The 56,212-nt window shown below is 74.4% G+C and carries 54 protein-coding genes and 1 pseudogene (1 of these 55 cut by a window edge); 44 read left to right on the top strand and 11 right to left on the bottom strand.

All coding sequences use genetic code 11. The features are described from left to right. The 4 genes and pseudogenes from ACZ402_RS09910 to ACZ402_RS09925 all read left to right on the top strand — a co-directional run. Positions 1 to 631: pseudogene (locus ACZ402_RS09910) on the top strand (hypothetical protein); the annotation flags it as partial. A 666-nt stretch (positions 632 to 1,297) separates the two neighbouring features. Next, entirely contained in the window at positions 1,298 to 1,819 is a 522-nt protein-coding gene (locus tag ACZ402_RS09915; protein ID WP_375823521.1) for a TrmH family RNA methyltransferase, read from the top strand. Between the two features lie 51 nt (positions 1,820 to 1,870). Beyond that, positions 1,871 to 2,161: a helix-turn-helix domain-containing protein gene (locus ACZ402_RS09920; RefSeq protein WP_253049218.1), complete on the top strand. Its 291-nt coding sequence runs from the start codon at positions 1,871 to 1,873 to the stop codon at positions 2,159 to 2,161. A 168-nt stretch (positions 2,162 to 2,329) separates the two neighbouring features. Beyond that, the gene (locus ACZ402_RS09925; protein WP_375823522.1) at positions 2,330 to 2,515 is read left to right on the top strand and encodes a hypothetical protein; all 186 of its coding nucleotides are present in this window, start codon (positions 2,330 to 2,332) and stop codon (positions 2,513 to 2,515) included. Positions 2,516 to 2,562: 47 nt separating this feature from the next. Here the strand turns inward: ACZ402_RS09925 and ACZ402_RS09930 are convergent, their stop codons facing one another. Next, positions 2,563 to 3,108: an arsenate reductase/protein-tyrosine-phosphatase family protein gene (locus ACZ402_RS09930; protein ID WP_375823523.1), complete on the bottom strand. Its 546-nt coding sequence runs from the start codon at positions 3,106 to 3,108 to the stop codon at positions 2,563 to 2,565. Positions 3,109 to 3,352: 244 nt separating this feature from the next. Between ACZ402_RS09930 and ACZ402_RS09935 the strand changes: the two genes are divergently transcribed. The 9 genes from ACZ402_RS09935 to ACZ402_RS09975 all read left to right on the top strand — a co-directional run bounded on the left by ACZ402_RS09935 (position 3,353) and on the right by ACZ402_RS09975 (position 13,853). Continuing rightward, the gene (locus ACZ402_RS09935; RefSeq protein ID WP_375823524.1) at positions 3,353 to 5,113 is read left to right on the top strand and encodes a DUF4012 domain-containing protein; all 1,761 of its coding nucleotides are present in this window, start codon (positions 3,353 to 3,355) and stop codon (positions 5,111 to 5,113) included. Between the two features lie 95 nt (positions 5,114 to 5,208). Then, positions 5,209 to 5,775: a peptidase gene (locus ACZ402_RS09940; RefSeq protein WP_375823525.1), complete on the top strand. Its 567-nt coding sequence runs from the start codon at positions 5,209 to 5,211 to the stop codon at positions 5,773 to 5,775. 202 nt (positions 5,776 to 5,977) lie between these two features. Then, positions 5,978 to 7,501, top strand: coding sequence for a sugar transferase (locus ACZ402_RS09945; RefSeq protein ID WP_375823526.1), 1,524 nt, complete (start codon positions 5,978 to 5,980; stop codon positions 7,499 to 7,501). A gap of 7 nt (positions 7,502 to 7,508) precedes the next feature. Next, the gene (locus ACZ402_RS09950) at positions 7,509 to 8,615 is read left to right on the top strand and encodes a glycosyltransferase (protein ID WP_375823527.1); all 1,107 of its coding nucleotides are present in this window, start codon (positions 7,509 to 7,511) and stop codon (positions 8,613 to 8,615) included. Further along, positions 8,612 to 9,715, top strand: coding sequence for a glycosyltransferase family 4 protein (locus ACZ402_RS09955; RefSeq protein ID WP_375823528.1), 1,104 nt, complete (start codon positions 8,612 to 8,614; stop codon positions 9,713 to 9,715). The genes ACZ402_RS09950 and ACZ402_RS09955 overlap by 4 nt, the downstream gene beginning before the upstream one ends. Beyond that, positions 9,712 to 10,653: a polysaccharide pyruvyl transferase family protein gene (locus tag ACZ402_RS09960; protein ID WP_253049233.1), complete on the top strand. Its 942-nt coding sequence runs from the start codon at positions 9,712 to 9,714 to the stop codon at positions 10,651 to 10,653. The genes ACZ402_RS09955 and ACZ402_RS09960 overlap by 4 nt, the downstream gene beginning before the upstream one ends. Then, on the top strand, positions 10,650 to 10,994 hold the full coding sequence (locus ACZ402_RS09965) for a hypothetical protein (protein ID WP_375823529.1): 345 nt from the start codon (positions 10,650 to 10,652) through the stop codon (positions 10,992 to 10,994). Before ACZ402_RS09960 ends, ACZ402_RS09965 begins: the two co-directional genes overlap by 4 nt. Next, complete coding sequence (locus ACZ402_RS09970) at positions 10,991 to 12,214, top strand: hypothetical protein (protein ID WP_375823530.1); 1,224 nt, start codon at positions 10,991 to 10,993, stop codon at positions 12,212 to 12,214. The genes ACZ402_RS09965 and ACZ402_RS09970 overlap by 4 nt, the downstream gene beginning before the upstream one ends. 250 nt (positions 12,215 to 12,464) lie before the next feature. Next, positions 12,465 to 13,853, top strand: coding sequence for a hypothetical protein (locus tag ACZ402_RS09975; RefSeq protein ID WP_375823531.1), 1,389 nt, complete (start codon positions 12,465 to 12,467; stop codon positions 13,851 to 13,853). On the opposite strand, the gene ACZ402_RS09980 is transcribed toward ACZ402_RS09975, so the two are convergent. Both ACZ402_RS09980 and ACZ402_RS09985 read right to left on the bottom strand, forming a co-directional pair. Further along, on the bottom strand, positions 13,841 to 14,974 hold the full coding sequence (locus ACZ402_RS09980; RefSeq protein ID WP_375823532.1) for a glycosyltransferase: 1,134 nt from the start codon (positions 14,972 to 14,974) through the stop codon (positions 13,841 to 13,843). The two genes, ACZ402_RS09975 and ACZ402_RS09980, sit on opposite strands and share 13 nt — an antisense overlap. Before the next feature lies 1 nt (position 14,975). After that, complete coding sequence (locus tag ACZ402_RS09985) at positions 14,976 to 15,509, bottom strand: LbetaH domain-containing protein (RefSeq protein WP_375823533.1); 534 nt, start codon at positions 15,507 to 15,509, stop codon at positions 14,976 to 14,978. Between the two features lie 76 nt (positions 15,510 to 15,585). On the opposite strand from ACZ402_RS09985, the gene ACZ402_RS09990 reads away from it, so the two are divergent. The 9 genes from ACZ402_RS09990 (at position 15,586) to ACZ402_RS10030 (ending at position 26,451) form a co-directional block, all read left to right on the top strand. Then, positions 15,586 to 16,965 (top strand): glycosyltransferase, encoded by a 1,380-nt coding sequence (locus ACZ402_RS09990; protein WP_375823534.1) that lies wholly within the window; start codon positions 15,586 to 15,588, stop codon positions 16,963 to 16,965. A 39-nt stretch (positions 16,966 to 17,004) separates the two neighbouring features. Then, complete coding sequence (gmd, locus tag ACZ402_RS09995; protein ID WP_375823535.1) at positions 17,005 to 18,033, top strand: GDP-mannose 4,6-dehydratase; 1,029 nt, start codon at positions 17,005 to 17,007, stop codon at positions 18,031 to 18,033. Further along, entirely contained in the window at positions 18,030 to 19,019 is a 990-nt protein-coding gene (locus ACZ402_RS10000; RefSeq protein WP_375823536.1) for a GDP-L-fucose synthase family protein, read from the top strand. The genes gmd and ACZ402_RS10000 overlap by 4 nt, the downstream gene beginning before the upstream one ends. Before the next feature lie 109 nt (positions 19,020 to 19,128). Next, on the top strand, positions 19,129 to 20,802 hold the full coding sequence (locus ACZ402_RS10005; protein WP_375823537.1) for a tyrosine-protein kinase domain-containing protein: 1,674 nt from the start codon (positions 19,129 to 19,131) through the stop codon (positions 20,800 to 20,802). 89 nt (positions 20,803 to 20,891) lie between these two features. Continuing rightward, positions 20,892 to 22,208 (top strand): UDP-glucose dehydrogenase family protein, encoded by a 1,317-nt coding sequence (locus ACZ402_RS10010; protein ID WP_375823538.1) that lies wholly within the window; start codon positions 20,892 to 20,894, stop codon positions 22,206 to 22,208. Between the two features lie 65 nt (positions 22,209 to 22,273). After that, positions 22,274 to 22,759 (top strand): CAP domain-containing protein, encoded by a 486-nt coding sequence (locus tag ACZ402_RS10015; RefSeq protein WP_375823539.1) that lies wholly within the window; start codon positions 22,274 to 22,276, stop codon positions 22,757 to 22,759. Positions 22,760 to 22,889: 130 nt separating this feature from the next. After that, entirely contained in the window at positions 22,890 to 23,984 is a 1,095-nt protein-coding gene (locus ACZ402_RS10020; protein ID WP_375823805.1) for an ABC transporter permease, read from the top strand. Continuing rightward, positions 23,981 to 25,792 (top strand): ATP-binding cassette domain-containing protein, encoded by a 1,812-nt coding sequence (locus ACZ402_RS10025; RefSeq protein WP_375823540.1) that lies wholly within the window; start codon positions 23,981 to 23,983, stop codon positions 25,790 to 25,792. Before ACZ402_RS10020 ends, ACZ402_RS10025 begins: the two co-directional genes overlap by 4 nt. Further along, a complete protein-coding gene (locus ACZ402_RS10030) occupies positions 25,789 to 26,451 on the top strand; it encodes a TetR/AcrR family transcriptional regulator (protein WP_375823541.1) in 663 nt (220 codons plus the stop codon). Before ACZ402_RS10025 ends, ACZ402_RS10030 begins: the two co-directional genes overlap by 4 nt. 93 nt (positions 26,452 to 26,544) lie before the next feature. On the opposite strand, the gene ACZ402_RS10035 is transcribed toward ACZ402_RS10030, so the two are convergent. The 3 genes from ACZ402_RS10035 to ACZ402_RS10045 are packed head-to-tail and all read right to left on the bottom strand — an operon-like array spanning position 26,545 to position 28,470. Beyond that, the gene (locus ACZ402_RS10035) at positions 26,545 to 27,633 is read right to left on the bottom strand and encodes a hypothetical protein (protein WP_375823542.1); all 1,089 of its coding nucleotides are present in this window, start codon (positions 27,631 to 27,633) and stop codon (positions 26,545 to 26,547) included. Continuing rightward, positions 27,630 to 28,034 (bottom strand): hypothetical protein, encoded by a 405-nt coding sequence (locus ACZ402_RS10040; RefSeq protein ID WP_375823543.1) that lies wholly within the window; start codon positions 28,032 to 28,034, stop codon positions 27,630 to 27,632. The genes ACZ402_RS10035 and ACZ402_RS10040 overlap by 4 nt, the downstream gene beginning before the upstream one ends. Then, complete coding sequence (locus tag ACZ402_RS10045) at positions 28,027 to 28,470, bottom strand: hypothetical protein (RefSeq protein ID WP_375823544.1); 444 nt, start codon at positions 28,468 to 28,470, stop codon at positions 28,027 to 28,029. The genes ACZ402_RS10040 and ACZ402_RS10045 overlap by 8 nt, the downstream gene beginning before the upstream one ends. 170 nt (positions 28,471 to 28,640) lie before the next feature. Here ACZ402_RS10045 and ACZ402_RS10050 point away from each other — a divergent pair, with 170 nt between their 5' ends. The 9 genes from ACZ402_RS10050 (at position 28,641) to ACZ402_RS10090 (ending at position 36,900) form a co-directional block, all read left to right on the top strand. Next, on the top strand, positions 28,641 to 28,820 hold the full coding sequence (locus ACZ402_RS10050) for a hypothetical protein (RefSeq protein WP_141388065.1): 180 nt from the start codon (positions 28,641 to 28,643) through the stop codon (positions 28,818 to 28,820). A gap of 132 nt (positions 28,821 to 28,952) precedes the next feature. Continuing rightward, positions 28,953 to 30,980, top strand: a complete 2,028-nt coding sequence (thrS, locus tag ACZ402_RS10055; protein WP_375823545.1) for a threonine--tRNA ligase — start codon at positions 28,953 to 28,955, stop codon at positions 30,978 to 30,980. Positions 30,981 to 31,109: 129 nt separating this feature from the next. Next, entirely contained in the window at positions 31,110 to 31,652 is a 543-nt protein-coding gene (locus ACZ402_RS10060; RefSeq protein ID WP_465272278.1) for an HIT family protein, read from the top strand. Beyond that, on the top strand, positions 31,652 to 32,314 hold the full coding sequence (gene pgsA, locus ACZ402_RS10065; RefSeq protein ID WP_375823546.1) for a phosphatidylinositol phosphate synthase: 663 nt from the start codon (positions 31,652 to 31,654) through the stop codon (positions 32,312 to 32,314). Before ACZ402_RS10060 ends, pgsA begins: the two co-directional genes overlap by 1 nt. Continuing rightward, positions 32,314 to 33,288 carry a phosphatidylinositol mannoside acyltransferase gene (locus ACZ402_RS10070; RefSeq protein WP_375823547.1) on the top strand — a complete coding sequence of 325 codons (975 nt, stop codon included), beginning with the start codon at positions 32,314 to 32,316 and terminating at the stop codon, positions 33,286 to 33,288. The genes pgsA and ACZ402_RS10070 overlap by 1 nt, the downstream gene beginning before the upstream one ends. Positions 33,289 to 33,290: 2 nt before the next feature. Next, complete coding sequence (locus ACZ402_RS10075; RefSeq protein WP_375823807.1) at positions 33,291 to 34,496, top strand: glycosyltransferase family 4 protein; 1,206 nt, start codon at positions 33,291 to 33,293, stop codon at positions 34,494 to 34,496. Further along, complete coding sequence (locus ACZ402_RS10080; RefSeq protein ID WP_375823548.1) at positions 34,493 to 35,155, top strand: hypothetical protein; 663 nt, start codon at positions 34,493 to 34,495, stop codon at positions 35,153 to 35,155. The genes ACZ402_RS10075 and ACZ402_RS10080 overlap by 4 nt, the downstream gene beginning before the upstream one ends. Positions 35,156 to 35,332: 177 nt before the next feature. Next, the gene (gene pdxS / locus ACZ402_RS10085) at positions 35,333 to 36,274 is read left to right on the top strand and encodes a pyridoxal 5'-phosphate synthase lyase subunit PdxS (RefSeq protein WP_375823808.1); all 942 of its coding nucleotides are present in this window, start codon (positions 35,333 to 35,335) and stop codon (positions 36,272 to 36,274) included. A 62-nt stretch (positions 36,275 to 36,336) separates the two neighbouring features. Beyond that, the gene (locus tag ACZ402_RS10090; protein WP_375823549.1) at positions 36,337 to 36,900 is read left to right on the top strand and encodes an NUDIX hydrolase; all 564 of its coding nucleotides are present in this window, start codon (positions 36,337 to 36,339) and stop codon (positions 36,898 to 36,900) included. 54 nt (positions 36,901 to 36,954) lie between these two features. Here the strand turns inward: ACZ402_RS10090 and ACZ402_RS10095 are convergent, their stop codons facing one another. Next, positions 36,955 to 37,644, bottom strand: coding sequence for a hypothetical protein (locus ACZ402_RS10095; protein ID WP_375823550.1), 690 nt, complete (start codon positions 37,642 to 37,644; stop codon positions 36,955 to 36,957). A 63-nt stretch (positions 37,645 to 37,707) separates the two neighbouring features. Here ACZ402_RS10095 and pdxT point away from each other — a divergent pair, with 63 nt between their 5' ends. The 11 genes from pdxT to ACZ402_RS10150 all read left to right on the top strand — a co-directional run bounded on the left by pdxT (position 37,708) and on the right by ACZ402_RS10150 (position 49,855). Beyond that, a complete protein-coding gene (gene pdxT / locus ACZ402_RS10100; RefSeq protein ID WP_375823551.1) occupies positions 37,708 to 38,358 on the top strand; it encodes a pyridoxal 5'-phosphate synthase glutaminase subunit PdxT in 651 nt (216 codons plus the stop codon). A gap of 6 nt (positions 38,359 to 38,364) precedes the next feature. Beyond that, entirely contained in the window at positions 38,365 to 39,126 is a 762-nt protein-coding gene (locus tag ACZ402_RS10105) for a YebC/PmpR family DNA-binding transcriptional regulator (RefSeq protein ID WP_375823552.1), read from the top strand. A gap of 207 nt (positions 39,127 to 39,333) precedes the next feature. Continuing rightward, positions 39,334 to 39,903, top strand: coding sequence for a crossover junction endodeoxyribonuclease RuvC (ruvC, locus tag ACZ402_RS10110; RefSeq protein ID WP_375823553.1), 570 nt, complete (start codon positions 39,334 to 39,336; stop codon positions 39,901 to 39,903). Between the two features lie 164 nt (positions 39,904 to 40,067). Beyond that, a complete protein-coding gene (ruvA, locus tag ACZ402_RS10115) occupies positions 40,068 to 40,706 on the top strand; it encodes a Holliday junction branch migration protein RuvA (RefSeq protein ID WP_375823554.1) in 639 nt (212 codons plus the stop codon). 26 nt (positions 40,707 to 40,732) lie between these two features. Then, positions 40,733 to 41,785, top strand: a complete 1,053-nt coding sequence (gene ruvB / locus ACZ402_RS10120; protein WP_375823809.1) for a Holliday junction branch migration DNA helicase RuvB — start codon at positions 40,733 to 40,735, stop codon at positions 41,783 to 41,785. Positions 41,786 to 41,995: 210 nt separating this feature from the next. Next, positions 41,996 to 42,442, top strand: coding sequence for a preprotein translocase subunit YajC (gene yajC / locus ACZ402_RS10125; RefSeq protein ID WP_375823555.1), 447 nt, complete (start codon positions 41,996 to 41,998; stop codon positions 42,440 to 42,442). Positions 42,443 to 42,520: 78 nt separating this feature from the next. Continuing rightward, positions 42,521 to 44,518, top strand: coding sequence for a protein translocase subunit SecD (secD, locus tag ACZ402_RS10130; RefSeq protein ID WP_375823556.1), 1,998 nt, complete (start codon positions 42,521 to 42,523; stop codon positions 44,516 to 44,518). Next, on the top strand, positions 44,518 to 45,633 hold the full coding sequence (gene secF, locus ACZ402_RS10135; RefSeq protein WP_375823557.1) for a protein translocase subunit SecF: 1,116 nt from the start codon (positions 44,518 to 44,520) through the stop codon (positions 45,631 to 45,633). Before secD ends, secF begins: the two co-directional genes overlap by 1 nt. Continuing rightward, positions 45,630 to 46,235, top strand: a complete 606-nt coding sequence (locus tag ACZ402_RS10140) for an adenine phosphoribosyltransferase (RefSeq protein WP_375823558.1) — start codon at positions 45,630 to 45,632, stop codon at positions 46,233 to 46,235. The genes secF and ACZ402_RS10140 overlap by 4 nt, the downstream gene beginning before the upstream one ends. 74 nt (positions 46,236 to 46,309) lie before the next feature. Beyond that, on the top strand, positions 46,310 to 48,655 hold the full coding sequence (locus ACZ402_RS10145; protein ID WP_375823559.1) for a RelA/SpoT family protein: 2,346 nt from the start codon (positions 46,310 to 46,312) through the stop codon (positions 48,653 to 48,655). Between the two features lie 93 nt (positions 48,656 to 48,748). Further along, entirely contained in the window at positions 48,749 to 49,855 is a 1,107-nt protein-coding gene (locus ACZ402_RS10150; protein WP_375823560.1) for an ATP-dependent DNA ligase, read from the top strand. Between the two features lie 19 nt (positions 49,856 to 49,874). Here the strand turns inward: ACZ402_RS10150 and ligD are convergent, their stop codons facing one another. The 4 genes from ligD to ACZ402_RS10170 all read right to left on the bottom strand — a co-directional run bounded on the left by ligD (position 49,875) and on the right by ACZ402_RS10170 (position 54,139). Beyond that, positions 49,875 to 50,951 carry a non-homologous end-joining DNA ligase gene (gene ligD / locus ACZ402_RS10155; RefSeq protein ID WP_375823561.1) on the bottom strand — a complete coding sequence of 359 codons (1,077 nt, stop codon included), beginning with the start codon at positions 50,949 to 50,951 and terminating at the stop codon, positions 49,875 to 49,877. Between the two features lie 10 nt (positions 50,952 to 50,961). Continuing rightward, positions 50,962 to 51,582, bottom strand: a complete 621-nt coding sequence (locus ACZ402_RS10160) for a hypothetical protein (protein WP_375823562.1) — start codon at positions 51,580 to 51,582, stop codon at positions 50,962 to 50,964. Positions 51,583 to 51,683: 101 nt separating this feature from the next. Continuing rightward, the gene (locus ACZ402_RS10165) at positions 51,684 to 53,390 is read right to left on the bottom strand and encodes a DUF349 domain-containing protein (protein WP_375823563.1); all 1,707 of its coding nucleotides are present in this window, start codon (positions 53,388 to 53,390) and stop codon (positions 51,684 to 51,686) included. After that, positions 53,387 to 54,139, bottom strand: coding sequence for a peptidylprolyl isomerase (locus tag ACZ402_RS10170; protein ID WP_375823564.1), 753 nt, complete (start codon positions 54,137 to 54,139; stop codon positions 53,387 to 53,389). Before ACZ402_RS10170 ends, ACZ402_RS10165 begins: the two co-directional genes overlap by 4 nt. Before the next feature lie 304 nt (positions 54,140 to 54,443). On the opposite strand from ACZ402_RS10170, the gene ACZ402_RS10175 reads away from it, so the two are divergent. Then, a complete protein-coding gene (locus tag ACZ402_RS10175; RefSeq protein WP_375823565.1) occupies positions 54,444 to 55,196 on the top strand; it encodes an MBL fold metallo-hydrolase in 753 nt (250 codons plus the stop codon). A 73-nt stretch (positions 55,197 to 55,269) separates the two neighbouring features. Beyond that, a protein-coding gene (gene hisS / locus ACZ402_RS10180; protein ID WP_375823566.1) for a histidine--tRNA ligase crosses the window boundary here: on the top strand, positions 55,270 to 56,212 show its 5' portion. The gene runs 452 nt beyond the window's last position; only the first 943 of its 1,395 coding nucleotides appear in the window; the start codon lies at positions 55,270 to 55,272; its stop codon lies off the right edge, out of view.

Here is a 56,212-nt window from a genome sequence, read left to right on the forward strand (position 1 = left end):
CATCGTCGGCATCGTCGGCATCGTCGGCATCGTCGGCATCGTCGGCATCGTCGGCATCGTCGGCATCGTCGGCATCGTCGGCATCGTCGGCATCGACGACATCGACGACATCGACGTCTCGTACTACGCCGGCAAGCTCGCGCAGGAGCGAGTGGTCGCTTCCGGACCGGTCCCATGGACCATCGCCCGAGCGGGGCAGTTTCACGAGTTTGCCGGGCAGCTTCTCACGGGCATGAAGGGGCCGATCGCCATCATGCCCAGATGCCTGACGCGCCCTGTCGCCGTGCGCGACGTTGCTGAGGACGGCCATCAGCACGACGTGCTGCGCCGTCACCTGGCGGAGGGGCAGGGGGGCGATCTCTTCCACGGCGCGCTCGCCGGACTTCTCCTGGCGCCCCGTTCGGAGTCTTTGCACTTCTACGGCGCACCGGGCGCCGAGCTGATGAAGGCCGAGGTCGTCGCAACCGAGCTGACGGCGGCCAGCCACGGGTACGCGGCGGACGACCACCGCGTGGACGGCGTGGCGTCGATCCGCGCCACGAGCGCGAGATGCGGGCGGACCGCGGACCGGGAAGCCGCACTGGTTCGAGCGCTGGAGACGGGCACCGCCGAGGAGCCGTCCGGATCGTAACCGATTCGTCTCCAGCTATCTGTATACAAGTGTCCAGCGGGTGTGGCCCGATGGCAAGGTGACGACGACGCCGGACCTGCGCCCCGCCGTCGGGCAGGCCACGACGGCCCCGGCGACGCGGGCCTGGCCCGCCGTCAGTCGGTGCCCGTGCGGTGTACGACGTGCTGCGGGGCTGCATCGTCGATGCTTTTGCTTGCACCCGACGCCCGGCTCATCGAACAGGTGCACTCCGCGGAGCTCGGGGTCTCGCGCACCCCGTGCGCGAGGCGCTGCGGCTGCTGCAGGCGGAGGCGCTCGTCGCGGAGCGGCCGACCGGGAGTGCGGGTATCGTGTGTTGACAGTTCAGTGCGACCGTTCGAGGCACAGGACCTCAGGGCCCACTGAAGTCGCAACGGTGCTCGTCGTGTCGTGTCGGCACTGTTCATGGCAGGTTCGAGGGCTTCTTCGAACCCAGTACCGCCCACCGAGCTCGAGGCCCGGAGCCGCATGGTCCCGGGCTTTCGTCGTCCGCGGACCGCGCGTCGTGCTGGCTTGGTGGCCGTGCCGACGCGCTAGCCTGGGACCCGCACGACGACGCACCGTCGTCGTCCGACGAGGGCCCGGCGCCGCCGCTGAAAGGCGCCTCACGATGAACGACCACACCTGGGGAGCTCCCGTACCGCGCCGATGAGCGGCGCCAAGTCCACGCCGCGCGAGTTGCGCCGCGCCCGCCGGTCGTCCCGGCACGGTTGCTGGGGATACCTGGTCGTCGCGCCGTTGTGGGTCGCGTACGACGCCAACCTCGGAACCCTCCTGCGCACGTGCGACGCCGTGGGGGCGTGTCTCGCCGTGCCGCGCACGCCGCACTACCGGCGGGCGGCGCTCGCCGTGGGCGACACGCTCAAGGGACGACGTCTGTGCCTCCACTGGGTCGCGCCGTCGAAGGAGGGGTGGCTCGACGCCGAGCAGGCCGCCGGGAAGCGGCTCGTCGCCGTCGAGCTCGCCGAGGGCGCGACGCCGCTGCCGCGGCTCGGTCCGGCGCGGGAGCCGACGGTGCTGCTGCTCGGGCACGAGCGGCACGGCGTGCCGGACGACGTCCTCGCGCGCGTCGACGAGTGCGTCGAGATCCCGATGGCGGGCTGGGGCGCGAGCCTCAACGTCGCGGTCGCGGGCAGCCTGGTGCTGTACCGCCTGGCGGGCCTGGCGTGAGAGCCCGGGCGTGCGGTGCGAGCGGCGGGGAGGGCTCCTAGGGTTCCGAGCATGTCGAGCAGGGGGTCGTACGTCCTGGCGTCCGTGTCACGCGCGGTGCGCACCGTCGAGCTGGTCGCCGAGTCGGGGGCGATGCGCCTGGCCGAGCTGGCGTCGTGTCTCGGCGTGAGCCGCCCGGGGGCCTTCCGCATCGCGCAGACCCTCGTCGCGCACCGCTGGCTCGTCCAGGGCACGGACCGCCGTTACCGGATCGGACCCGCCGTGCGGGCCCTCCCCGTAGACCCGGGACCGGGTCCGGCGGAGGGTTCGGCGCGGCGTCCGGGACGCTCGACCGACGCCTGAGGAGCCGAGGTCGTCTCGCCATCTGAGCGGTAGCGTCGGCGGGAGCGGGTGAATGTTCGCGACAAATCGCTCGTGCATGCCGGAGATAGCGTCGATACCGGACGAAGCGGCCAGTTCTGGACAGATGTCCAGCCTGCGAGCCGCCGGGGTGCCGGGCAGGCTGCCCGCATGCTCTGGGTGACGGTCGGTTGGGTACTGGTCGTCCTCGGCGCAGCGACCGCGATCGTCCCCGCGGGACGTGCCCGTCGCCGTGGCGCGACGGGCGCCGAGGGCCTCGCCATCGGGTGCGGCGGAGGCCTCGCGCTGTGGGGAGCGGTCGTGGTGGTGGTCGTCACGGTGCTCCAACGACCCTGACGGCAGCCGGTCCCCCTCCTTGTGCAGGGGGCAGGGAGGTGGACCGGTCACCCGCGCAGGGCGGCGACGAGCCGCCGCGCGTCGGCCTCGATGCGGTCGAGCACGCGGCGGTAGACGTCCTCCGACCGTCCGTAGGGGTCCTCGACGTCCGGGGCGTCGCGCTCCAGGTCGAGGCTCGCGCGCGCCCGGGGCGCGGCGGCGGCGACGTCGGCGAGCCGGGCTGCGTCGTCCGCCCCGGGTGCGCCCGTTCCCAGCCGTTCCGCGATCGATACGAGCTCCGTGACGAGGAAGGTCCGCCGGAGCGCCGACGGCGCCAGCTCGAGCACCGCGGCCCGGTGCCGGCGCGTCATCGTGAGCACGAGGTCCCCGGAGCGGACCAGGTCCTCGGTGAGCGAGCGGGCGACGAAGCCCGACGGGTCGAGGCCGCGGTCCGACAGGAGACGGGCCATGACGGGCGCGACGGGTGCGCCGACCACGGCGCCCGTCCCGGCGCTGGCCACGACCACGGAGTCGTCCAGCGCGGCACCGAGCACGAGCTGTGCCGCAGGCGACCGGCAGATGTTGCCGGTGCAGACGACGAGGACGGAGAGCACGCTTCAGACCTCCTGGCGACCGTGGGTCTGGGTAATGTAGCGCGAGCGGCGGCCCGCACCGGAGCCGTCGCGTCGGGGGCGAGTCGCGGGGGGCGGCATGGTGCACGACGGGTGGGGCCCACGGTGGGCAGGCGCCGCGACGCTGGTCGCGCCCTCCGCACGACCGGAGCCAGGACGAGGTCGTCCTGCGGCACGGCGACCGTCCCGCCGAGCGCCTTCTCCGGGGCGGCGCAGGCGCGTCGCCGTGGCCGGCGGGATCGCCCTCGTGGTAGCGCTGGCGTGGTCCGTGTGGCTGGTCACGGACGTCCTGCGCGCGCGTGCCGCGCTCGAGGACGTGGCCGCCACCCTGCCCGCCCTGCAGGAGCAGGTGCGGACGGGGCGGGACGCCGGCGCGGCGATCGACGACGTCCGTCGGTCCGCACGCGTCGCGGCGTCCGCGACGCACGGCCCGCACTGGACGGTCGCCCGCGCGCTGCCGTTCGTCGGCGACGACGCGCGAGCCCTCGGGGAGGCCACCGGCGCCGTCGACCGGGTCGCTCAGGACGCCCTCCCGCGCCTCGCGGACGCCGTCGCCGTCGCGTCCCCGTCGGCCCTCGCGCCGACCGCCGGCGCCGTCGACCTGGGGCCTCTCCGCGCGGCGCGCGACGACGTCGTCGCCGCGGACCGCGCGGTCGTGGCGTCGTACGAGACCGTCGCGGGCATCGACACCTCCACCCTCGTGAGCCCGCTGGCCGCCGCGGTGGACGACCTGCGCGAGCAGCTCGGCGGCGTCGCCTCCCAGACGGCGACCGCCGCACGCGCGGTCCAGCTCGTCCCGCCGATGCTCGGCGCCGACGGCGTGCGGGACTACCTCGTGCTCGTCCAGAACAACGCCGAGCCGCGCGCGACGGGCGGGATCGCTGGCTCGGTGCTCCACCTCCGGGCGGAGTCGGGCGCCGTCGAGCTCGTGGAGGTCCGTCCGGGCAGCGCGCTCGGTGCGTTCCCGGAGAGCGTGGTCGACCTGAGCGGCTCCGAGGCCGCGCTGTTCGGCGACGACCTCGGCAGGTACATGCTCAACGTCACGTCCACCCCCGACTTCCCGCGCGCCGCACGCGTGGCGCGCGAAGCCTGGCTGCGGCAGACGGGTGCGGAGGTCGACGGCGTGGTCGCCGTCGACCCCGTGGCCCTCGCGGGGGTGCTCGGCGGCGTCGGGCCGGTCGAGGTCGCGACGCCGGGCGGCGGGACGCTCCGGCTCACGACGCAGGACGCGGCCGCCTACCTGCTCCACGGCGTCTACGTCGACCACGCGGACCCGGCGGAGCAGGACGCCGTGCTGGCCGTGGTCGCCCGCGAGGTGCTCGGCTCGCTGACCACGGGGGAGGGGGACGCCGCGGCGCTCGTCGACGCGCTCGCCGGGTCGGCCCGGGACGGTCGTCTGCTCGTGTGGTCCGCCCGGGCCGCGGAGCAGGACCTCCTGGCCGGCACGGTCCTCTCTGGCGAGCTCGAGGGCCGCCGCACCGATCCCGCGGGCGGCCCGACGTCTCCCGTCGTCGGGGTCTACCTCAACGCGACGACCGCGTCCAAGACCGGCTACTACCTCGACTCCACCGTGGCGGTCGACGACGTGACGTGCCGTCCCGACGGCTCGCAGGCCTTCACGGTGCACGTGACGCTCGCCTCCACGCTCACCCGCGCGGAGGCGGCAGAGCTGCCCGAGTACGTCCTCGGAGCCGGAGGGGACGGCACGATACGGACCAACCTGCTCGTCTACGCGCCGCAGGGCGGAGGGATCCGCGGGGCGTCGTCGGGCGAGGGCGAGCCCGGGCTCTTCGCCCAGGTGCACGACGGGCTCGTCGTCGGAGCGCGGTCGGTCGCGCTCGCGCCGGGGGAGTCCGCGACGTACGAGTACGAGGTCGTCAGCGGCAAGAACCAGCGAGGCAGTGTTTCGGTGAGGAAAACTCCAGGTGCCAGGAACGAGACGACGGCCCTCCCGGCTGTCGGGTGCGGCACGGGTGTGTTCTCCTGAGGGAGCACGGCGGGGGCACGTGCGACGACCGACGTCCGTGACGTCGGCGGACCGGAGGTCCCCGCGCCCGACGACGAAGGCAGGGGGCCTTTGACATGAAGCTTCGACGCGCAGCGACCACGCTGCTCCTCGCCGCGGCGCTCGCCGCGGCACCGGCCGTCGCGTCCGCCTACGAGGCGGACGAGTACGAGGTCGGCGTCTCCACCGCGACGCCCGAGGTCGGCGAGACGTTCACCGTCACGGTGGGCGGACCGGCCGGGAACCCGACGATCACGCTGACGATCTCGTCGCCCGACGTCCCGGACGGCGCCATCTCGATCGCCGGGACGAAGGCGCTGACCAAGGACACCGTCGACGGCTTCGCGTCGTTCGCGGTGACGCTCTCCGAGCCGGGGACCTTCTCCCTGGTGGCGACCGACGCGGACGGGACCGTGCTGTCGAGCCAGCAGATCGTCTCCGTCCCCGCCTCCGACGGGGCCGGTGGCACGGGCTCGGGCGGCGACTCGGCCGACGGCGCGGGCGACGGGACCTCGGGCGGCCTCGCCGAGACCGGGTCCGACGACGTGCTGCTGCTCGGCGGCGCCGTCCTGCTCGTCGCGGGTGGCGCGACGGCCGTCCTGGTCGCGCGCAGCCGACGCCGCTCGGCGGGGACCAAGGCCTGAGCCGGGCACCCGTCCTCGACGACGGGTGCAGCGCACGCACACCGGTCGCCCGGCGACCGGCCGCCGCCGTGACGACGACGTCCGGACCTGCGGCGGAGAGCTCGGCAGACCGTCGGTGACGGCGGCGTCCGGCACGCCCTGAGGGGCGGTCGCGCGCCGGCGGACCGTCGGGGCTGCGTCCACGGACGTCGCAGGGGGCACCATGACGTTGGAGAAGGATCACGAGGTCGACACCGTCGATCTCGAACGGACGGGACGGCCGGTCACGACGCCGTCCTTCGACACCGGACAGCTCGTCCGGATCGCCCTCGGCGCCTATCGGCGCCCGGGCTGGAAGCCGCGGCTCGCGCGGCGCGTCGCCGCCGTCGACGCGCTCGCGGTGGGCGCCGCCATCGCGACGGCGTACCTCGTCCGGTTCGACGGGATCGGCGGGACCGTCCTGGACGCCCGGTACGTCGCCATCTCGGCCGGCCTGCTCGCGGTCTGGTGGTGCGCGCTGCGGGCGGCGTTCTCGCGCGACAGCCGGAGCCTGGGCTCCGGTGCGCCCGAGTACGCGCGCGTCGTCAACACGACGATCGCGGTGTTCGGGGTGGTCGCGATCGCGGCGTACCTCGTCCGGTACGACCTGGCCCGGGGGTACGTCGCCGTCGCGCTGCCCGTCGGGCTCGTGCTCCTCCTGCTGGGGCGGTGGGCGGTGCGGCGCCGACTGGTCCGCCTGCGCCGGCGCGGCCGCTGCCGGTCGCGGACGCTCGTCGTCGGCGGTCGGGACGGAGCCGCCCACCTCGTGGAGAGGCTGCAAGAGGCGGCGGACAGCGGCTACCAGGTCGTCGGCGCGTGCGTCCCGGGAGGCGCGGTCGAGCCGCACGAGACGGTGGCGGGCGTGCCGGTGGTCGGCGGGGTCGGTGACACCGCGCGCCTCGTCGAGCCGCTGCGGGCCGACACCGTGATGGTCACGGGGTCCGACCTCGTGACGCCCCGGACCGTCAAGCGGCTCGCGTGGGACCTCGAGCCGTGGGGGGCGGACCTCGTCCTCGCGCCCGCGCTGACCGACGTGGCGGGACCACGCATCCGGACCCGGCCGGTGGCGGGGCTGCCGCTCCTGCACGTCGAGGCGCCCGGGTACTCCGGCCCCCAGCACGTGCTCAAGCGCGCGTTCGACGTGGTCGGCGCGCTCGGCCTCCTCGTGCTCTTCTGCGTCCCGCTCCTCGTGACGGCGCTCGCGGTGCGGCTCACGAGCCGCGGTCCGGTCCTGTTCGCGCAGGAGCGCGTCGGGCTGCGCGGCGAGCCGTTCACCGTCCTCAAGTTCCGCTCGATGGTCGTCGACGCGGAGTCCCGGCTCGAGGACGTCCTCGGCGCGGGCAACGTCGGCGTGTTCTACAAGCCCAAGCAGGATCCCCGGGTCACCCGGGTGGGTGCTTTCATCCGCCGCTACTCGATCGACGAGCTCCCGCAGCTCTTCAACGTGCTCGGGGGCTCGATGAGCCTCGTCGGACCTCGTCCGCAGGTCTCGCTCGAGGTCGACCAGTACGACGACGAGATCGGCCGGCGGCTGCTGGTCAAGCCCGGGCTCACCGGTCTGTGGCAGGTCTCGGGCCGCAACAACCTCACGCTCGAGGAGAGCGTGCGGCTGGACCTGTACTACGTCGAGAACTGGACCGTGACCGGGGACCTCCTCATCCTGCTGCGGACGCTGCGGGCGGTGGTGGGGCGTGACGGTGCGTACTAGGCCGAGGGTGGCGATCACCCAGCCCTACGTCCCGGCGTACCGGGAGCACCTGTTCGCTCTGGTCGTGGAGGGGCTCGACGAGCGCGGGGTCGACGCGCACGTCTTCTACGGGGGCGACCTCGAGCAGATGCGGCGCCGTCGCCGACGGGGCGACATGGTCGAGGCGGCCTGGGCCACCGAGGTGCCCGTGCGCGTGGTGCGCGTGGGCCCCGGAGGGCGGCACCTGGTCCGTCGCGTGGTCCCGACGGAGTGGCGTGACGCGGTGCTCGTCACGGAGATGCAGGCGGGCAACCTCGACGCACTGGCGGCCGCCCTGCGCGGGAGGCCGTACGTGACCTGGGGCCACGGCGCCTCCTACACCGCCGACGAGGTGAAGCTCGCAGGGCGCTGGGAGGCCTGGCTGAACCGTCGCGCGCGGCACGTCCTGACGTACACCGAGGCAGGACGTCGTCACGTCCTGGAGACGGCACGGGTCCCGGCGGACCGCGTCACGTCGTTCGGCAACAGCACCGACACGCGCACGCTGCGGCGCGAGCGGGCCGCCCTCGACGATCGGGACCTGGTCGCCTACCGCGACGCCGTCGGGCTGCCGGGGGATGCCCGCGCCGCGCTCCTGCTGGGGGCGCTCAACGCGCACAAGCTGCCGGACCTCGTCGTCGGGACCGTGCGCGAGGCCCTGCGTCGGGACCCCGACGTCTGGCTCCTCGTGGCGGGCGACGGACCCGCTCGGCGGGTCTTCGAGGACCTGGCCGCCGAGACGGGCCGCGTCGTGGTACTGGGGCAGGTCGACGCACGGGGGACCGCGCGTGCCGCCGCGGTGTCGCGGCTGCTGCTGAACCCTGGTCGGGTGGGGCTCGTCGCGGTCGACGCCCTCGCGCTCGGGCTGCCCGTCCTGACCAGCGACGTCGGTCGCCACGCCCCGGAGATCGAGTACCTCACCGAGGGGTCCGACCTCTTCACCGTGCCCGGGACGCCGTCGGACCTCGCCGCCGCGTGGCTGCGCCTCGCCGCGACGGACCGTCCGGCGGGGGCCACGGGCGAGGTGCCGTCGACGGAGGCAGCCGCCGAACGGATCGTGCGGTCGGTGCACGAGGTCGTGAAGGAGGCGGCATGAGGGTCGTCCACTACTACGCGCGGTTCCTGGCCCACCCGTCCGGCGTGACCGACTCCGTCGAGAACTGGGTGCGCCAGGCGCGCCGCGCGGGATACGAGGCGGTGGTGCTGTGCGCGAGCGTGCCGGCACCGCGAGAGGTGCCGGAGGACCTGCGGGGGAGCGTGCGCACCGTCACGCACCTCGGGCGGGGACGCACGAGCTGGGTACCGACGGGCCTGGCGAGCGAGGTGCGGCCCGGGGACGTCGTCTACCTGCACGAGGGCTGGGTCGTGAGCAACGTCGTCGCGGCGCGGAGCGCCCGGGCGCGCGGCGCGGTCGTGGTGCTCATGCCGCACGGCGTGTACGAGCCGGGCATCACGTCGCGCCTGCGTGACGTGGCCGGCGCCCGGCGGGCCGCCGAGGCGTCCGTCGTGCGCCGCGTCGACTGGCTGCACGTGTTCTACCCGTCCGAGCGCCGCCTCGCGGACGACGTCGCGCGCGGCCGGACCGCGCCGGCGCTCGTGCTGCCCAACGGCGCACCGGCGCCCGAGGAGGTCCCTCGCTGGGTCGGAGCGGGTGACTACTTCCTCTGGATGGGTCGCTACGACCCCGACCACAAGGGGATCGACAACCTGCTGCGCCGCTGGGCCGAGCTCCCGGCGCCGCGTCCGCGCCTCGTGCTCGCGGGACCCGACTTCCGGGGTGGTCGCGAGCGGACCGCCCGACTGGTCCACGAGCTCGGCCTCGACGGGACCGTCGATCTGCGCGGCAACGCGCGCGGGGAGGAGAAGTGGCTGCTCATCACGGGCTGCCGCGCCTACCTGCACCCCTCTCGCTGGGAGTCGTGCAGCATCACGCTGCTCGAGATGCTCGCCGCCGGGGTCCCGACCGTCGTCTCGTCGACGATCCACGCGGCGGGACCGCTGCGGTCTGCGGGCGCGGCCGTCGTCGCCGACTTCGCCCGCCCCACCGGTCTGCTGGGGCCGCTCGACGAGGTCGACGGGAACCGCGACCTCGGCCGCCGCGCCCGGGAGTGGACGGAGGGCTCCGCCACGTGGGAGCGGGTGGGCGCGGATTACCGCGGCTGGCTGAGCAGCCTCGAGGAAGGAGCGGTCCGATGATCGTGGTGGTGGACCCGGGAGCGGCGTCGACGAACGTCGGCGACCGGATCATCTCGGAGGCCGTCGACGCGGAGCTCGTCGCGCCGCTGCGCGAGCGGGGCACCGAGGTCGAGCTCGTGCCGATGCACGGGAGGCTCGACGCGACCCATCGCGCGGCCCTGCGCGGCGCCCGGTCGGTGGTCGTGTGCGGGACGAACCTGCTCTCCGACCACATGCGCTTCCGTCGCGCGTGGCACTGGCCCGCCGCCGACGTCGACCTGTGCCGGGGGCGGCTGACGTTCCTCGGCGTCGGCTGGTGGCAGTACCAGCGTGCGGGGATCGACCCGGCCTCGGGGGCGTGGCTGCGGTCCCTGGCCGGGGACGTGCCCTGGGCCGTGCGCGACGAGTACTCGCTCGCGAAGCTGCGGCGAGCGCGCGTGCCCGCGGTGCACACGAGCTGCCCGACGCTGTGGGGCGTGGAGAAGCAGACGCTCCCGTCCGACGAACGGCGCGTCGTGGTGACGTTCACCGACTACAGCCAGGACCCGCTGGCCGACCGGAGGCTCGTGCGGGCGCTCGCCGAACGCTTCGACGAGGTGCTCTTCTGGCCCCAGGGCCCCGGCGACCGCGAGTACGTCGACGGTCTCCGGGCCGGCACGGGCACGATGCTCGGCCCGCGCCTCGAGGACTTCGACGCGGTGCTCGACGCGCCGGGGACGGCGTACGTGGGGCTCCGGCTCCACGGCGGCATCCGAGCGATGCAGCGGGGCGTGCCCACCCTCGTGCTGTCGATCGACAACCGCGCGCGGGAGATCGCGCGGTCGGTCGGCCTGCGAGCGCCCTCGCGCCACGCGGCACGGCGCTACCAGGAGGACCTGCGCTCGGGCGAGGTGGTCCGCATCGACGTCCCGCGGGACGCCGTCGACTCCTGGCGCCGCCGCTGGGGGATCGAGCGATGACGCGCGGACGACCGGAGGCGACGGCCGTGCTCGACGGGCCGGGGCGGACCGTCGCGGACTGCGACCCTGTGGCCGACTTCGTGCTCGTCACCGACGAGCGGGCGTGGCACGAGGCAGCCCGTGCCGGCCTGGACCCCGTGGCCACGCACCTGCGGTTCAGCGTCACGGACCGCCGATCCGACGCAGCGGCTCGCCTCGGGCGGTTCGTCATGCCCTGGCGCTGGCGCCGGACCATCCTCAACGCCGGCATCGGGGTCGTGTACTGGAGGCGGGGTGCCCCGCTGGCGCCCCGGTTGGGCGCGCTGCTCGCAGGAAGCCGGGTCGTGAGGCTCGACGCATGACGCCTCCCGACGTGCTACGGCGGTCCCTCGCGGTCCCGGCGGCCCTGACCCGGCCGCTCGTCCTCTCGCAGGCCGCGGCCAGCGCGGCGGGTGCAGCGGTCGTCCTCCTGGGTGCCTGGCACATGGAGCCGGACGAGTTCGCGAGCTTCAGCCTGGCTCTCCTCGTGCTGAACGTCGGGACGGGGCTGGTGCGGAGCGGGCTCTTCCAGCCCGCGCTCATCGAGCGGCGGACGGACCCCCACGCCGTCGTCCCCCTTCGCTACGTCGCCGCCGCCGCGGGGACGGTCGTCGTGCTCGTCGCGGCGGCGGACCTCGCCGTGACCGTGCTCGGCGTGGGCGGCGCGACGCTGCTGGGAGTCCTCAGCGTCGCGCCGGTCGTCCAGGACTGGCTGCGGTTTCGTTGCATCGGCCAGGGACGCAACGGGGCGGTTGCGGTCTCGGACGGTATCCGTCTCCTGCTCGTGCCCGCCGTCCTCGTCGTCGCCGGTACGGCGCAGCCGCTCGTCGCCTTCTACGCGGTGTGGTGCGCAGGCTACGCCGTGGCGGCGGTCCCGCTCGCGCTGGCGGCACACCGCGTGCCCCGCTTCTCGCGGTACTCGGTGTACGGGACGCGGGCTCGCTCCCAGGCGTGGGAGTTCCTCGTCGCCCAGCTCGCCACGACGGTCCCGCTCCTCGTGCTCGGCGCGCTCTCCGTGAGCGCGAGCGTCGGCGCGTTCCGGCTGAGCCAGACGCTCTACGGTCCGGTGAACGTGCTCTTCGCGGCCGTCGCGCTGAACCTGCTCTCGGACGCGGTCAGCGAGACCGGCCGGCCCGACGACGCCACGCTCGTCCGGCGCGGACGGCGCCTCGGCCTGCTGTCCGCGGGCGGGGCGACCGCGCTCGGCGCGGTGCTCGTGCTCGTCGCCGCGGCGGGGGCGGTCCAGCCGTCCGGCATCGAGCGCGGGGAGCTCGTCGTCGCGCTCGCGGCGGTCGGCTGCTTCGCAGCCTGCGGCGGGCTCGTGGGACCGCACCTCGTCGTCATGCGGATCTTCAAGGCGCAGTCCGTCGTGACGCGCGCGCGGGTCGGCATGGTCGCGGTGACCTGGTGCGGGTTCGTGATCGGATATCTGGTCGGAGGGCCATTCGTGAGCCTCGTCCTGGGATTCGTCCTCGGAGGGATCGGATATGTCGTCTTCTTCCTTCCCGCGGCGGCGCGGACCTATCACGCGGCGGCCCTGTGAAGCGTGAATACGGTGCGGCCTCGTGGTCATTGCGCGGTCCATATTTCTGTCCGGGACGGAGAGGGCACGGAGCGCGTCGAGAGGGCAGGGCGCGCGTCGTCTCCCGGCGCCGGCACCTCGCGCAGTTCGAGATCGAGGTGAGCGGTGCGTCGCGCACTCCCGGCGTGCCGTCGCGGCTCGGCGGGGCGGCGTCGTCGGCGGCCCCGCGGGTGGTCCGGGTGGCGGCGGAGAGATGGGCAGGGGATGACTGATGCATGACCAGTTCTCGGTGACCGAGGAATCGGTGGGGGTCGTCCCGCCAGGAGTGGGACGAGTCGCCGGCCGCCCTCCGGGCGGGCGCGCCCGCAGGGCGGCGAGAGCTCCCCGCGACGTCGAGGTCGTCCACGAGGGTCGCGACGGGTCGCGCGACCCCGTGCTGGCTCTCGCGCGGGTGCTCCTGTACGGCGGTCTCGTCCTCGTGTCGCTCATGGTGCTGCGGGTGGGCGGCGGCATCACGGTGGGAGACGTCGTCCTCCTGGCCAGTCTCGCGCTGTGCCTCGCGGCCATAGGCCGACAGCCCACGCCGCATCCGTACGGCGCCTGGGCGTTGCCCGCCGCGGTGCTGCTGGTGGTCGGGGGCTGCCTCGCGACGGCGGGCTCTCCCGCGCCGACCGAGAGCCTCGTCAGCCTCGTCCGCGTGCTGTACGTCGCGCTCGTTCTCCCGTGGCAGCTCGCGGTCCTCCTCGACGACGAGCGGCGGCTGCGGCGGGGCCTCGTCGCGTTCGGCGTCGGGGCGGCTGCGTGCTCGCTGGGGACGCTCGTGCAGTTCGCGCTCGGCCCGGGCGCGATCCCCGGAGGGGTCGTCACGACCGCAGGCCGCTACACGGGGTTCACCGGCCACGTCAGCGACACCGGTGCCATCGCGTCGCTCGCGGTCGTCATCGGCCTGTCCGGGCTGACGCGCGGCCTGGGAGGGCTCCAGCGTCTCCTGCTCGTGGGCACCGCTCTCTCGGGAGTCGTGGGTCTCGTGCTCAGCGGCAGCGTGAGCGGCATGCTGGCGGCCGTCCTCGGCAGCACCGCCCTCCTTCTCCTGCGCGGCATCCCTGTCGGGCGAGTCGCCGTCGCGGCCGTCATCGCCGGTGCGGCGCTCTGGTTCGCGGGCGGCGTGCTCGGCGAGACGCAAGGCGCGCTGCGGCCGGCGGAACGGGTCGCGCAGGTCCTCGGGCTGTCGGGCGGCGACGCGTCGCTCAACACCTCGGCGTCCCGGTGGGACACGATCGTCCTCGGGTGGCGGGGCTTCCTGCAGGACCCGGTCAGCGGGGCCGGTCTCGACGCCCGGTCCTCTCTCGTCGTCGACACGCTGGGGGTGCACAGCCTGCCCGTCGCGGCGCTCTACCAGGGGGGCGTCCTGTTCGCGGCGGGCCTGCTCGGCTGTCTCGTGGTGGCGGCGCTGCGCGCCGCGCGGGCCGTGCCCCGGACGGCGCTCCAGGCCCGCGTGTACGCGGTCGGCGTCACGGCGCTCGCGTTCAGCGCGACCGCGCCGAGCATGTACAACCGCTACCTCTGGGTGCCGGTCGCTCTCGTCGCCGCCGCGGTCGCGCTGGGGCCGGGCGTCGGTGCAGGCCGAGGTGTCCGGGGTGCCGTGGCTCAGCGGGCGTAGGCGCGCTCCAGCGCGTCCGCGACCGCGCCCATCGAGTAGTCCCTCCGGACGAGGTCGCGCGCGCGGCGGCCCGCGTCCTGGGCGAGACGGGGGTCGTCGAGGAATCGTGCCACCGCGGCGGCGAGATCGTCGACGCCCTCGCCCACGACCTCGCCCGCCGCGGCGCGCGCGACCGGTTCCGCGAGCCCGCACGTGCGCGTCACGACGACGGGGACCCCGCACGACATCGCCTCGAGGACGCTCATGGGGAACGGCTCGTCGACGGACGGCAGGACGTAGAGCGACGCGCGCGCGAGCCGGGCCGTCGTGCGCTCGGGAGGCAGCGCCCCCTCCCAGACGACCCGCCCGCGGACGCCCGCCGGGAGTGCCGCGATCCGGTCGCGCACCGCGGCGCCCTCGCCCTCGTCCGGACCGACGATCCGGAACCGGGCCTCGGGGAACCGCGGCGCGAGACGGGCCGCGGCGTCGACGAAGGCGACGGGCCGCTTACGGGGGTGCAGGCGGGCGAGGAACAGCACCTCGGGATGGTGGTCGGGGGGCTGCGGGTCGCTCGTCCCGCCCGCCGGCACGCCGTTGACGAGCCGCTGGATGCTGACTCCCGGGCCGAACAGCGTGCGGAGGCCGCCCTCCTCGACGGGGGTGAGGGCGAAGCTCGTCGACGCGCGAGCCATGACGCGGCGCGTGAGGACCGCGTCGAGGGGCGCCGCGAGCGGGTGCGGGGACGGCATCACCATGCCGTGCGTCTGCGTGACGTAGGGCTTGCCCGACCGGGCCCAGGCGACCGCCGCCGGCAGGGTGACGAGGTCGCGCGCCAGATGGACGTGCGCGACGTCGGCACGAGCCCCGCAGGCCCGGATCCACCGCACCATCGAGGGTGCGGCGAGCCCCGCGAACCCCGCGCCCGGCGCGGCCCGGACGGCGGGGAACGTCACGACCGGCACGCCGTCCCACGTCGTCGGGAGCTCGTCGAAACCTGCCGCAGCGGCGACGAGGATCGCGTCGTGACCTCGTGCACGCAGCGCCCGGATCTGGTTGGTCGCGACGCGGACGGGACCCCCGTACGCGCCGTCGGGGGTGAGGAGCGTGGCCACGTGCAGGACCCGCAGGCGTCGGCCGGCCATCTCAGAACCGCGTCCGGTCCGAGAGCGACCGGCCGTCCCAGACACGGCCGTCGGGCACGTCGCCGCGCACGACCGACCCAGGTGTGACGAGCGCCGAGCGCCCGATCCGCGTACCGCCGAGGACGACGCACCGTGCGGTGACCCACGCCCCGGGGCCGACGTGCACGGGGGCCGTCACGAGCCCCATGTCGGTGCGGTGCCGGTGGCTCCCCGTGGTGAGGAACGTGTCCTGCGAGAGCACGGCGTCGTGCCCGATCCAGACATGGTCCTGGTTATGGATCCACACCCCTTCACCGATCCAGCAGTTTGCCTCCACGTGAAGGTTCCATGGGAAGCGGACACGCGTGCGCGGGCGGAAGACGACCCCGGCTCCGATGTCGGCGCCGAAGGCGCGCAGCACCGCGACGCGCAGGCGCGAGCTGAACTGCCAGGGGTTCGACACGAACAGGATCTCGGCGGCGCCCCACAGGTAGACGAGCGCACTCGGACGCCCCCAGGACGTCCTTTCCCCGGGCGCCTCGGCGAGCGGGATCACGCGGATTTCCTGGCGCATTCTCTGCGATGTCATCTGCCCCCCAGCGAATCGGCCCGAACGTCGTTATCGTACGTGCGTGAGCATCTCGGGAATGCGCGTCCTGGTGATCGGCGCCAACTACGCACCTGAACCTACCGGAAATGCGCCCTACACGTCGGCGCTGAGCCGCGCCCTGGCTGCTCGCGGGGCGCGGGTGAGCGTACTCACGACCTTTCCGCACTACCCGGAGTGGCGTGTCCGTGCGGGCTACCGCGGGTGGTCCCGCCGGGAACGGGTCGACGGCGTCGAGGTGCTCCGTCTGCGCCACTACGTACCCCGGTCGCCCAGCTCCGTGCGCCGCCTCCTCGCCGAGCTGAGCTTTGGGGTGCGGTCTGCGACGACGCGCTGGCCCGACACCGACGTCGTCCTGCTCGTCTCACCGTCGCTCTTCGCGGCGGCCGTCGCGATGCTGCGGCTCCGCACCGGGTGTGCGCGCAGGGCGGCGCGCGCCGACGCGCCGGGCGTCGTGCTCTGGACCCAGGACCTCTACTCGCTCGGTGTCGAGGAGACCGGGGCGGCCTCGGGCCGCGTGGCCCGCCTCGTGGGTGCCGTCGAGCGCTGCGTCGCGCGCGGTGCGGACGCGGTGGTGGCGATCCACGAGCGCTTCGCGCGTCATCTGGGCGAGTCCCTCCGGGTCGATGCCGCCGCGCTGCGCGTCGTACGCAACTGGACGCACCTCGCGCCCGACGCGGTGCTCCCGGACCGCGCGACCGTACGCGCCGCCCACGGGTGGGGAGACGACGAGACGGTCGTGCTCCACGCCGGCAACCAGGGGGTGAAGCAAGGTCTCGAGAACGTCGTCGAGGCGGCGCGTCTGGCAGACGCGCAGGGTGCGCGGGTGCGGTTCGTGCTCCTGGGCGACGGGAGCCGTCGAGCCGCGCTCGAGTCGGCCGGGCGCGGGGTGCTCCGCCTGCAGTTCGTCGACCCCCTGCCCGACGCGGAGTTCCGCGCCGCGCTCGCGGCCTCCGACGTGCTGCTCGTCAACGAGCTCGCGGGACTCGCCGAGATGTCCGTGCCGAGCAAGCTCACGTCCTATTTCGACGCGGCCCGGCCCGTGCTCGCGGCGTCGTCCGAGGGCTCGACGACGGCGGCCGAGCTGCGCGCGTCCGGCGGCGGCGTCCGCGTCGACCCGCAGGACCCGCAGGCGCTCGTCGACGCGGTGCGGGCGCTCGCGGCCGACCCGGGTCGTCGCGACCGTCTGGGATCGGCGGGCCGCCGCTACCGCGACGAGACGCTCACGGAGGACGCCGCGGTCGACGCGTTCGCGACGGTCCTCCGGCAGCACGCACGCGGCCCGCGGGGGACCCGGGCCAGGGCCACCACCGCAGGCACCACCACGACACCAGGAGCGACCGCGACCGCGGGTGTCGTGCCGCCCGACGGCGCGGCGCGCGTCCCGGGCGTCGCACGTACCTAACCACCGACGGCAGCGCCGCTGCACGACTCAGGGGGAAGCATGAAGAAGGCACTGATCTCGGGGATCACGGGGCAGGACGGCTCGTACCTCGCGGAGCTCCTGCTCCGCAAGGGGTACGAGGTGCACGGGCTGATCCGCCGCGCCTCGACGTTCAACACGGCGCGGATCGACCACCTCTACCAGGACCCGCACGAGGAGGACGCGCGGCTCTTCCTGCACTACGCGGACCTGTCCGACGGCGCGCGCCTCGTGTCGCTCATCGCGCAGATCTGCCCGGACGAGGTCTACAACCTCGCGGCGCAGTCTCACGTGCGGGTCTCGTTCGACGAGCCCGAGCACACGGCGGACACCACCGGGACGGGGGCGATCCGCCTGCTCGAGGCGGTGCGCCTGGCGGGCGTGGAGACGCGCTACTACCAGGCGTCGTCGTCCGAGCTCTACGGCGCCACCCCGCCGCCGCAGAACGAGACGACGCCGTTCCACCCGCGGTCGCCCTACGCGGCGGCCAAGCTCTACGCGTACTGGATCACGAAGAACTACCGCGAGGCCTACGACATGTTCGCGGTCAACGGGATCCTCTTCAACCACGAGAGCCCGCGCCGCGGCGAGACGTTCGTGACCCGCAAGATCACGCGCGCCGTGGCGGCCATCCAGGCCGGTCGTCAGGAGCACCTGTACCTGGGCAACCTCGACGCGGTTCGTGACTGGGGGTACGCGGCCGAGTACGTCGAGGGCATGTGGCGGATGCTGCAGGCCGAGCGGCCGGACGACTACGTCCTCGCCACGGGGATCGGGCTGTCGGTGCGCGACTTCCTCCAGGAGGCGTTCGCCCACGCGGGGCTCGACTGGGAGCGGCACGTGCGGTTCGACGAGCGCTACCTGCGTCCGACGGAGGTCGACGCCCTCGTCGGCGACCCCAGCCGGGCGCACGCCGACCTCGGGTGGAAGCCGACCGTCGACGGGCGCGAGCTCGCGCGCATCATGGTCGACGCGGACGTCGAGGCCCTGAGCCACGCCGGGTCGCCGTGGATCGACCGGGTCGCGCTCGCGACGTGGGACGCGGCATGACGACGCCCGACGAGCGCGACCTCGTCCGCCACGAACCCGCGCCGCTCGACCGGGACGCCGTCTTCTACGTCGCCGGCCACCGCGGCCTGGTCGGCTCGGCGATCTGGCGCCGGCTGGAACGGGCGGGGTTCTCCCGGCTCGTGGGACGGACCTCCGCGGAGCTCGACCTCACCGACCGCGATGCGGTGCACGACTTCTTCCGTGCCCACCGCCCGCGCTACGTCGTCCTCGCGGCCGCGAAGGTCGGTGGGATCATGGCGAACGCGGCGTACCCGGTCGACTTCCTCAGCGAGAACGTCCGCATCCAGGTGAACGTCCTCGACGCCGCGCGGACGTCCGAGGTCGAGCGGCTGCTGTTCCTGGGCTCGTCGTGCATCTACCCGCGGCTCGCGCCGCAGCCCATCGTCGAGGACGCGCTGCTGACGGGGCCCCTCGAACCGACCAACGACGCCTACGCGATCGCGAAGATCACCGGCATCCTGCAGGTCCAGGCGGTCCGCCGCCAGGACGGGCTGCCGTGGATCTCGGCCATGCCGACGAACCTCTACGGACCCGGCGACAACTTCTCGCCGACCGGGTCGCACGTGCTGCCCGCGCTGATCCGGCGCTACGACGAGGCCGTGCGGACCGGCGCCCGGGAGGTGACGAACTGGGGGACGGGGTCGCCACGGCGAGAGCTCCTGCACAGCGACGACATGGCCGACGCGTGCCTGCACCTCCTGGAGCACTACGACGGCCCCGTCCAGGTCAACGTCGGCACCGGGCAGGACGTCACCGTCCGCGAGCTCGCCGAGACGGTCGCCGACGTCGTCGGGTACGACGGCGCGACGCGCTGGGACACGTCGCGGCCGGACGGCACGCCGCAGAAGCTGCTCGACGTGTCCCGGCTGCGCGCGAGCGGCTGGGAGGCGAGGACGGGGCTGCGCGAGGGGATCGAGCGGACCGTGGCGTGGTACCGCGAGCAGGCCGGGCGGGTCCGCGCGTGACCCCGGTGCGGGCGGAGGCGCCCAGGCTCGCGACGTGCGGTGCCCTGTGCGAGATTGAGGCGGTCGTGGGTGGACGCTCAGGGGGAGCGGCCCGGTGAGGGGGACGACGATGGAGCTCAGGGACTACCTCGTCCTGCTGCGCAAGAGGTGGGTCACGATCGTGGTCGCCGGGGTGCTCGGGCTGGCGCTCGCGGGCGCGTACTCGCTCCTGACGACGCCGACGTACTCCGCCCGGTCGCAGGTGTACGTGTCCGTGCAGGGCTCCGACTCCACGACGGACCTGCTGCAGGGGTCGAACTTCACCGTGCGCCAGGTCAAGTCGTACATCGAGCTCGTGACGAGCCCGCGCGTCCTGGACCCCGTGATCGAGGAGCTGGGGCTCGCGGACGACGCCGGGTCCCTCGCGCAGCGCGTCCACGCGGACTCGCCGCTCGACACGGCGCTCATCAACGTCACCGCGACCGACGAGTCGCCGCAGCTCGCCGCCGAGATCGCGAACGCGACGGCCCGGTCGCTCGCAGCGGTCGTGGGGGAGCTCGAGACCCCGGTCGGGGGCGGCGACTCGCCCGTGCAGATCAGCACGGTCCGCGCGGCATCGGTGCCGACCTCCGCCGCGTCGCCGAACGTCCGGCTGAACCTGGCGCTGGGGCTCGTCGTCGGCCTCGTGCTCGGCGTCTCGGTGGCGGTCGTGCGCGAGCTCCTGGACACGCGCGTCCGGTCCACGTCGGACGTCGAGGACGTGACGGACGCCCCGGTGCTGGGCGTCGTCGGGTACGACGAGGAGGCGCCGGAGCACCCGCTCATCGTCCAGGAGTCGCCCCAGGCCGTCCGGGCGGAGGCCTTCCGCAGGCTGCGCACAAACCTGCAGTTCCTCGAGCTCGGCCCGGCCGCGCGCACGTACCTCATGACGTCGGCGCTCCCGGGCGAGGGCAAGACCACCACCAGCATCAACCTGGCCATCACGCTCGCGGACGCGGGCCAGCGCGTCGTCCTCGTCGACGCGGACCTCCGGCGGCCGTCGGTCGCCCGGTACCTGGGGGTCGAGGGCTCGGTCGGGCTGACGACGGTCCTCATCGGGAAGGTGGGCATCGAGGACGCCGTGCAGCCGTGGGGCAACGCCAACCTCGACGTCATCGCCTCCGGGCAGATCCCGCCGAACCCGAGCGAGCTCCTCGGGGCGGCCCCGATGACGCAGCTCCTGGACCGGCTGCGGGCCGACTACGACGTGATCGTGATCGACACGCCCCCGCTCCTCCCGGTCACCGACGCGGCGATCCTCGCGAAGGGGGTCGGCGGCGCGATCGTCGTGGTCGGCGCCGGCACCGTGCACCGGAACCAGCTGGAGACCGCGCTCTCCGCCCTGGGCACCGTGGGTGTCCCCCGGCTGGGGATCGTCGTCAACCGCGTGCCGGTGCGGGGCCCCGGTGCGGGCGCGTACGAGTACGCCTACCAGGAGTACACCGCGGACGAGCCTGGCGCGTCCGCGGGCACGACGCGCCGCGGGGCCCGGGGTCGCGCGGGCGGGGCGCGTCGGCACGCGCGTCGGCCGTCGCCGCAGGGCGCCACCGCGTCGGCCGTCCCGGGTGCGTGGGCGCGCGTCGGCGCCGAGGAGTCGGGACGGGTCGCCCCGTCCGACGGTGCGGCAGGCGGTGCGGCAGACAGTGCGGCACCGGACGCCGCACGAGGGGACCGGGACGCCGCGGACGAGCCGGCGGTCTCGGTCGGCCGTCGCGTCCGTGCGGGGACCTTCGACGAGGTGGTGCTGCCGAGCGAGCGGCAGTGAGGAGGGCGGCGCTGCCCCGGTTCGCCGGTCGCACGCAGCGCCGCGGACGGGACGCCGGGTGGCCGGCGGCGACGAGCAGGGGGAACGGCATGAGGATCTCGGTGATCGGCTGCGGCTACCTGGGTGCGGTGCACGCGGCGTGCATGGCGACCCTGGGGCACGACGTGGTCGGGGTGGACGTCGACGCCCGGAAGGTGGGGTCGTTGCGTGACGGGCGGGCACCGTTCTACGAGCCGGGGCTCGACGGGATGCTCGCGGAGGCGAGGGCCTCCGGACGGCTCACCTTCACGACCGACCTCGCCGCTGCGGCCGACGCCGAGGTCCACTTCGTGTGCGTCGGGACGCCCCAGCGCGCCGACTCGTACGCCGCCGACCTGTCGTCCGTCGACGCGGCCTTCCGGTCGCTCGTGCCGCACCTCGCCGCGGACGCGGTCGTGGTGGGCAAGTCGACGGTCCCCGTGGGGACGGCCGCGCGGCTCGCGGACGAGCTCGCCGTGGCCCGTCCCACCGCGACGCTCGTCTGGAACCCCGAGTTCCTGCGCGAGGGGTTCGCCGTCCAGGACACGCTGCGACCCGACCGGCTCGTCTACGGCGTCCCGGACGACGCGGCGGGCGCTCGTGCGGTCGAGGCGCTCGACGCGGTCTACGCCGCGGCCCTCGGCGACGGCACGCCGCGGCTCGTGGTCGACCGGGCGACGGCCGAGCTCGTCAAGGTCGCGGCGAACTCGTTCCTCGCCACGAAGATCTCCTTCATCAACGCGATGGCGGAGCTGTGCGAGGTCGCCGGGGGAGACGTGACGCTCCTCGCCGACGCTATCGGCCTCGACGAGCGGATCGGGCGGCGCTTCCTCAACGCCGGGCTCGGGTTCGGCGGCGGCTGCCTGCCGAAGGACATCCGCGCGTTCATGGCACGGGCCGAGGAGCTGCACGCCGACCCCGCCGTCAGCTTCCTGCGCGAGGTCGACTCGATCAACCTGCGCCGGCGCGAGCGCATGGTCGACCTCACGGTCGGCGTGCTGGACGGGCGTCCGCTGGCCGGCGCGCGCGTCGCCGTCCTCGGTGCGGCGTTCAAGCCGGACAGCGACGACGTCCGCGACTCGCCGGCGCTCGACGTCGCCGAGCGGCTGCACCACCGGAGCGCGCGCGTGGTGGTGACCGACCCGCGCGCGCTGGCCAACGCGCGCGCCAAGGCCCCCTCGCTGGGCTTCGCCGAGACCGTCGAGGAGGCGGTGGACGGTGTGGACGCCGTGCTGGTCCTCACCGAGTGGCAGGAGTACAAGGACCTGGACCCGGGCAAGCTGTACGGCCTCGTGGCGGCCCCCCGCGTGGTCGACGGCCGCAACGCGCTCGACGCGACCGTGTGGCGCGAGGCGGGGTGGACGTACCGCGCGCTCGGCCGGCGGTGAACGGCGGCCCGGCGGCACGCTCCAACTCGGGCTCGGGGCCCCGTGCCGGAGCATGCCGGCTCGCGGTGCTGGTGACGACCCTCGCGTGCCTGTCCCTCGGGGCCTGCGCGCCGGGCCACGACGGTGGGCGCGGGGCTCCGAGCGCCGACGACCCCGCGGCGACCCGGCCCTGGGAGCCGACGGAGTACGCCGCCCGGCTGCTGGCGGAGACGCAGGAGGAACGCGACGGGGCTGGGGTCCCCCGGCTGGAGGAGAGCGGCTGCGCGACCGAGCAGGCGCTGTCCCGCGCCACGGCGCTCGTCGGCGCCCCGCTCGAGCACGCCCCCCTCGACGAGGTCGTGACGGACTGCGCTCCCGCGAGCGGCACCGCGGCGGAGAACCTCAGCCGGGCCTCCGCCGCGCCGGCCGCGGTCGTCGACGCGTGGATGGGGTCCCCCGGGCACCGTGCGAACGTCCTGGACCCGACGCTGACGTCCGTCGGGATCGCGTGCGTCGCGGACGCCACCGAGGACGCCGGCGGTCTCGTCTGCGCCCAGGTGTTCCTCGGCTGACCCGCGACCCGACCCCGCTCCGCACGCCCTTGACCCCTCGACCGCCGCGTCCTATCGTCTGTTTTCAACAGGTGATGAATTCGACCCCGTGCCGAGGCGCGGCCAGGGCCGGGGAGGCATCGTGCGCGCGATGGTCGTCAAGGAGTTCCGCGAGCTGCGCCGGGACCGGCGCACGGTCGCGATGCTCGTCGGGATGCCGCTGCTCCTGCTCGTCGTCTTCGGGTTCGCGGCGAACTTCACGGTCGAGACGCTGACTGTCACGGCCGTCGGCCCCGGTGCCGAGCAGGCGGTCGCGGCGATCGAGGCGAACCCGGCCGCCGCCGACGCGCTCGACGTCGTGAGCGTGGACCCCGCGGGGACGGACGCCGACGCCCGCGCCGCGCTGCGCGACGACCGCAGCGACGTCGCGGTCGTCGCGCCGGCACCCGGGGACGAGCGCCCGACCGTCTACGTCGACGGGTCCAACCTGTTCGCGGCGCAGTCGGCGAAGGTGCTCGTCGCGTCCCTCGGCGACGCCGTGGACTCGGAGATCCTCTTCAACCCCGACCTCGACACCTCGTGGGTGATGGTGCCCGCGCTGATCGGCCTCATCCTCACGTTCATCGGGACGATCATCACGTCGATCGGTCTCGTCAAGGAGCGCGAGGCGGGGACGTTCGAGCAGCTCGCGGTGATGCCGCTCGGTCCCGCCGCGGTGATCCTCGGCAAGATCACGCCCTACTTCCTGCTCGCGTGCCTCGACATGGTCGCGGTGACGTTGCTCGGCACGTGGATCTTCGACGTGCCGTTCGCGGGACCGGTGGCCCCGTTCGTGGTGGGAGCCGCGCTGTTCCTCTTCGTCGTGCTGGGCATCGGCGCGCTCATCTCCACCGTGTCGCAGACCACCGGGCAGGCGGTGCAGGTCGCGCTCATGACGATGCTCCCGCAGGTGCTGCTCTCGGGCATGATCTTCCCGCTCGACGCCATGGCGGCCGGGGTGCGCTGGATCGGGTACCTCCTGCCCCTCACGTGGTTCACCGAGGTGTCGCAGGGGGTGATGGTCCGCGGGGCGTCGTGGTCCGCGCTGTGGCTGCCGCTCGTCGTGCTCGCGGTGATGGCCGTGGTCGTGTTCGGGCTCGCCGTCCTGCGGCTCTCGCGCGAGCTCTCGCCCGCGCGGGAGCACCGCCGACGCCGACCGGCCGCACCGGCGCCCGCGACGCCCGCCCCGAGCGGAGCGGCCCGGTGACCTGGGGCACGCGCGGTCTCGACGTCACCTTCCGCCCCGGGCACGGGCACGTGGTCCGCGCCCTCGCGGGCGTGGACCTCGACCTCCCGCGCGGCCAGGTCACCTCGGTCGTGGGAGGCGACGGGGCGGGCAAGACCACGCTGGTGCGCGCGCTGCTCGGGCAGGTGCCGGTCGACGGCGGCACCGTGGACGCCCCGGCCCGCGACCGGGTCGGCTACCAGCCGTCGTCGAGCGGGGTGTGGCCCGGGCTGACCGTGGCGGAGAACGTCGAGCTCGTCGGCGACGCGTACCGCGTGCCGGCCGCCCGCCGGGGACGACGCGCGGACGAGCTGCTCGGGCGCGCGGGGCTCGCCGAGGCGCGCGACCGGCTCGGGTCGCAGCTCTCCGGGGGCATGCGGCAGAAGCTCGGCGTGTGCCTCGCGATGCTGCACGAGCCGGACGTCCTGCTCCTCGACGAGCCGAGCACCGGGGTCGACCCCGTGAGCCGCGTCGAGCTGTGGCGGCTCGTCGCCGAGTCGGCGGCGTCCGGCGCAGCCGTCCTCGTCACGACGACGTATCTCGACGAGGCCGAGCGCGCGGCCGACGTCGTCGTCCTCGACGCGGGCAGGGTCCTCGCCGCGGGGACGCCCGACGACGTGCGTGCCGCCGCCCCCGGCCGGGTCACGGTCGCGGCCGTCCCGCCCGCGGACGCGGCAGGCCGCTCGTGGCGACGCGGCCGGACCGTCCGCACGTGGTGGCCCGACGGCTCGCCCTCGCCGTCCCGGGACCCCGTGGACCCCGACCTGGAGGACGCCGTCGTGGCCCTGACGCTCGGTCGCGGCACGCACGGCGCAGACGACGCGCACGGCACGGAGGACGCCGCTGACGACACCGCGAGCCCGGCGTCACCCCGCACGGGCCGGCCTGCGGCGGCCGCCGCCGGGGCGGACGCTCCTCTCGTGCGGGTCGACGGCGCCGAGCGGCGGTTCGGGGACGTCAGGGCCGTCGACGACGTCTCGCTCGTCGTGCGCCCCGGCGAGGTGGTGGGCCTGCTCGGCGCGAACGGCGCGGGCAAGACGACGCTCCTGCGCATGGTCCTCGGCCTCGACCGGCTCGACGGCGGGCGCGTCGAGGTCCTCGGCGCACCGCCGGACCGCGCGGGCCGCCGGGCGGTCGGCTACGTCCCGCAGGGCCTCGGGCTCTCCGGCGAGCTGAGCGTCGAGGAGAACGTCGAGTTCGTGGCGGCGGTGTACGGGGTGCGGGACGTGCCCGCGCTGCCGTCGGCGCTCGCGGCCGTCCGCCGTCGGCCCGTCGCGGAGATCGGGCTGGGGCGTCGGCGCCAGCTCGCGTTCCACTGCGCCCTGCTGCACGCGCCGCGTCTCCTCGTCCTCGACGAGCCGACGTCCGGCGTCGACCCGCTCGCGCGGGCGCGCGCGTGGGACGCGATCCACGCGCAGGCCGACGCGGGCGTCGGCGTCCTCGTGACGACGCACCACCTCCAGGAGGCCGAGCAGTGCGACCGCCTGCACGTCCTGTCGCGCGGGCGCTCCGTGGCGTCGGGCACGGTCGCCGACGTCGTGGGCGGCCGGGAGGCGGTCGTCGTGCGGTCCCGGGCCTGGCAGGCGGCGTTCGCGGCGCTCGACGCCGCAGGCCTGCCCGTCATGCTCGACGGCCGCGCGGCGCGCGTGGCGGGGACGCCGCCCGCGACGGTCCGGCACGCGCTCGCCGCGGCGGGCGTCGCCGCGACGTGCGACGTCGTGCCCGCGACGCTCGAGGAGACCATGGTGCTCGTGGACCGCGCGGCCGCGACCCGGGCGGGAGCGGCGTGACCGGGCGGCGGGGGCGGCGCCCGGGCAGGTCCGACACGCGGTCCGACATCCTGTCCGCCGCGCGGGACGCGTTCGCGGAGCACGGCTACGACCGTGCGACCGTCCGCGACATCGCGGCCCGGGCGGGCGTCGACGCCGCGATGGTGCACCACTGGTTCGGGACGAAGGAGAAGCTCTTCCAGGCAGCCGTCGACGTGCCCTTCGACCCGCAGGAGCTCCTCCTCGACGGTGCGCCCGACGACGCGGCGCGACTGGGCGAGCACGTCGTGCGCACGCTGCTGCGCGCCTGGGACTCCCCGCGCGGGCGGGTCGCCCTCGCGCTCCTGCGCTCGGCCACGAGCTCCGAGCGGGCGGCGCGGATGCTGCGCGAGTTCGTGCTGGCCCGGGTCGTGCGGCCGACCGTCGCGCGGAGCGAGGCGGACCCGCACCGGGCCGCGTGGCGCGGCGCGCTCATGGCGAGCCAGCTCGCCGGGCTCGTCGTGGCGCGGTACGTGCTCCGGGTCGAGCCGCTCGCGGGGGCTCCGGCGGAGACCGTGGTCGGGGCGGTCGGCCCGACGATCCAGGGCTACCTCACCGGTCCGCTCCCGGGCGCCGTGGCCGAGCCCGTCCCTGGGCCCGGGAACGTTGAGATTTCAACTGAGAGGCATGTTGCGCCGTAGGTGGTCTGTCTGTAGGTTGAGGCCCGCCGGCCGAGGCTCGGCGCGGGGCCAAGCGCGCAGGGGGAGCTTGGCGTCGAGCCACGGCGGCCCGTCTCAGACGCCCACGAGGACGCGGGTCGTCCCCTCCAGGTTCGTCCGGTCGCGCAGCGCGCGCCCCAGCCGACGGAGCGCGTCGTCGTCGGCGAGGAGCCCGGACCAGTCGTCCGGGTCGTCGCTCGGCGCGTCCCCCCGGGTCTTGCGGATCGCGGCGACCTGGAGCTGGTAGGCGAGGATCACCTCGCGCGGGCTCCCCGGCACGGCGATCCGCACGTGGTCCACGTCGTCGCGGCGCGAGTGGAGGGCGAGCGTGGCGAGCCCGTCGAAGATCTCGATGGTCCGGTGGTACTCGTCCACCGCGGCGCTCGACCCGCGCAGACCGCCGTCGCCCACGACGGCCCGGAGGAACGTGTGCAGGTAGCCGAGGTCGCGGCGGCGCTCGCGCGCGAACGCGGCGGACGACGCGAGCTGGCCCACGATGCCGGCGGTGAGCAGGACCGTCGCGGTGAGCACGAGGTACCGGGTCCGCAGGCCGAGGACCAGGTACGGCTCGGTGCTGCCCGGCTCGTGCTGCACCATCGCCACGAAGCTCACGAGGGCCCACGCGACGGCGACGACCGCGCCCGCCCCAGCCACGTCCATGCCCCAGCGCAGCCGGAGCGGCCGGTGCGAGCGCGTGCGCAGGCAGGAGACGGCGAAGGTCGCGGTCGCCGTCAGGAACGTTCCGTAGTAGAGCGCCCAGTAGCCCCACATGAGGGGACGGTCGTGGACCTGCGCGTCGAGGTCGTGGGTGGCCCACGGTCCGCTCGCCACGGCGAGGGCGACCATGGCGGCCCCCACGCCGGTGGCCGCGAGCGCCACGTGCCGGGTGCGCGGAGCCCGGCCGGTGGTCGCGCTGTACGCCCAGACGCCGACGAAGAGGCAGCCGGTGACGAGCGCGACGTGCTTGGCGACCTCGTGCGTCCCGGCGGGGGCGTGCTCCTTGAGGAGGTCGGCCACGACCGGTGCCCGCAGCGCGTTCGCGACCGCGACGAAGCCCAGGCCGAGGGGGAGCGCCGCGTCGGCGCGCGTGCGGGCGCGCAGGCCGGTCCACACGGCCGCGGTGGCGAAGAGCGCCACGGCGAGGACGTCGAGGGCGTGGTTCACCGGTACAGCTCCAGGGCCGTGAGCCGGGTCGCCGAGCTGCCGTGGGACGCGATCGAGATCATGAGCTCGCTCGCGAGACGCTCGACGCGCAGCTCGTCGGGGTCCTCGTACCCGTCGCGGCACGCGCCGACGCGGGGGGCGCCCGCGGTGGCGGCCGCGTCGAGGACGTGGACGAGCTCGTGCGCGACGACGTGGTCGCGGTGCGGGCCGGGCAGGGTCTGGCGCGCGTCGACGAGCACGAGGTCGCGCTCGGGGAAGGCGAGCCAGAGCCCGCTCACGCCCGGGCCGAGGTCGCCCTCGACGACCTCGAGGGGCCGGCCGCGCACCGCCGCGACCAGACGGCAGGCCTCCTCGAGGCTGCGTGCGCGGTCCAGGCCCGCGGCGCGCAGGAGGTCATCCACGGCCGTCGTCCGGCGCGGGCGGAGTCACGGGAGGCAGCTGCTCCAGGCGTCGCACGCGGTCGACGATCTCGATGATCGCCCGGACGTTCTCGGGCGACAGGCCCTGGGCGCGCAGCGCGAACTGCTCGACGCCCTCGTCGGCGAGCGCGGCCCGGAGGCGGTCGTCGGGGTTCTCCTCGGGGTCGACGAGGCTGCCCGTGCTCACGTGGAAGAACGCGGCGATGCCCTCGACGACGCGCAGGCTGGGGGAGGTGCGGTGCCCGCCGCGCAGCGCGCTGAGGTACGCCTCGTTGATCGAGTACCCGCGTTCCGTCATCCAGTGGGCGGCCTCGCGGTTGGTCACGGGTCGCCCGCCCCGCCCGCGTGCGAAGAGCTCGTTGAGCCGGCGGCGGAAGACCCGCGCCGTCCGCTCACCGGGTGCCACGTCGTCGTCCATGGCGACGATTGTGACAGGCCTCGGCCGCGGGCGGCACGCGATGGCGCGCGTGCACGACGCCGTGGCTCCCGTCGCGGGGCGTCGCGGGCACGGGTAGCGTTCCGCACGGGCGCGGGACGGTCCGACGCCCGGCGCGGGACGCGCGCACCACCACCCCCGAGGGAGCCGACATGAGCGAGCAGACACCGAAGGACGAGGGGGGCCTCGGCGACCTTCTCGGCAAGGCGAAGGAGTTCCTCACCGACGACCGGATCGACGACGTGGCGGAGAAGATCAAGTCCGTCGCTCCGGACTCGGTCGACCAGCACGTCGACACCCTGGCCGAGAAGGCCAAGGAGGCGAACGACTGACCTGCGGGTCGGTACGATCGAGGGGCGCCGTCCACGACGGCGCCCTTCGTGCTGTCGGGCAGGGCCCGCCGGCCGCAGGACCTCGACCGGGCGCGCGCCGCGCGCCTCCCGCCAGCAGATCGGAGCACGGACGTGTCTGACGTCGTCTCGTCACCCCTCACCATCACCCTCGACGCCGAGGAGACCACGGTGACGACGGGCACGACGGGGACGGACCTGTTCGCCGCTCGTCGCGACGTCGTCGTGATCCGCGTCAACGGCGTCCTCAAGGACCTCGACACGCCGGTCGCGGACGGCGACGTGGTCGAGGGCGTGACCGTCGACTCGCCGGACGGGCTCGCGGTGCTGCGGCACTCGGCCGCGCACGTGCTGGCCCAGGCGGTCCAGCAGGTGAACCCGGACGCGAAGCTGGGCATCGGCCCGCCGATCACGGACGGCTTCTACTACGACTTCGACGTCGAGACGCCGTTCACGCCGGAGGACCTCAAGGCGCTCGACAAGGCGATGTCCCGGATCATCAAGGAGGGCCAGACCTTCCGTCGCCGGGTCGTGACCGAGGACGAGGCGCGGGCGGAGCTCGCGCACGAGCCGTACAAGCTGGAGCTCATCGGGCTCAAGGGCGGCACGGCCGACGACACCGAGGGCGCGAGCGTCGAGGTCGGCGGCGGCGAGCTGACGATCTACGACAACGTGCGCGGCGCGGGCCGGGAGAGCGAGACCGTGGTCTGGAAGGACCTGTGCCGCGGCCCGCACCTGCCGAGCACGCGCCTGATCGGCAACGGCTACCAGCTCATGCGCTCCGCCGCCGCCTACTGGCGCGGCAGCGAGAAGAACCCGCAGCTCCAGCGTGTCTACGGCACGGCGTGGCCGACCAAGGACGAGCTCAAGGCGTACCTCGAGCGTCTTGCCGAGGCCGAGCGGCGCGACCACCGCCGCCTGGGCAACGAGCTCGACCTGTTCTCCTTCCCGGAGGAGATCGGCTCGGGCCTGCCGGTGTTCCACCCGAACGGCGCGACGATCCGCATGGAGATGGAGGAGTACTCGCGCAAGCGGCACGTGGAGGCGGGCTACTCGTTCGTCAGCACGCCGCACATCACCAAGGCGAACCTCTTCCAGACGTCGCGCCACCTCGACTGGTACGCGGACGGGATGTACCCGCCCATGCACCTCGACGAGGAGCTCGACGACGAGGGCAACGTCAAGCGCGCCGGCCAGGACTACTACCTCAAGCCGATGAACTGCCCGATGCACAACCTCGTGTACCGCTCGCGCGGGCGGTCGTACCGCGAGCTGCCGCTGCGGCTGTTCGAGTTCGGCACGGTCTACCGGTACGAGAAGTCGGGCGTCGTGCACGGGCTCACGCGCGCCCGCGGCTTCACGCAGGACGACGCGCACATCTACACGACGCGCGAGCAGATGCGCGACGAGCTGAGCTCGCTGCTCTCGTTCGTGCTCGACCTGCTGCGCGACTACGGGCTCGACGACTTCTACCTCGAGCTGTCGACGCGCGACCCCGAGAAGTCGGTGGGCGACGACGCCACGTGGGAGGAGGCGACCGAGGTCCTGCGCCAGGTCGCGACGGAGTCGGGCCTCGAGCTCGTCGCCGACCCGGGCGGCGCGGCGTTCTACGGCCCCAAGATCTCGGTCCAGGCGAAGGACGCGATCGGCCGCACGTGGCAGCTCTCGACGATCCAGCTCGACTTCTTCGAGCCGGAGCTGTTCGAGCTCGAGTACACGGCGTCCGACGGCACGCGCCAGCGCCCGGTCATGATCCACCGCGCGCTGTTCGGCTCGATCGAGCGGTTCTTCGGCATCCTCGTCGAGCACTACGCGGGCGCGTTCCCGGCGTGGCTCGCGCCCGTCCAGGTCGTCGCCGTCCCGGTCGCGGAGCCGTTCAACGACTACGTGGCCGACGTCGTCGCGCAGCTCAGGGCCCAGGGGATCCGCGCGGAGGTCGACTACTCCGACGACCGCTTCGGCAAGAAGATCCGCAACGCGAGCACGCGCAAGGTCCCGTTCGTCCTCATCGCGGGCGGCGAGGACGCCGAGGCGGGCGCCGTGTCGTTCCGGTACCGCGACGGCCGCCAGGACAACGGCGTGCCCGTCGCCGAGGCGGTCGAGCGCATCGTCTCCGCCGTCCGCGACCGTGTCCAGGTCTGACGGCGCGTGAGCGACGAGCGCACGGGGTCGCCCGCCGCGGCCGGCACGGCCGCGGCGGGCGGCGCCCCCGACCCCGGGTCCGGGGCGACGGTCGAGCTCCCGGGCTCCCACCCGCGGTTCGACGACGGCCTGGACCGGCTGTGGACGCCGCACCGCATGGTGTACATCGGCGGGCAGGACAAGCCGGCGGACGACTCGCGCGGGCAGTGCCCGTTCTGCCGCGTCCCGGACGGCTCCGACGAGGACGGGCTGGTCGTCGCGCGCGGCGAGACCGCGTACGTCGTGCTCAACCTCTACCCGTACAACCCGGGCCACCTCATGGTCGTGCCCTACCGCCACGTGTCGGACTACACGGACCTCACCGAGGCGGAGACGCTCGAGGTCGCGCACCTCACGCAGACCGCGATGCGCGTCGTGCGCGGGGTGTCGGCACCCGACGGGTTCAACCTCGGCATGAACCAGGGCGCCGTCGCCGGGGCCGGCATCGCCGCGCACCTGCACCAGCACGTGGTGCCGCGCTGGGCGGGCGACGCCAACTTCCTGCCGATCGTCGCGCAGACCAAGGCCGTGCCCGAGCTCCTCGGTGACACCCGGGCACGCCTCGCCGCCGCCTGGCCGGACGTCCCGGGGCCGGGCGTCGCGGGTCGGCCCGCGGACGGGGAGGACGCCTGATGTTCGGCCGCCTGCGCGCGCTCACGACGCGCCTGTTCACGCCGCTCGCGGCGCTCCTGCTCCGCCTGGGCGTGAGCCCGGACGCGGTGACCGTCGCCGGGACGCTGGGAGTCGTCGTCGGCGCCCTGTGGCTCTTCCCGACGGGACACCTGTTCGCCGGGGTGATGGTCGTCATGGTCTGCGCCTTCGCCGACGTGCTCGACGGCGTCATGGCGCGCCGCGCGGGCCGGTCCGGCCCGTGGGGCGCGTTCCTCGACTCGACGCTCGACCGGCTCGCGGACGCGGCCGTGTTCGTCGGCCTCACGCTGTGGTTCGTCCGGGCGGACGACCCGCGCCTCACCCCCGACCTCGCCGCCTGGGGGACCGGCGCCGCGCTCGCGTGCCTCGCGCTCGGCGCGGTCGTGCCCTATGCGCGCGCCCGGGCCGAGAGCGTCGGGATGACGGCGCAGGTCGGGATCGCGGAGCGCGCCGACCGGCTCGTCGCCGCGCTCGTCGCGGCGGGGATCGTCGGCCTGGGCGTCCCGCCCGTCGTGCTCGTCGTCGTCCTGGGCCTGCTCGCGCTCGCGAGCGCGGTCACGGTCGTGCAGCGCGTCGCCACCGTGCGCCGCCAGGCCCTCGCGCTGGCGGCCGCGCGCCCCGCGGAGAAGGAGGACGGTCGCTGATGGCCCTCGACGCCGGCAAGGCGTTCACGTTCGCCTGGCGCAACGCGCGCAAGGTCCCCGAGCCGGTCCTGCGCGGGCTGTTCACCGCGATCGCCGACGTGACGTGGCTCCTGCGCGGCGGGGGAGTGCGCCAGCTCGAGCGCAACCTCGCGCGCGTCCGCCCCGAGCTCGCGCCGCGGGCCCTGCGCCGGCTCTCGCGCGCCGGGATGCGCTCGTACATGCGCTACTACCGCGAGGCGTTCACCCTGCCCGCCTGGGGCCCCGAGCTCGTCCGGGCACGCGTCCGGGTCGTCGGGCTCGACAACCTCGCACGGCACCTCGACGGCGACCGGAGCCCGGTGCTGGCGCTGTCCCACCAGGGCAACTGGGACCTGGCGGGCGCGTACGCGACGCCGAACATCGCGCCCGTGCTCACCGTCGCGGAGCGGCTCGAGCCGGAGGAGCTGTTCGAGGAGTTCCTCGCGTTCCGGAACTCGATCGGCCTCGAGATCCTCGCCCTCGGCGACGGCGACGTCTTCCGCGACCTCGTCCGCGGCGCGAGCAGGCCGGGGCGGATCATCCCGCTGCTCGCCGACCGCGACCTCACGCACCGTGGTGTGGAGGTCGACCTGTTCGGCCACCGCGCGCGCGTCGCCGCCGGCCCCGCGGCGCTCGCCGTGACCACCGGCACGCCGCTCGTCCCCGCGGGCATCTACTACGAGCGCCTGCACGGTGCGCGCCGACGCGCCGCCCGTTCGCCCTGGGGCCTCGTCATCCACTTCTTCCCGCGGGTCGAGGTCGCGCCGGACGTCCGCCGCGCCGAGCGGGTGGCCGCGGCGACCCAGGGCTGGGTGGACGCGCTGAGCGTCGCGATCCGCGAGCACCCCGAGGACTGGCACATGCTCCAGAAGGTGTTCGTCGACGACCTCGACCCCGCGCGGTACGCCCGGACCCGGGCCGCCGCGGGTGAGCAGGACGCGGAGCGGGTCGCATGAGCCTGCGCGTGGGGATCGTGTGCCCCTACTCCTTCGACGCACCCGGCGGGGTCCAGTTCCACGTCCGCGACCTCGCCGAGGCGCTCATCGCCCAGGGCCACGACGTCTCCGTCCTCGCCCCCGCCGACGACGACACACCCGTCCCGGAGTACGTGACGCCCGCCGGGGGCGCGGTCCCGGTCCGGTACAACGGGTCGGTCGCGCGCGTGACGTTCGGCCCGCGGAGCGCGAGCCGGGTCCGGCGCTGGCTGGAGGCGGGCCGGTTCGACGTGCTCCACATCCACGAGCCCGTGAACCCCTCGCTGAGCATGGTCGCGCTGTGGATCGCCCAGGGCCCGATCGTGGGGACGTTCCACACCTCCATCGTGCGCTCCCGCGCGCTCCAGGTCGCCTACCCGCTCGTCCGGCAGAGCCTGGAGAAGATCGACGCCCGCATCGCCGTCTCGGAGGACGCGCGCCGCACGCTCGTCGACCACCTCGGCGGGGACGCCGTCGTCATCCCCAACGGGGTGTACGTCGACACGTTCGGGTCCGCGCCCGCGAACCCCGCGTGGCAGGGGACGCCGGAGGCGCCCACCATCGGCTTCCTCGGTCGCCTCGACGAGCCCCGCAAGGGCCTGCCCGTGCTCGCCGCGGCGATCCCGGCGATCCTCGCGAAGGTCCCCGGCGCGCGGTTCCTCGTCGCGGGCCGCGGCGACGACGGCCGCGCGGCCGCGATCGAGGCGCTGGGGGAGCACGCCGCGTCCGTCGAGTTCCTCGGCGGCGTGAGCGACGAGGACAAGGCGAGCATGCTCGCGTCCGTCGACCTGTACATCGCGCCGCAGACCGGGGGCGAGAGCTTCGGCATCGTGCTCGTCGAGGCGATGAGCGCCGGCGCGTGCGTCGTCGCGAGCGACCTCGGCGCGTTCCGCCGCGTGCTCGACGACGGCGCCGCGGGGGCGCTGTTCGCGGTGGGCGACCCGGACGCGCTCGCCGCCGCGGTGCTCGACGTGCTCGCGGACCCGCCGCGGCGCGACGCCTACCGCGCCCGGGCCGGCGAGTTCGTCCGGCGCTTCGACTGGTCCGCCGTGACCGCGCAGGTGCTCGCCGTCTACGAGACGGTGCTCGCGGCGTCCGAGGCGGTCATCCCGGTCCACGAGGACCCGCGCTCGCGCCGGGGCGGTCGCCTCCTGGGCCGGGCGCGCGACGACGAGGGGGCCCGCCCGTGACCTGGTCCGAGATCACCGTCCTCGTCCTCGTGGTCGCCGCGCTGGTGGCGTGGGTCCTGTGGGTCGCCGCGTCGCGGCTCGACCGGCTGCACCGCAAGGTGATGGCCTCGCGGCTGGCGCTCGACGCGCAGCTCGTGCGCCGCGCGTCGGCCGCCGTCGACCTGGCGGCCTCCGGCGAGCTCGACCCGGCGAGCTCGGTGCTCGTCGCCGAGGCGGCGCACGCCGTCCTGGACGACGACGACGACACGCGCCGGCTCGCGGACCAGGTGCCCGGCCTGGCGGGCGGCGAGGGGGCCGACGAGGGGACACCGCCCCGGCGCCTCCTCGGCGGCATGGCCGAGTCCCGCGCGCTCGCCGAGAGCGACCTCACGGCCACGCTGCGCTCGGCCCTCGAGGACGCCGACGACGTCGCCGAGCTCCGGTCCGGTCCCGTCGGCGACGAGCTGCTCGGCACGCTCTCCGCGGCCTGGTACCGCGCCCAGCTCGCGCGCCGGTTCCACAACGAGGCCGTCGCGCAGGCGCAGCGGGTGCGGCGCAAGTGGTGGGTGCGCCTGTTCCACCTCGCGGGGCACGCGCCGATGCCGGCGACCGTCGAGCTCGACGACGCCGCACCCGAGGTCGTCGTGCGCCCGGCCGCGTCGGCGGCGACGCCGGACTGACCCCCTCCCGGCGGGTGCCCGCGCGCTCCGTGCGTGCCCGCGGGCCCGGTCGGGTGGACGCCCCGGCGATAGGATGGGAGCGCGTGGGAGCATGTGCCGTCGAGCCTGTTCGACGGCGTCCGTGCGTGTGCGCGCGACGTTCCCCTGACCTGAAGGTGTGAGGTACCGGTGACCAACGTGGCCGACCAGAACGTCCCTGCCGAGAGCGCCCCGGGCGCAGTGACCGCAGAGGGAGCCGGCGTCGTCGGCACCGCCAAGGTCAAGCGCGGGATGGCCGAGATGCTCAAGGGCGGCGTCATCATGGACGTCGTCACGCCCGAGCAGGCGAAGATCGCCGAGGACGCCGGCGCGGTCGCGGTCATGGCGCTCGAGCGCGTCCCCGCGGACATCCGTGCGCAGGGCGGGATCTCGCGCATGTCCGACCCCGACATGATCGACGGCATCATCGAGGCCGTCTCGATCCCGGTCATGGCGAAGGCCCGGATCGGCCACTTCGTCGAGGCGCAGGTCCTCCAGTCGCTCGGCGTGGACTACGTCGACGAGTCGGAGGTGCTCACGCCCGCCGACTACGCCCACCACATCGACAAGTGGCAGTTCACGGTCCCGTTCGTGTGCGGGGCGACGAACCTCGGCGAGGCGCTGCGCCGCATCACCGAGGGCGCGGCGATGATCCGCTCGAAGGGTGAGGCCGGCACGGGCGACGTCTCCAACGCGACGACCCACATGCGCACCATCCGCGCCGAGATCCGCCGCCTCGCCTCGCTCCCGGAGGACGAGCTGTTCGTCGCGGCCAAGGAGCTCCAGGCGCCGTACGAGCTCGTCAAGGAGGTCGCCGCCACGGGCAAGCTGCCCGTCGTCGTGTTCACCGCGGGCGGCATCGCGACGCCGGCCGACGCCGCGATGATGATGCAGCTCGGCGCCGAGGGTGTCTTCGTCGGCTCCGGCATCTTCAAGTCCGGCAACCCGGAGCAGCGCGCCGCCGCGATCGTCAAGGCGACGACGTTCTACGACGACCCCGACGTGATCGCCAAGGTCTCGCGCGGCCTGGGCGAGGCGATGGTCGGCATCAACGTCGACGAGCCGGCGCGGTCGATCCAGTTCGCCGAGCGCGGCTGGTGACGGAGCGCGCCACGGGCGGGCCGTCCGTCGCCGTGCCGGCGACGGACGGCTGACGCGCGAGCATGGCCGAGGCCGCCGGAGCGCCGTCGTCCCTGGGGCCCGACTGGGTCCTCGGGGACGACGGGCTCTACTTCCGCCGGGGTGCGCGCGTCCTGCTCCTCGACGACGCCGACAGGATCCTCCTGGCCCGCGGGCACGACGTCGACCAGCCCGAGCGCTCGTGGTGGTTCACCATCGGCGGGGGCGTCGACCCCGGTGAGAGCGACCGCGACGCGGCGCTGCGCGAGGTCCACGAGGAGACCGGGATCCGGCTCGACCCGGGTGCGCTCGTGGGTCCGGTCTACACGCGCAGCGCGATCTTCGACTTCTACCGCCAGCACTGCCGCCAGGACGAGGTGCTCTACCTCGCGCGCACGGACGGCACCACCGCCCGCGGTGAGCTGAGCCGGGACGGGTGGACCGACGTCGAGCACGACGTCGTCGACGAGATGCGCTGGTGGTCGCTCGACGACCTGCGCGGCGTCCGGATCGAGGTGTTCCCCGAGGGCCTGGCCGACCTCGTCGCGCCGCTGCTGGGCGGGTGGGACGGCGTCACGCGCCACCTCGGGACCGCTCGCGAGGAGTGAGGTCCGGGCCGACGGCGGCAGTCCCGCCGCGGCGCGCGAGGGCTCGCCCGGCGGCTACGGCCGCCGTGCGACGACCCGCCACACGATCCCGCCGACGAGGAGCCCCAGACCGAGGATCGCCCCGCCGATCGCGACGAACCACAGCAGGATCGTGCCGCCGACCGTCGCGAAGAACTCGCCGAACTGCCAGCCCTCGGTGACGACGAAGGTCGCCCCGGGGGAGGCGTCGCCCTGGGCGACGGCCACGGTGCACGTCTGGGCCGACGGCGAGGTCACTTCGGCGACGGTCGTCGCCTCGTGCGAGCCGAAGCCCGAGCTCCCCGAGACGGACGGGTGCCGCACGTCGAGGTCGCCGTCGGGGCAGGTCACGGTGACGTCGTCGGCGTCGAAGCCCTCGGCGCCGATCGGCACGACCGCCCACACGCTGTAGGGCTGGCCGCCCGACAGCGCGACGTCCGCCTCGCCCGGGACGTCGCCGGAGGCGAGCGCCGCCGAGCCGGGGGCGCCCGTGCTGTCGACGACGCCCGTCGGCAGCGCCCGCAGGAAGGTCGTGGCGCCGAGGACGCCGGCGACGAGCGCGACCACGAGCAGGACCGCGCCGACCACGATCAGGACCGTCGCGCCGCGCGTGCTCCGCGGCGGACGGGGCGGGAGGCCGGGGTACGGGGCGGAGGGACCCGGGTACCCGGACGGCGGCCGGGCGGGGTACGGCGGTGTCGGTCCGGGGCCGTGCGGAGTGGTCACGACGGCGAGGCTAGCAACAGCCGTGGCGGGGTGCGGGCGACGACGGACGTATCATTCCCGTTCGTGACGATCACGATCGGAGTCCTGGCACTGCAGGGCGACGTGCGCGAGCACCGCGCCGCGCTCGAGGCCGCGGGCGCGCGCACGGTCGGCGTGCGGCGCCCCGAGGAGCTCGCCGCCGTCGACGGGCTCGTCCTCCCCGGGGGCGAGTCGACGACCATCGAGAAGCTCCTGCGGACCTTCGAGCTCGACGAGCCGCTGCGCGCGCGCATCGCCGAGGGTCTGCCTGTCTACGGCTCGTGCGCGGGCATGATCCTGCTCGCGGACCGCATCCTCGGCGGCACGGCCGGCCAGCGGACCCTCGGCGGGCTCGACGTGACGGTCCGGCGCAACGCGTTCGGCCGGCAGGTCGACTCGTTCGAGACCGACCTCGAGCTCGCGGGCCTCGCCCCGCGGGACGGCGGGCGTGGTGAGGTCACGAGGCCGGGCCCGGTGCACGCGGTGTTCATCCGCGCGCCGTGGGTCGAGGAGGTCGGCCCCGGCGTCGAGGTGCTCGCCCGCATCCCCGACCACGAGGCGCCCGGCATCCCCGCAGCCGCCGCCGGTAGGATCGTCGCAGTCCAGCAGGGATCGCTGCTCGCCACCTCGTTCCACCCGGAGATCTCCGGGGACGCGCGCGTGCACGAGCTGTTCGTCAGAATCGCGAAGGGGTAGGAACGCATGTCAGGGCACTCCAAGTGGGCCACTACCAAGCACAAGAAGGCGGCCATCGACGCCAAGCGCGGCAAGCTCTTCGCGAAGCTCATCAAGAACATCGAGGTCGCGGCGCGCACCGGCGGCGGTGACCCCGCGGGCAACCCGACGCTGTTCGACGCCATCCAGAAGGCGAAGAAGTCGTCGGTCCCCAACGACAACATCGACCGCGCCGTCAAGCGCGGCTCCGGCACGGGCGCCGACGCCGTCGACTACCAGACGATCATGTACGAGGGCTACGGCGCCAACGGCATCGCCGTGCTGGTGGAGTGCCTCACGGACAACAAGAACCGTGCGGCCTCCGAGGTGCGCCTCGCCTTCAGCCGCAACGGCGGCAACCTCGCCGACCCCGGCTCGGTGTCGTACCTGTTCTCGCGCAAGGGCCTCGTCGTCGTGCCGAAGGCGGACGGCGTGACCGAGGACGACGTCATGCTCGCCGCGCTCGAGGCGGGCGCCGAGGAGGTCACCGACCAGGGCGAGGTGATCGAGGTCCTGTGCGAGGCGAGCGACCTCGTCGCCGTGCGCACGGCGATCCAGGAGGCGGGGCTCGAGTACGACTCCGCCGACTCGATCTGGCACCCGTCCATGGAGGTCGAGGTCGACGCGGACGGTGCGCGCAAGATCCTGCGCCTCATCGACGCGCTCGAGGACAGCGACGACGTGCAGAACGTCTACGCGAACTTCGACGCGTCGGACGACGTCATGGCGGAGCTCGAGAACGACGACTGATCCGGCGCAGCTCGCGTCCGGGTGGTCGGGTCGCGGTGGGGCCGGGAGGTCGGTGCGCGGTCTACCATCCGCGTCGCTCGTGCCTCGCGCCGCTCCCGCCAGGCCCGCCACGACCGCGCACCGACCTCCCGGCCCCACCGCTGGCTGGTCCGTCGCCGGCCCGCGTGGCACGGCCGGTCCGTGCTGTTCACGTGAAAGGGTCAGGGGGTGCGCGTTCTCGGTGTGGATCCTGGGCTGACCCGGTGCGGCGTCGGGGTGGTGGACTCCGCGCGGGGGCGGCGGGCCGAGCTCGTGGCCGTCGGCGTGATCCGGACGGACCCGGACCTCAGCGTGGACCTGCGGCTCCTGCGGATCGCCGAGCGGCTCGACGCGTGGTTCGACGAGCACGTGCCGGACGTCGTCGCGGTCGAGCGCGTGTTCGCCCAGCACAACGTCGGGACCGTGATGGGCACGGCCCAGGCCGCGGGTCTCGCGATGGTCGGTGCGGCGAGGCGCGGCGTCCCCGTGGCGCTGCACACCCCGTCGGAGGTCAAGGCCGCGGTGACGGGGAGCGGGCGCGCGGGCAAGGAGCAGGTCCAGCGCATGGTCGCGAGCATCCTGGGGCTCGCGGAGCCGCCGAGGCCCGCGGACGCGGCCGACGCGCTCGCGCTCGCGATCTGCCACCTGTGGCGACCGTCAGGTGCGCTCCAGGGCGGCGAGCGGCACGAGCTGACGCCGGCGCAGCGCGCCTGGGTCGCGGCGGAGCACGCGGCGAAGGGCCGGCGGGCACCGCGCTGACGGCTGCTGACGCGGCTCGTGTCGGTCGGCCGGGGCGTGGGCGCACCTTGCTAGAGTGACCGCGGTCGTACGGGTGTTCGACGCACTCCTCGGCGCCGTCCACGGTCGTCGGGCCGGGGGACCATCGGACCAGGTCGGCGCTGCCGACCGGGAGAGGAGCCTGGGTGATCGCGTCGCTGAGCGGAGTCGTGGCGAGCGTCCAGCTCGACCGCGCCGTGCTCGAGGTCGGGGGAGTGGGCTACCTCGTGCACGCCACGCCGGCCACCCTCGCGGGCCTGCGCGTCGGTGCGGACGCGCGGCTCGCGACGAGCCTCGTGGTCCGCGAGGACTCCTTCACCCTCTACGGGTTCGCCGACGACGACGAGCGGACCGTCTTCGAGACCGTCCAGACCGTCAGCGGCGTCGGGCCGCGGCTCGCGCTCGCGATGCTCGCGGTGCACACGCCCGACGCGCTGCGGCGCGCCGTGGGCGGTGGCGACATCGCCGCCCTCGTGCGCGTCCCCGGCATCGGCAACAAGGGCGCGCAGCGGATCGCGCTCGAGCTGGGCGACAAGCTCGGACCGCCCACGGGTGCCGACGCCCCCGAGGCGGGCGCACCCGCCGCCGGGACCGGACCGCGTCGGGTCGACGACCGTCGGGACCAGGTGGTCGAGGCGCTCGTCGGGCTCGGCTGGAACCTCAAGGCCGCGGACGACGCCGTCTCCACCGTCCTCGCCGAGGCCGGCGTCGACGTCGTCGAGGCGCCCGACGTGGCGGGCGCGCTGCGCGCCGCGCTGCGCGTCCTCGGCGGACCGAGGAGCTGACGGTGGCGAGCTTCGACCAGGTGGGCGTGGACGGCTTCGGCGGGGACGGCACGTTCTCGTCCGAGCGGATCGTCGCGGCGGGAGCGGACGACCTCGAGCGCGCCGCCGAGGCGGCGCTGCGACCCCGCAGGCTCGAGGAGTTCGTCGGGCAGGCCGTCGTGCGCGACCAGCTCTCGCTCGTGCTCCAGGCCGCGCTCGCCCGCGGGAGCTCGCCGGACCACGTGCTCCTGTCCGGGCCCCCCGGGCTCGGCAAGACGACGCTCGCCATGATCATCGCCGCAGAGCTCGGCACGTCCCTGCGCGTCACGTCGGGACCGGCGATCCAGCACGCCGGGGACCTCGCGGCCGTCCTGTCCTCGCTCGAGGAGGGCGAGGTGCTCTTCATCGACGAGATCCACCGCCTCGCGCGGCCCGCGGAGGAGCTCCTCTACATGGCGATGGAGGACTTCCGGGTCGACGTCGTCGTGGGCAAGGGCGCGGGCGCGAGCGCGATCCCGCTCTCGCTGCCGCCCTTCACCGCCGTCGGCGCCACGACGCGCGCCGGGCTGCTGCCCGCGCCGCTGCGCGACCGGTTCGGGTTCACCGGGCACCTCGACTTCTACTCGAGCGAGGAGCTCGAGCGCGTGCTCTCCCGGTCGGCCGGGCTGCTCGGCGTCGCGCTCGACCCGGACGCCGCGCGCGAGATCGCCGGTCGCTCGCGGGGCACGCCCCGCATCGCCAACCGCCTGCTGCGGCGCGTGCGCGACTGGGCGCAGGTCCGCGGTGACGGGAGCATGGACCTCGCGGCCGCGCGCGCGGCGCTCGAGGTCTACGAGGTGGACCCCATCGGCCTGGACCGCCTCGACCGGGCGGTCCTGACGGCCCTGTGCACGCGCTTCAACGGCGGCCCGGTCGGGCTGACGACGCTCGCCGTGACGGTCGGCGAGGAGGCGGAGACGGTCGAGACGGTCGCCGAGCCGTACCTGGTCCGCGAAGGGCTGATCGGGCGGACGCCCCGGGGGCGCGTCGCGACGCCGGCCGCGTGGGCGCACCTCGGGCTCACCCCGCCGCGCGAGGGCGGCACGCTGTTCGACGCCTGACGGCGGTCCCGCCAGGCGCCCGGAGGCGAGCCCGCTCGCGGGTCCGGGTACGGGTCCCGTGACGACGGTCACAGGCGCGTCGAACGTGGTCCTAGAATGGTCGGGACCCGAGCGGGCGGAACTCCGCGGCGAGACGGCTCGTTGGTGAACCGTGCGCGCACGCCTAGACTGCGCGCAGATCCCGCACAGAACAGGACACGAGACTCCGTCATGGATATCAGCTTCATCCTCATCCTCGCCCTCGCGGCGGGCGCGATGTTCCTCATGACCAGCCGCACCCGCAAGCAGCAGCGCGAGGCCCAGAACTTCCGGGCGAACCTCGCCCCCGGGCAGGAGGTGATGACGGGCTCGGGCATGTTCGGCACGATCGTCGACGTCGACGACGACGCCGACGTCATCACGATCGAGTCCACGCCGGGCAACCAGTCCCGGTGGCTGCGGGCGGCCATCGCGAAGCTGGTCGACCCGCCGGTCGAGCCCGAGGAGGAGCCGGAGCCCGACGAGGCGACCGACGGCGACGCGCTCTACGGCAGCGCGCCCTCCGCGTCCAAGGAGGACGTCGACGACCTCGTCGTCCCCGACGACCTGTCCGGCCTGACCGGCGGGACCACGGACAAGGACCGTGACCGTCGCGACGAAGGCACCGAGAGCAAGTGACCGTGCGCCGGTCGCCCCGAGCGACCGGCGCCTGACCTGGTCGGCCTCGCGGCCGACCGCACGAGAAGAGACAGACAGTTGGCCAACTCCAGCACGCGCCGTTCCCGGCCCGTCCGGACGATCGTCCTGTTCCTGCTCCTGAGCGTCGTCCTTTTCGGCGTGCTCTTCGCAGGGACCAAGACGGACGGCCGTTCGGCGGACAACCCGGGCGGCGCCTCCTTCGCCCCTGCGCTCGCGCTCGACCTCGAGGGCGGGACGCAGATCGTCCTGCAGCCCGTGACGGAGGACGCGTCCGCAGTCACGCCCGAGACGATCAGCCAGGCGATCAACGTCATCCGCCAGCGCATCGACGCGCAGGGCGTCTCCGAGACGGAGATCACGAGCCAGGGGCGCGACAAGATCGTCGTCGGCATCCCGGGCCAGCCGTCCCAGGAGACGATCGACCTCGTCAGCACCTCGGCCCAGATGCGGTTCCGACCGGTCCTCGCCGTGGGCATGCCGACGGCGACGCCCGCCGAGGACGCGACGGGTGACGAGGCCGCGACGGAGGAGAGTGCGGATCCCGCGGCCGAGTCCGCGGACCCCGCGACCGACGAGGCGACGGACCCCGCTGCTGACGAGGCCACGGACCCCGCGGCGGACGCGGCGACGGACGCCCCCGCCGACGACGCGACCGACGCGGAGGCGACGCGCCCGGAGAACCCCAGCGACCTGGCGCAGATCACGCCGGAGCTGCAGGCGGAGTTCGACGCGCTCGACTGCACCCTGCCGGAGAACCAGGTCGGCGGCGACAGCGGGCCGACCGACTCGGCGTTCGTCTCGTGCGCCGACGAAGGCTCGGCCAAGTACATCCTCGGTCCGGTCGAGATCGAGGGCACCGACATCTCGAACGCGAGCTCCGGCCTGCGCGTCGGGCAGAACGGCGTCGTCACGAACGAGTGGGTCGTCAACCTCGAGTTCGACTCCGAGGGCACCAAGGAGTTCCGCGACGTCACCACGCGCCTCACGTCGCTGCCGGCCCCGCAGAACCAGTTCGCGATGGTGCTCGACGGGCTCGTCATCTCCGCGCCGGTCTCGCAGGTCGTCATCCCCGACGGCAAGGCCGAGATCTCCGGCAGCTTCACGCGCGACTCGGCCGCGACGCTCGCCAACCAGCTCAACTTCGGCGCTCTCCCGCTGACGTTCGAGGTGCAGAGCCAGGAGCAGATCTCGGCGACGCTCGGGAGCGAGCAGCTCCAGAAGGGCCTCATCGCCGGCGTCATCGGTCTGGTGCTGGTGTTCATCTACTCGCTCTTCCAGTACCGGATGCTCGGGTTCCTCACCATCGCGTCGCTCATCGTGGCGGGCGTGGTCACCTACCTGACCATCGCGCTCATGTCGTGGGGGATCGGCTACCGCCTCTCCCTGGCGGGCGTCGCCGGCCTCATCGTCGCGATCGGCTTCACAGCGGACTCGTTCATCGTGTACTTCGAACGCATCCGCGACGAGCTGCGCGACGGGCGCACCCTCCAGCAGGCGGTGTCCAAGGGCTGGGCGCGTGCACGCCGCACGATCCTCGCCGCAAAGGCCGTCAACCTCATCTCCGCGGTCGTGCTCTACTTCCTCGCGGTGGGTGGCGTCCAGGGCTTCGCCGTCACGCTCGGTCTCACGACGATCATCGACGTCGCCGTGGTCTTCTGGTTCACGCACCCGGTGATGGAGCTCGTCGCACGCGTCCCGTTCTTCCGGGACGGGCACAAGTGGTCGGGCCTCTCGCCGGACCGGCTCCAGACGCGCGGCCCGCGCTACGTCGGCGCCGGCAAGGTGGTCGGGCCGGGGCAGCCCGCCGACCGCCGCGACGCCCCCGTGGCCGCGACCGGGCCCGCCGGTGCGAAGGGCGAGGACGAGCTCGTCCTCGCCGGGTCCGCGCCGCGGACGCCGGCGCGCACCGAGGACGGGCGACGACTGACGATCGCCGAGCGCCGCGCGGCGGAGCGTCGCGCCGCCGCCGCACAGGAACCGGCACCCGGTGGCACGGACGGGCCGGCGGACGCCGCGCCCTCCGCCATCGACGGTGAGAACGAGGAGAACCGCTGATGGCCGCCCGTAGCTTCGCGCAGTGGGGCAACGACCTCTACACGGGGCGCAAGTCCTACCCGATCGTCCAGCAGCGCAAGCGCTGGTTCATCGTCGTGGGCGTCCTCAGCCTGCTCTCCGTCATCGTGATCGCCGTTCAGGGACTCAACCTGGGTCTCGACTTCCGCGGCGGCTCCGAGTTCACGGTCACGAGCATCACGGACAAGTCGCAGGAGCCGGCCGTCGACGCCGTGCACTCGGTCGCGCCCGACGCCGAGCCTCGTGTGTCGAGCGTCGGCGAGAGCGCCCTGCGCGTCCAGACCGCCGAGCTCGCCGACGAGGACCAGGTCAACGCGGTGCGCCAGGCGCTGGCGGACGCGTACGGCGTCGACGTGAACGAGGTCGCGAGCGCGTTCGTCGGCCCAACCTGGGGCGCCGACGTGTCGTCGCGCGCGCTGTGGGGCGTCGTCGTGTTCATCGGCCTGGTCGCGGTCTTCATGGCGATCTACTTCCGCGCCTGGCGCATGTCGCTCGCCGCGATCATCGCGCTGCTCGCCGACCTGCTCATCTCCGCGGGCGTCTACGCCGCGGTGGGGTGGGAGGTCACGCCGTCGACGATCATCGGGTTCCTCACGATCCTGGGCTACTCGCTGTACGACAAGGTCGTGGTGTTCGACAAGGTCCGCGAGAACACGGCGGGCATCCTCGACCAGACCCGCAGCACCTACGCCGAGCGGGCCAACCTCGGTGTGAACCAGACGCTCGTCCGGTCGATCAACACCGGAGTCGTCGCGCTGCTCCCGGTCGCGGGCATCCTCTTCATCGGTGCCTTCGCCCTCGGCGCGGGGACGCTGCGGGACATCTCGCTCTCGCTCTTCGTCGGTATCGCCGTCGGCACCGCGTCGTCGATCTTCCTCGCGACGCCGCTCGAGGTCTGGCTCCGCACCCGGGAGCCGGCGATCGCCGCGCACACGCGCAAGGTCGAGGCCCTGCGTGCCGAGCGGCTCGCGGACGCGGGCGAGGAGTCGGACGACGACGCCGTGCTCGCCGCGGCGGGCGTGTCGGGTCACCGTCAGCTCCAGCCGGGCGAGCACCTGGGCAACAAGGCGCAGCCGCGTCGCCGTCGTCCCCGATGACGGACCTGCACCACACGCCGACCGGCGAGGTCGACGGCCTGCGGGCCGTCGGCCTCGCCGGTCTCGGCGCGCAGCGCGCCTCCCGCGTGCTCGAGCTCGTCCGCGCCGTGCCCGACTATCCCGGGCCCGGCATCACGTTCCGCGACATCACCGGGCTCCTCGCCGACGGGGAGGCCTTCGGCCACGTCGTCGAGGCGCTCGGGGACGTGGCCCGCGCGGCGGGCGGCATCGACCTCGTCGCGGGCATGGAGGCGCGGGGCTTCCTGGTCGGAGCCCCGCTCGCGACGCACCTGGGCGTCGGCTTCGTGCCGCTGCGCAAGGCCGGCAAGCTGCCGCCGCCCACGGACGCCGTGACCTACGACCTCGAGTACGGCACCGCGACGATCGAGCTCCGGTCGGGAACACTGCCGCCCGGTGCGCGTGTTCTGGTGGTGGACGACGTGCTCGCGACCGGGGGCACGGCGGCCGCGGGCGCCGAGCTCGTCGAGCGCGGGGGAGGCGTCGTCGTCGGCCTCGCGTTCCTCCTGGAGCTCGAGGGACTGGGTGGTCGGGAGCGGCTCGCGGGCCGCGACGTGACCACGCTCGTCCACGTCGAGTCGTAGGATTGCCACTCCGGTCGTCTCGGCTGGTCGTCGACACGGTGTCGGCGATCGCCGACCTGCGGAAGGAGGCGCGCATGAGCGAGAACACCCGGACGTCGCGCGCCCCGGAGAAGGCGGGCGCCCAGCCCGCTCCCGGCGCGGGCGGTTCCGGCGGGCGCGGGGTGCGGTCGCGCCTCGTCCGCTTCGGTGCCCGACCCAACGCGGGCAGCCCCGCGCTCGAGCCCGTGCTCCAGGCCGTCCGCACCAACCATCCGCGGACCGACCTCACGGTCATCGAGCGCGCCTACGAGACCGCGGAGCGCGCGCACCGGGGGCAGCTGCGCAAGAGCGGCGACCCGTACATCACGCACCCGGTCGCCGTCGCGACGATCCTGGCCGAGCTCGGCTTCGACGGGTCGACCCTCGCCGCCGCGCTGCTGCACGACACGGTGGAGGACACCGACTACTCCCTCGCGCAGCTCACCGAGGAGTACGGCGAGGAGATCGCCATGCTCGTCGACGGCGTGACCAAGCTCGACAAGGTCACGTACGGGGACGCCGCGCAGGCGGAGACGGTGCGCAAGATGGTCGTCGCCATGGCGCGCGACATCCGCGTGCTCGTCATCAAGCTCGCCGACCGTCTGCACAACGCGCGCACCTGGAAGTACGTCTCGTCGTCGTCGGCGGGCCGCAAGGCGCGCGAGACGCTCGAGATCTACGCGCCGCTGGCGCACCGCCTCGGCATGAACACGATCAAGTGGGAGCTCGAGGACCTGTCCTTCCAGGCCCTGTACCCGAAGGTCTACGACGAGATCGTGCACCTCGTGGCGGAGCGGGCCCCGGCGCGCGAGGAGTACCTCGCGGTCGTGCGCGAGCAGGTCACGGCGGACCTGCGCAGCGCGAAGATCAAGGCGACCGTCACCGGCCGGCCCAAGCACTACTACTCGATCTACCAGAAGATGATCGTGCGCGGGCACGACTTCGCGGAGATCTACGACCTCGTCGGTGCGCGCGTCCTCGTGGACAGCGTCCGGGACTGCTACGCGGCGCTCGGCGCGCTGCACGCGCGGTGGAACCCCGTGCCCGGGCGGTTCAAGGACTACATCGCGATGCCGAAGTTCAACATGTACCAGTCGCTGCACACGACGGTCATCGGCCCCGGCGGCAAGCCGGTCGAGATCCAGATCCGCACGCACGAGATGCACCGGCGCGCGGAGTACGGCGTCGCGGCGCACTGGAAGTACAAGGAGACCGCGAAGTCGGGCGGGAAGACCGCGAAGGACGACACCGCGGCGAACGACATGCGGTGGCTGCGCCAGCTCGTCGACTGGCAGCGCGAGACGGCGGACCCCGCGGAGTTCCTCGACTCGCTGCGGTTCGAGATCGGCGGCGCCGAGGTCTACGTCTTCACGCCCAAGGGCGACGTCATGGCGCTGCCCGCCGGCTCGACCCCGGTCGACTTCGCGTACGCGGTGCACACCGAGGTCGGGCACCGGACCATGGGTGCGCGCGTGAACGGCCGCCTCGTGCCGCTCGACTCGACGCTCGAGAACGGCGACTCGGTCGACGTCCTCACCTCGAAGTCCGAGAACGCGGGCCCGAGCCGGGACTGGCTCGCGTTCGTCAAGAGCCCCCGCGCGCGCAACAAGATCCGGCAGTGGTTCTCCAAGGAGCGTCGCGAGGAGGCCGTCGAGCACGGCAAGGACGCGATCGCCAAGGCGATGCGCAAGCAGAACCTGCCGATCCAGCGCCTGCTGTCGCACGAGTCGCTCGTCGCGCTCGCCAACGAGCTCCGCTTCGCCGACGTCACGGCGCTGTACGCCGCGATCGGTGAGGGGCAGGTGTCGGCGGCGAACGTCGTCTCCAAGCTGGTCCAGGCGATGGGCGGCGAGGAGGGCACGGTCGAGGACGTCGCGGAGACCGCGCGCCCCGGGCACACCGCGCGCCGCGTGCGCACGGGCGACCCCGGCGTCATGGTCAAGGGCGTCGACGACATCTGGGTCAAGCTCGCCAAGTGCTGCACCCCCGTCCCCGGCGACGAGATCATCGGCTTCATCACGCGCGGCCAGGGCGTGAGCGTCCACCGCGCGGACTGCGGCAACGTCGTCGGGCTGCGCAACCAGCCCGAGCGCATCGTCGACGTCTCGTGGACCACGGGCAGCAACGCGATGTTCCTCGTGCAGATCCAGGTCGAGGCCCTCGACCGGGCGCGCCTGCTGTCCGACGTCACGCGCGTGCTGTCCGACAACCACGTGAACATCCTCTCGGCCACCGTGTCGACCTCGAACGACCGTGTCGCGATGTCGCGCTTCGTCTTCGAGATGGCGGAGCCGGCGCACCTCGCGCAGGTGCTCAACGCGGTCCGCAAGGTCGACGGCGTGTTCGACGTCTACCGCATCACCGGGACGAAGGCCGCCGAGGCGACGCAGCTCCCGGCCTGACCGGCGCGGTCCGTCCCCGCGGGGGCGGGCTCCCGGAGCAGCGCCCGGACGCGTCGTCGTGCCGCGCGCCGCGCCCGGTGGCAGCATCGGCACATGGACCTGCCCGTGATGCCTCCCGTGCTGCCCATGCTCGCGAAGTCCGTGCCGGCGGTGCCCGAGCCCGACGCCGTCGAGGGCGGGTACGTGTACGAGCCGAAGTGGGACGGGTTCCGCGCGATCGTGTACCGCGACGGCGACGAGGTGCGGCTCGACAGCCGCAACGCGCGACCGATGGAGCGCTACTTCCCGGAGGTCGTCGAGGCGGTGCGCGCGGCGCTCCCGCCCCGCTGCGTGGTCGACGGCGAGATCGTCGTCGCCCGCGGCGGTCGCCTCGAGTTCGAGGTGCTGCAGCAGCGCATCCACCCCGCGGCCTCGCGGGTCCGCCTCCTCGCCGAGCAGACGCCCGCCGCGCTCGTCGTGTTCGACGTCCTCGCGCTCGGCGACGACGACCTCACGGGCGAGCCGCTCGCGCGCCGCCACGAGGTGCTGGACTCGCTCGGCCTCGACGGCCCGGACGTGCACGCCACCCCCCGGACCCGCGACGTCGCGGTCGCGCGCGACTGGTTCGACACGTTCGAGGGGGCGGGGCTGGACGGCGTCGTCGCGAAGCCGCTCGACGGGACGTACCAGCCGAACAAGCGCGCGATGCTCAAGATCAAGCACGGGCGCGAGGCGGACGTCGTGCTCGCCGGGTACCGGCTGCACAAGACCTCGACCCCCGCGAAGCCGCTGCTCGGGTCGCTGCTGCTCGGGCTGTACGACGACGGCGGCCAGCTCCAGTTCGTCGGCGTCGCCGCGTCGTTCCCGGCGGCGCGCCGGGCGGCGCTCGTCGCCGAGCTCGCGCCGCTCGTCGTCGAGCCGGGCACGCCGGAGGCGGACGCGCACCCCTGGTCCGGCTGGGAGAACCCCGCGGGCGAGCGGATGCCGGGCGCGGTGTCGCGGTGGAGCTCCGGCAAGGACCTGTCGTTCACGCCGCTGCGGGTCGAGCGCGTCCTCGAGGTCGCGTACGACCACATGGAGGGCACGCGGTTCCGGCACACGGCCCAGTTCCGGCGCTGGCGCGACGACCGCGACCCGGCGTCGTGCACGTACGACCAGCTCGAGGAGCCGGTGCGCTACGACCTGACGGGCATCCTCCCGGGCGCGCCCGGGGTGTCCTAGCGTCGACCGCGCCGACGGGTCACTCGCGCGGTCGGTCGCGGTCCTTGCTCGGCTGCACCCGCTTGGGCTCGCCCGGCATCTTCGGGTACTCCGGGGGGTAGGGGAGGTCGCCGAGCCCGTGCTCGGCCTCGTCGCGACGGGACAGCTCGAGCGCGGCCTCGAGCGAGGCTCCGGGGTCGTCCCGGTCGGCGCGCAGCGGCGCGAACAGGTCGCCGACCTCGGCGAACCGCGCGGGCACGGTCAGCACGTCGAAGTCGTCGGGGTGGACGTCGCCGAGCTCCTCCCAGCGCAGCGGCGCGGAGACGGTCGCGCGCTGGTTGGACCGGATCGAGTACGCCGAGGCGATGGTGCGGTCGCGCGCCATCTGGTTGTAGTCGACGAAGATCTTGGCGCCGCGCTCCTCCTTCCACCACTTCGTGGTGACCTGGTCCGGGAGACGGCGCTCGAGCTCGCGCCCGATCGCGATCGTCGCGCGGCGCGCGGCGACGAAGTCCCACTCGGGCGCGACGGGCACGAAGACGTGGATGCCGCGACCGCCGGACGTCTTCGGGTACCCGGGCAGGCCCAGCTCGTCGAGCAGCTCGCGCAGGTGCGGCGCGACGCGCACGGCGTCGTCGAAGTCGGTCCCGGGCTGGGGGTCGAGGTCGATGCGCAGCTGGTCCACGGCCTCGACGTCCTCGCCGCGGACGGGCCACGGGTGGAAGGTCAGCGTCCCGAGGTTGGCGGCCCAGGCGACGACGGCGAGCTCGGTCGGGCACACCTCGTCGGCGGTCCGCCCGCTCGGGAAGGCGATCCGGGCGGTGCGCACGTAGTCCGGCGCGCCCTTGGGGACGCGCTTCTGGTAGAACGCGTCGCCGGTGTTGTCGGTGCGGGTGCTCATCCGCGCCCCCTCGAACACGCCCTTGGGCCAGCGTTCGAGCGTCGTCGGGCGGTCGACCAGGGCGCCGAGGATCCCGTCCCCGACGCTGAGGAAGTACTGCACGACGTCGAGCTTGGTCACCCCGCGGGCGGGGAAGACGACGCGGTCCGGGCTCGTGACGCGCACGGTCCGGCCGCGGACGTCGAGCTCGACGGGAGGGGTCGTGGCTGCGGCCATGCCGACCAACCTAGACCGGGTCGTCCTCCCCGGCGAGCAGGAGAGCGAGGGTGCGTCGTGCCTGCGGCCGTCCGGACCACCGGTGCCGCAGCTCGAGCGACCGGGTCGCGACGCGGGGCTCCAGCCCGCACACGTCGCGCAGCCGGCGCAGGGTCGTGAGCGCCTCGGCGGGCTCGCAGCGCGTGGCGACGTCCAGGGCGGTCCGCACGACGGACGTCACCAGGACGCCCGCGACCAGGGTGCGGTCGTCGCGCAGCACGTGGGACTGGCGCGGTGCGCGTCCCGCGAGCGGCGCGGGACGGTGGCGACCGGGCGGGTACACGACGTCGAGCGTGCGCGGCGCGGGAGAGCCGCAGAGCACCCAGGCCGCGGCGCTCCCGGCGAGAACCGTCCCCTGCGGGACGAGGTCGCGGACGGCGAGCGCGCGGAGGGTCGGCGTGTCCGGTACCCGCGCAGGCGCGCCGACGTCGCCCCAGAGGCGGCGGAGCGCGCCGGACCGCACGAGGTCCTGGAAGGCCGCGCGCCCCCCGACGTCGGCCGGCACGACCAGGAGCCCCACGTCCGTGGTGCGGGGCGCGAGGAGGCGCGCCAGGGTCGCAGCGGGTGCGGCGGTGCGAGGGGCGGGAGGCATGCGTACACCGTGCACCATCGGCCCGGGCACGCGGAAGGGGCCGGCGCTCGCCTGTGGACGAGTGCCGGCCCCTCCGGACCGAGCAGCAGGAGGACGGTGCGTCAGCCGCGCGAGTCCTCCGCCGCCCGTACGACCTGCTCGAGCCAGGCGCGGCGCGCGGTCAGCGCGGTCTCGAGGTCCTTGACCGCGCGCGCGTCGCCGCGGCCCTGCGCCGCCGCGAGGTCCGCCTCGAGCCCCTCGATCGCGGCCTCCAGCTGCGCCGCGGCGCCCTCGGCGCGCGCCCGCGTCTCGGGGTTGGTCCGCGTCCACTGGGCCTGCTCGGCGTCGCGGACGGCGTTCTCGACGGCGCGCAGGCGACCCTCGACGCGCTGCAGGTCGCCGCGGGGCACGCGGCCGGCCTCCTCCCACCGCTCCTGGAGGTCGCGCAGCGCGGCCTTCGCCGCCCCGAGGTCCTTGACCGGGACGAGCTTCTCCGCCTCGGTCAGCAGCGCCTCCTTGACCTCGAGGTTGGCGGCGTACTCCGCGTCGGTCGCGGAGTTCACCGCGTCGCGGGCCTGGAAGAACGTGTCCTGCGCCGCACGGAACCGGGCCCACAGCGCGTCGTCGTCCTTGCGGCTCGCGCGACCCGCGGCCTTCCACCGCGCCATGAGGTCGCGGTACGCACCCGCCGTGGGGCCCCAGTCGGTGCTGGAGGACAGGGCCTCGGCCTCGGCGACGAGCTTCTCCTTGGCCGCCTTGGCAGAGGCGTTGCGCTGCTCGAGCTCGGCGAAGTAGTGCCGGCGCTCACGGTCGAACGCGGTCCGCGCGTGGCTGAACCGCTTCCAGAGCGCCTCCTCGCTCGCCCGGTCGATGCGCGGGCCGGAGCGCTGCGCCTCCTTCCAGCGGTCGAGCAGGCCGCGCAGCTCCTCGCCGGCGGGCCGCCACTGCATGCGGCTCGGGTCGGTCGCCGCGATCTTCTCGGCGGCCTCGATGATCTCGGTCCGGGCCTCGAGGGCGGCCGCCTTGGCCGCGGCGCGCTCCGCCTCGAGCTGGCCGCGACGCTCGGCCGCCGCACCGCGCAGCGCCTCGACCTGGGCACGCAGGCCGTCGAGGTCGCCGACCGCGGACGGCTCGGCGGTCTCCTCCGTCAGGCGGGCGATCGTCTGGTCGATCTCCTTGACCGACAGGTCGGTGCTCGTCAGGCGCGCCTCGAAGAGCGCGACCTTCGCCTGGAGGTCGAGGTAGCGCCGCACGTACAGCGCGAGCGCCTCGTCGGTGTCGACGCCGGGGAACTGACCCACCGAACGCTCGCCGGCGCTCTCACGGACGTAGACGGTGCCGTCCTCGTCGACCCGGCCGAACTCCGCCGCGGCCTTCGCCGCTGCGGAGTCGTCGGCGAGCGCCGGGACCGCGGGCACCTCGGGCGCTGCCACCGGCGCGGCCGGGGCACCGGCGGCAGCGGGGGACGGCGTGCGCGGAGGGCGGGGCACGGCGGAGGGCTTGGGACGCGGGCCCGGTCGCGGAGCGGCGGGCTTCGCCGCAGCCGGGGCAGCCGCCGCTGGCGCCGTCTCGGCCTCGCCAGCAGCGTCGCTGCCGGCGGGCGCCGGGTCCTCGGCTGCGGGGGTTTCGGCATCCTGCGCGTCGGTGGTCGACGCGTCGGTGGGCTCGTCCCCGGCGGTGGGCTCGTCGGCCGGCTCGTCCGCGGGCTCGGCGTCGGCAACGGGCTCGTCCGTCGTCTCCACGTCTGTCGCGTCGACCCGTCCGGTCTCGCTCGCCTCCGCGGGCTCCGGTGCCGGTGCGCTCGCCTGGTCCTGGGCGGGATCGCTCACTGGGTCTCAACTCCTTCGATGGTGACCGGGGTGGCGGGGGACCCGTCGCCGGATCCGTCCTGCGTCCCCGCGTCAGCGACTGCCTGGACGACGTCCAGGCCGGACGTGATGGTGCCGAACACCGTGTAACCACCCGCCGCGTCGGACGGGATGGTCGAGTCCTCGTAGACGAGGAAGAACTGGGAGCCCATCGACTCGGCGTTCCCGCCCTGGCGTGCCATGGCGACGGTCCCTGCGGGGTACACGTCGTCGGACGGGGCGTTCTCGATGGGGCCGAACGAGTAGCCGGGGTCGCCGGTCCCCGTGCCGGTCGGGTCGCCGCACTGGAGGACGTAGATGCCCGACGTTGTGAGGCGGTGGCACGACGTGCCGTCGAAGTACCCGGACTCGGCGAGGGACACGAAGCTCGCGACCGCCTGCGGCGCGGCCGCGCCGTCCAGCGTGAGCGTGAGGTCGCCCGCGCTCGTGGTGAGCGTCGAGGTCCAGTCGCGCCCCTCGGCGGCAGAGGCGGGGGGCAGCGTGTGCTCGCCGGAGGCGGACGGAGCGGTCCCGTCGCCGCCGGCGTCGGTGCCGGGCGTCTGGGCGGCGGACAGCGCCCACCACACCGCGACGCCGATCACGACGAGCGCCGCGACGACGCCGACGATCGACCAGGTCCGCTGGCGCTTCGCGCGGAGCTGGGCGACGTGCTGGTCCCACTTCTCCTCACGACGGCGCGCCTGCTCGCGCTCGCGACTCTTCGTCGACACCCCAGCTCCTTCGTCCGGCGCCGTCGTGGCGCGCACGGTCGACCCCGGTGCGGCCGCGGTCGGTAGGGGACAGTCTAGGCACCGAGCGCCCTGGTGGCGGGTGGATTTGCCGCGTGCAGGTCACGGTCCGGTATCGACCGCTCCGGCCCTCGCCTCGGTGCGACCCTGTCACCGGAGACCTCACGAGGCGTCGCGGGCTACCCTCGGCCCCGTGGACCGACCCCGCGACATCCCGCCGACGCCCCCGTCCGACACTCCGTCCGACACTCCGTCCGACACTCCGTCCGACACTCCGTCCAAGACAGTGTCCGGCGACGGCTCCGGCGAGCCCGCCGTGACGGTGCGCGTCGTCGTCGCGCCCGTCTTCGGGACGAACTGCACGGTGCTGAGCGCCCCGGGCGGCGACTGCGTCGTGGTCGACGCCGGCGCGGGAGTGGCGGACGCCGTCGTCGCCTTCGTCGGGTCCGCAGGGCTCGTCCCGCGCGCCGTGCTCGCGACGCACGGGCACGTGGACCACACGTGGGACGCCGCGGCGCTCGCGGACCGGTTCGACGTGCCCGTCGTCCTGCACGCGGCCGACGCCTACCGGCTCGCCGACCCGTTCGGCAGCCTCGAGCACGGCTCGCCCACCGGCGACCGGGGCGCGCGCTCGCTCGTCTCCGGTCCGCTCGGCGCGGCCCTCGCCGCGGCCGGAGCCCGGCCGGAGGACTACCGCGAGCCGACCCGCGTGGAGACGTTCGACGTCGCGGCGGGCGAGGAGCGGGTGCTGCGCTGGGGGGACCTCGTGCTGCGCGCCGTCGGGGCCCCGGGGCACACCGAAGGGTCGACCCTCTACCTCGGGGGCGAGCCCGCGGCGGGGATCGTGCTCAGCGGCGACGTGCTCTTCGCGGGCTCGGTCGGCCGCACGGACCTGCCCGGCGGGGACGGCGCGACGATGGCCCGCACGCTGCGCGACGTCGTCGGGCGCCTCGACCCCGCGTGGGACGTGCTGCCGGGCCACGGGCCCGCGACCACGGTCGCGCGCGAGCTCGCGACCAACCCGTTCCTCGCGGCCTGACGTGCGCGGGCCGGCCCGTCCGTCGGCCGGGACGATGCGGACGACCGTGCCGGCGTCTGGGAAGATCTGACCCATGGCCAGGCCCACACCCCTCTCCGGTTTCCCCGAATGGCTCCCCGACGGTCGGATCGTCGAGCAGCACGTCCTCGACACCCTGCGCCGCGTGTTCGAGCTGCACGGGTTCGGCGGGATCGAGACGCGCGCGGTCGAGCCGCTCGACCAGCTCCTGCGCAAGGGCGAGACGTCCAAGGAGGTCTACGTCCTGCGGCGCCTGCAGGAGGAGGCCGGCGACGCCGACGACACCCGCCGGGACAAGGGCGACAAGCAGCTCGGCCTGCACTTCGACCTCACGGTCCCCTTCGCGCGCTACGTGCTGGAGAACGCCGGGCACCTCGCCTTCCCGTTCAAGCGCTACCAGATCCAGAAGGTGTGGCGCGGCGAGCGCCCCCAGGACGGGCGGTTCCGCGAGTTCACGCAGGCGGACATCGACGTCGTCGGCGCGGGCGAGCTGCCGTACCACTACGAGGTCGAGCTGCCGCTCGTCATGGCGGAGGCGCTCGGCGCGCTGCGCGACATCGGGGTGCCCGAGGTCCGCGTCCTGGTCAACAACCGCCGGGTCGCCGAGGGCTTCTACCGCGGTCTCGGGATCGACGCCGTGGACGAGGTCCTGCGCCAGATCGACAAGCTCGACAAGATCGGGCCGGAGAAGGTCGCCGGGCTCCTCGTCGCCGAGGCGGGCACCACCCCGGAGCAGGCCGAGGCGTGCCTCGCGCTCGCGGCGATCAGCGGGAGCGACACGGGCGTCGTCGACCGCGTGCGGGCGCTCGCGGCCGAGCACGGCGTGGAGAGCGACCTGCTCGAGACGGGTCTCGGTGAGCTCGGCGCGCTGGTCGAGGCGGCGAGCGTGCGCGCACCCGGCGTCGTCGTCGCGGACCTGAAGATCGCGCGCGGGCTCGACTACTACACGGGCTCGGTCTACGAGACCGTGCTCGTCGGGCACGAGCAGCTCGGGTCGA

The organism is Cellulosimicrobium sp. NPDC030954, assembly GCF_055571305.1.

Bases quoted from the DNA above. Each gene is read 5' to 3' on its own strand.
- ACZ402_RS10090 (WP_375823549.1), top strand. From the start codon at position 36,337: ATGGCCGAGGCCGCCGGAGCGCCGTCGTCCCTGGGGCCCGACTGGGTC.
- ACZ402_RS09920 (WP_253049218.1), top strand. From the start codon at position 1,871: ATGTCGAGCAGGGGGTCGTACGTCCTGGCGTCCGTGTCACGCGCGGTG.
- yajC (WP_375823555.1), top strand. From the start codon at position 41,996: ATGGATATCAGCTTCATCCTCATCCTCGCCCTCGCGGCGGGCGCGATG.
- pgsA (WP_375823546.1), top strand. From the start codon at position 31,652: ATGTTCGGCCGCCTGCGCGCGCTCACGACGCGCCTGTTCACGCCGCTC.
- ligD (WP_375823561.1), bottom strand. From the start codon at position 50,951: ATGGCCGCAGCCACGACCCCTCCCGTCGAGCTCGACGTCCGCGGCCGG.
- gmd (WP_375823535.1), top strand. From the start codon at position 17,005: ATGAAGAAGGCACTGATCTCGGGGATCACGGGGCAGGACGGCTCGTAC.
- ACZ402_RS09925 (WP_375823522.1), top strand. From the start codon at position 2,330: ATGCTCTGGGTGACGGTCGGTTGGGTACTGGTCGTCCTCGGCGCAGCG.
- secF (WP_375823557.1), top strand. From the start codon at position 44,518: ATGGCCGCCCGTAGCTTCGCGCAGTGGGGCAACGACCTCTACACGGGG.
- ACZ402_RS09965 (WP_375823529.1), top strand. From the start codon at position 10,650: ATGACGCGCGGACGACCGGAGGCGACGGCCGTGCTCGACGGGCCGGGG.
- ACZ402_RS10050 (WP_141388065.1), top strand. From the start codon at position 28,641: ATGAGCGAGCAGACACCGAAGGACGAGGGGGGCCTCGGCGACCTTCTC.
- ACZ402_RS09945 (WP_375823526.1), top strand. From the start codon at position 5,978: ATGACGTTGGAGAAGGATCACGAGGTCGACACCGTCGATCTCGAACGG.
- ACZ402_RS09970 (WP_375823530.1), top strand. From the start codon at position 10,991: ATGACGCCTCCCGACGTGCTACGGCGGTCCCTCGCGGTCCCGGCGGCC.
- ACZ402_RS09980 (WP_375823532.1), bottom strand. From the start codon at position 14,974: ATGGCCGGCCGACGCCTGCGGGTCCTGCACGTGGCCACGCTCCTCACC.
- ACZ402_RS10160 (WP_375823562.1), bottom strand. From the start codon at position 51,582: ATGCCTCCCGCCCCTCGCACCGCCGCACCCGCTGCGACCCTGGCGCGC.
- ACZ402_RS10140 (WP_375823558.1), top strand. From the start codon at position 45,630: ATGACGGACCTGCACCACACGCCGACCGGCGAGGTCGACGGCCTGCGG.
- ACZ402_RS09975 (WP_375823531.1), top strand. From the start codon at position 12,465: ATGCATGACCAGTTCTCGGTGACCGAGGAATCGGTGGGGGTCGTCCCG.
- ACZ402_RS10105 (WP_375823552.1), top strand. From the start codon at position 38,365: ATGTCAGGGCACTCCAAGTGGGCCACTACCAAGCACAAGAAGGCGGCC.
- ACZ402_RS10005 (WP_375823537.1), top strand. From the start codon at position 19,129: ATGGAGCTCAGGGACTACCTCGTCCTGCTGCGCAAGAGGTGGGTCACG.
- ACZ402_RS09915 (WP_375823521.1), top strand. From the start codon at position 1,298: ATGAGCGGCGCCAAGTCCACGCCGCGCGAGTTGCGCCGCGCCCGCCGG.
- ACZ402_RS10150 (WP_375823560.1), top strand. From the start codon at position 48,749: ATGGACCTGCCCGTGATGCCTCCCGTGCTGCCCATGCTCGCGAAGTCC.
- ACZ402_RS10010 (WP_375823538.1), top strand. From the start codon at position 20,892: ATGAGGATCTCGGTGATCGGCTGCGGCTACCTGGGTGCGGTGCACGCG.
- ACZ402_RS09940 (WP_375823525.1), top strand. From the start codon at position 5,209: ATGAAGCTTCGACGCGCAGCGACCACGCTGCTCCTCGCCGCGGCGCTC.
- ACZ402_RS09960 (WP_253049233.1), top strand. From the start codon at position 9,712: ATGATCGTGGTGGTGGACCCGGGAGCGGCGTCGACGAACGTCGGCGAC.
- ACZ402_RS10145 (WP_375823559.1), top strand. From the start codon at position 46,310: ATGAGCGAGAACACCCGGACGTCGCGCGCCCCGGAGAAGGCGGGCGCC.
- ACZ402_RS10070 (WP_375823547.1), top strand. From the start codon at position 32,314: ATGGCCCTCGACGCCGGCAAGGCGTTCACGTTCGCCTGGCGCAACGCG.
- ACZ402_RS10000 (WP_375823536.1), top strand. From the start codon at position 18,030: ATGACGACGCCCGACGAGCGCGACCTCGTCCGCCACGAACCCGCGCCG.
- ACZ402_RS10020 (WP_375823805.1), top strand. From the start codon at position 22,890: ATGGTCGTCAAGGAGTTCCGCGAGCTGCGCCGGGACCGGCGCACGGTC.
- ACZ402_RS09955 (WP_375823528.1), top strand. From the start codon at position 8,612: ATGAGGGTCGTCCACTACTACGCGCGGTTCCTGGCCCACCCGTCCGGC.
- ACZ402_RS10045 (WP_375823544.1), bottom strand. From the start codon at position 28,470: ATGGACGACGACGTGGCACCCGGTGAGCGGACGGCGCGGGTCTTCCGC.